The organism is Aeromonas sp. s8 (assembly GCF_040907785.1).
Classification (GTDB): Bacteria; Pseudomonadota; Gammaproteobacteria; order Enterobacterales; family Aeromonadaceae; genus Aeromonas; species Aeromonas veronii.
This window is the reverse complement of sequence record NZ_JBFOCL010000004.1, coordinates 1-44305: the sequence shown is the minus strand read 5'-3', so window position 1 is coordinate 44305 and position 44305 is coordinate 1. Positions and strand designations below refer to the sequence as shown.

The window sequence follows — 44305 nt, the reverse complement described above, 5'->3', positions numbered from 1 at the left end:
GCGTTGAAATACAGAACCCCCGATGCGGTGCATAGGGGGTTCTGAGTAGAGAAATGCTAGTTGAAAATGTGTAAACCTATTTCAGGACTAGACACTTCTATACCTTGAACTGCCCCACCAGCTGCTGCTGTTTATCCGCCAGCGCAGAGAGCTCGCGACCATTTTCGGCGGAGGTCGCCGCCTCGGCCCGAATGGTGTGGCTCACATCGCGAATGTTGCTGACGTTGCGGTTGATCTCGTCCGCCACCCGGCTCTGCTCCTGCGCCGCCCGGGCAATCTGCTCGTTCATCTGATGGATGGTGGAGACCGACTGGATAATCTGCTCCAGCACCTGCACCGAGAGATCCACCTTGGCGAGGGTCTCGTCAGCCTGTCCGTGACCATCGCGGATCGCCTTGACCACGGCGCCGGTACCGGATTGCAGTTGGCTGATCAAAGTCTGGATCTCGACGATGGCATTCTGGGTGCGACCGGCCAGATTGCGCACCTCATCGGCCACCACGGCAAAGCCACGGCCCTGCTCACCGGCCCGCGCCGCTTCAATAGCCGCATTCAGTGCCAGCAAGTTGGTCTGCTCAGCAATTCCCTGAATCACGGTGAGAATATCGTTGATGTTGTCGCTGTTGGCGGAGAGCCGCTCCACCACCGGCTGGGCATCGTTGATAATGGTCATCAGCTTGCGCATCGCCTCCTGGGTGTCGGCAACGACATATTTGCCCTCTTGCGCCGCGGCATCAGTGGTGTTGGCAGCCGCCACCGCCGAGCCGGCATTACCGGAGACCTGCAACGCGGTGGCGCTCAGCTCCTCAAATGCCGTCGCCACCAGATCGATCTCCTGATACTGGGCCTGCATGCCACTGCTGGTGCGCTCAGCCACTTGCGCGGCTCGCTCGGCACTGTTGCGCGTACCGGAGACGGTATCAATCACCTGACTGATGGTGGATTGCAACTTGTTGAGGAAGCTGTTGAACCACTTGGCCAGCTCGCCGATCTCGTCTTGCCGCTGGATCTCGATACGCTGGGTCAAATCCCCCTCACCACTGGCGATATCCTTGAGGCGGGCAACTACAGCGCGGATGGGCGCCACAATCTGGCGTGCCATCAACCAGATAAAACTCAGGGCCACCAGCGAGATCAGCACCCCGATTGACAACTGCGAGACCACGCTGCGATTGGCCTCACTGGCCAGCTCATCTTGCAGTTGCTGGGCCGAGGCCAGCACTACTGCCCGTGGCAATTCAATGTAGATGCCCCATTTTCGGTCGGTGCCACGCATGGATACCGGGACAAAGGTCTGCAACAGGGTGCCATCGCTGCTCCAGCGAGTCAGCTCCTGACCCTGACTGAGCCAGCCTTTCAGCTCACTGGCCAGCCCCTGATACTTCTGATCCAGCCCACGCCCCATGGTCACATCGAACTCATCGGCTCCCGCCACGCGCCCCTCGTGACTGACCAGCAATATTCTGCCCTTGCCCTCATAGAGCTCCTTGTCCATGGTGCTGACCAAACTCTGCAAAGTGGCCAGCGAGATATCGACCCCGACCATCCCCAGCAAGGTCTCCTGCTCCAGCAGCGGGACCGTCACCGAGGTCATCAATATCTGTTTATCACCCACATCGTCCAGATAGGGCTCCAGCAGGCAGAGGGCACGGGTGCGAATACTGCAGCGATACCACTCGTTTTCGATTCCACCAGCCTCGGTCGGGCTTTCATCGGCCAGTACATCCTCATTCTGCACTTCCGGCTCTATCTTGCCGTTGTCATAGGCCCAGTAACTGGAAAAACGCCCCTTGTCGTTGGAACCCAGCGCCGTTGAGCCCTGATAGTTGCTGTCTTCCCCATCCAGCTGATCAGGCTCGAACACCGCATAGACACCAAGCAGATTGGTCGATGAGGCAACGGCATCGTGCAGTTGCTGATTGACGGCGCTGCGCAGCGCCTCCGAATGGACAAAGTTCTCGGCCGCATTCTTGCGTTGGAACAACACGCTCTCCGCCAGCAAACTGGCGCGGAAATAGGCCTCATCGAGATAGCTGGTCACCTTGGCCGCCTGCTCCGAGCCCATCGCCTTCATCCAGTTCTCGGCAGACTGCTGCGCCTCGTGCATGGTGGCTTGCCGCACCTGCTGTTGCATCTTGTTCGCGTTGTAAATCGAAGAGGCAACCAGAGCGGCGGCTGTCACCAACAGACAGCAACCGGCGATCAGGGTAATCCGACCCTGGACAGAAAGAGCGCTCATGCCAATATTCCTACGTCATACAGATATGGATAGATTATCGACTTTATAAACAAAAACTTAACTCTCTCACAGCAAATCCAGCGAGAGTTGATTAACTTCACCCTCTTTTGGCAAACCCACCACCAAGCCCAGCAGGCGAACCGAACGCCCTTGCGCCCGCTGTAGCCCCTCTTTGAGCAGGGGAATGAACAAGGCTGGCTGATAGCCACCCTGACTGCGATAGACTGTGGTCTGGTGGAAGTCGGCAAACTTGAGTTTAATCCCCTGCCCCATCACCTGCTCGGCAGGGCACGCCAGCTGAAATCGCCGCTCAAGCTCCGGCAACAGTTGCTGCAATACCGTCAGGCAGGCGGCTTCGTCACAAACATCGCTCGCCAGGGTGGTCTCCACCCCGATGGTTTTGCGGATCCGGTGCGCCTGCACCGGCTGTTCATCCAGCCCCCAGATCCGGGTCGTCAACATCTCCCCCAGCTTGCCAAAACGGCTGCACAGCTCTTGTGCCGACAAGGCCCGCGCATCCTCACAGGTGTAAAGCCCCTGAGCCTCCAGCCGCTCGGCAGTCTTGCGCCCCACCCCGGGCAGTTTGCCAAGTGGCAACTGGCAGACAAATTCGGCCACTTCGTCGGGACGAATGACAAACAGACCATCAGGCTTGCGCTGCTCCGAGGCGAGCTTGGCGAGAAACTTGTTGGGGGCCACTCCGGCCGAGGCGGTCAATCCCAGTTCGGTGACGATGGCTTGCCGGATCTCTTGCGCCATCAGGGTGGCGCTACCGCCACAACAGCGACTGTGGGTCACGTCGAGGTAAGCCTCATCCAGCGACAGCGGTTCAACCTGATCGGTATAGCGGAGGAAAATGGCCCTGAGCTGGCGAGAGATATCCTTGTACACCGCCATTCGCCCAGGGATCAGTACCAGCGGCGGGCAGAGTTTTTTCGCCAGCGCGCTTGGCATGGCGGAACGCACCCCGAACCGGCGCGCCACATAGTTGCAGGTCGAGATGACGCCGCGCCGCTCGGAGGCCCCACCGATGGCGAGCGGCACCTCCCGCAACGCCGGATTATCGCGCATCTCCACCGCGGCAAAAAAGCAGTCCATGTCGATATGGATGATCTTGCGCATACCACTGTATAAATAAACAGACATGGCATCATCTTACCCCAAGGATAACCGCAGCTCTATCTCTCTCGTTGCGGCTAAAATAGTAGACTCCAAGGAGACCTTTACTACCACAATGACAAGGAGCGTTCGGGATGAAATATCTTTGGCTGGGACTCTGTTTGCTGCCGTTGACCGGCATCGGCAAGAACAACCCGACGGCAGAGTGCCGCTGGCTGTACGACCGGATTGAGATACTGGAACAGGCCATCAAGAAAGGGGACAAGCTCGGCACAGAGCAAGAATTGGCACGCTGGAAAACTGAGTACAACAAAAAACAGTGCTCACAGTACGACTACTGAGCCGGACAAGATGGCGTGACCGACAACAGCAGATAACAAACAGGCCCCGATCAAGATGACCGGGGCCCGTTTTCAAAGCATGGCCAGCTGGATTCAGCAACAGAGTGCGCTCAAGGCAGCACCATAGGGCCAGCGACAGTGGCCGCCACCTCATCCCCACGCAGCATCCGGATCAGTTCAAGGGCAAACTCGATGGCACTGCCCGGCCCCTGACTGGTGATAAGGCGATGAGCCTCATCCCTGACTACCCGCTCATGTGACAGCTGCGATGTTGGTAGTCGGGACTGAAAGCCGGGATGACAGGTGACGATGGCATCACACAGCAGACCGTGATGTTGCAACACCACCACAGGGGCGGCGCAGATAGCTGCACGCCAGCGACCAAGAACCGCCTGCTCTTTAAGCAGATCGATGGCCAGCGGGGTATCGCGGATCACTTCGCTGCCGAGCAAACCGCCGGGCACCACGATGGCTTCAAAGTCCCGACGGGTTAGCTCGTCGATATGACAATCGGCCACCAGCTGTACCCCACGCGATGCCTTCACCTGACGGGATCCGGCTGGACAACAAGAGGCCAGCACCACCTCGATGCTGGCACGCACCAGGGTATCGACAATCGCAACCGTCTCTATCTCTTCCGACCCGGGCGCCACCAGCACCAGTACACTCACGTTCGCCTCCTTGCTGCTTGCTCTGCCATGTAAAAGGTCAGACGGCCTGACTCTTCTCTTTGATCGCCTGATAGAGACCCTGATTGACCGGTACGGCAATGCCATGCCGGGCAGCCTTGGCCAGCAGGAAGCCGGTGATGGCCTCAATCTCGGTCTCGCGTCCCAGCTCCATATCCTGATGCATGGAGGAGTAATTGTCAGCGGTCAGTTCCACCACTGTCATCACCCGGCGTTGCAACTCCTCTGCCGTGGTTGCAATCCCTTCGGCACACATCACATCCGCCACCTCCACGCAGATCTGCTGCAGGGCATCGGCAAAACGGGGGCCAGCCAGCTCGCCATTTTTCAGCTTGTAGAGGGCCGTCAGGGGATTGATGGCACAGTTGATGGCCAGCTTTTGCCACTGGCGCGTCAATACCTGTTCATCCCAACCAACCTGACCCAGTGCCAGCGCCAGCTCGTCCGCGAGCGCGGCATGGGCCTTGGCGGCATCGTTGATCGGGCCAAGCCAGGTTTCCCCCTTGCCAGTATGACGGAAGACAAAATGGCCGCACTGCATGGCACCATGACTGGTGACACCGGCAATCACCGGATTGTGCGGGAACATCTCGACCACCTGCTCGGCAATGCCCATCCCGTTGTGCAGCAGCACGATCGGCACGCCGGCATCCAGCTTACCCACCAGCGGCGTCAGTGCGGCAATCACCTGACTGGCCTTGGTCATCACCAGCAGACGCTGGATCTTGCCGGGTTTGCTGACAAATCCGCGCTCGATATTGAGCAGCTGGACATGCCCCTCCAGCGAGGTGAAATCGATCCCCGGATGGAGCGTGGACTTATGATGTTCGCGCAACAAGACACGGGTTGATTGACCACTCTGGGTCAGCAGGGAGGCAAAAACGCCGCCGAGGGCGCCACAACCCAACAGTGACCACTTCGGAGCAACGGGTGGAATAACGGGCTGTCGGGAATTTTTTAATCCGCTTGGCATGATGTGACTCTGTCAGGGTAAGGGTTGCAATCCTCTCAACCTGTTACCGGGGATAAGTGAAGATGTCGCTGGTGGACACTAACGGGTCCACCCGTCCTGTGCGCAGGGGATTCTAGCAGAGCAACCCCATCAAAATCAGCAAATTTGCCCGTTTTCTGGTAGATTTGCCCCCCGATAACGCAACATGAGGAGCTCCGGCTATGCCGTCATTCGATATTGTCTCTGAAGTCAAAATGAACGAGGTGTTGAACGCTGTCGACAACGCCAATCGTGAACTGGCCACCCGTTTCGATTTTCGTGGGGTAGAAGCCAGCTTCGAGTTGAACAAGGAAGAAGTAAAACTGGAAGCCGATGCCGATTTCCAGCTCAAGCAGATGGTCGAAATCCTGCGCGGTGCCCTGCTCAAGCGCAACATCGAAAACAGCTCCATGGAAGTGGGTGACTCGGTTCACTCCGGCAAGCGTTTCCACCTGACCGTCAAATTCAAGCAGGGGATCGAGAAAGAGATCGCCAAGAAGCTGGTCAAGCTGATCAAAGACTCCAAAATCAAGGTACAGGTCGCCATCCAGGGTGATGAAGTACGTGTCACCGGCAAGAAGCGTGACGATCTGCAAGAGACCATGGCACTGGTCCGTGGCGCCGAACTGGGTCAACCGATGCAGTTCCAGAACTTCCGCGACTGATTTATCCACTCAGCCGTGGCGCACTTGATGACTCGCGCCACGCTATCTAAATCGCGGCCATAAAAAAACCGGAGCAGATGCTCCGGTTTTTTGTACCCCAAGTTTTATTAGAACTTGTAGGTAACAGAGAAGTAGTGGCCGAAACCGGTAGACTTGAACGCGTCAGAGTTGTCGATACCGTAGATTTCGTTGAAGTACTTCAGACCGTAGCCAACGGCATAACGGTCGGAATGCCAGTAGATACCGTGGAAGGTTCCCAGACCATCAGAATGACTGGTTTCTTTCATGCCCCAGGTGTAATCCAGATAACCTTGGTAAGAGACGAAGCTGCCATTGGAGAAGGTATAGAAAGGTTTGAACCAGTTCATGGAGAACTGTTGGCCGTTCCAGCCTTCGCCTTGACCACTGAAGGTTTCGTTAGCATGACGCTTGTACAGGTTCATACCAACTTTGCCGAACCACGGCACCATAACGTCAGCACCCAGACCTACAAATGCATCATTCAGGCCTTGTACACCACCGATGTTGAACAGGGTGGCAACGTAAACTTCTTGCACCGGACCAAAAGAGAGGTCTTGGCCAGTCAATGCATCCAGAGATACACGCGGAGCAAACTTCATGAAGAGGTTTTCTTGCTTGTGCTTGTCGCTGTGCTTCGAGTCAAAAATATCGAAGTAATCGACGTAACCATACAGGTCAAAAATGCCTGAACGACCACCAAACTCCATCTCGAAATAAGTATCGTTGTAACCATCCGGACCATGGGGCTTCTGATCGATGGTGTGCATGATATTGAACTGCATCCACTTGTAGTCATTCTTGTGGATATCACCGCTGTAGTCAGCAGCGAAGGCCGGGGTAGCGGCAGCAGCCAGCAGACCGGCAGCGATCAGAGTCTTGGTAAATTTGGCCATTTTATTGGTCTCTTGTGCGTTAGTTGAGGTTTTCCGTAGCCTGCCCACAAGGAGCGAGAGGGATTCTAATCAAATAAAATTGGGGGTGAAACAACTTCTCGGGAACTTTATCCGGAAGTGTGAATCTAATCACCCCCGATTCTACGCAAACGCTTGCTATTTGTCAGCCGTTGAGAGCAACTCACTCCCTTTTCTAGCGACAAGCACAATCAACAACAACACGGGCAAGCCCAATAAACTGGTTCCGACAAAGAAGGCACTGTATCCAATCAGCTCCACAACCTGCCCGGAAAAACCGGCGAGCAACTTGGGTAGCAGCAACATTACCGAGCTGAACAGGGCGTACTGAGTGGCCGAAAATGCCACATTGGTGAGGCTGGAGAGATAGGTCACGAAAGCCGCGGTAGCGATACCGGCACTGAGGTTGTCGAGGGAAATGATGAGCGTCAGCAGTTCCAGATTGTGGCCAACCTGATTGAGCAGGGCAAACAGCAGGTTGGTGCTGGCAGTGAGCAGCGCCCCCAAGAACAGGATGCGCAGCGTACCGAAGCGCATCACCAGCACGCCCCCCAGCGCAGCGCCCACCAGCGTCATGATGACGCCAAACACCTTGGTAATGGTGGCAACCTCGGTCTTGCTGAACTGCATATCCACATAGAAGCTGTTGGACATCACCCCCATCACCACATCGGCAACCCGATAGCAGGCGATCAGAGCCAGGATCAGCAGCGCCGAGCTTCCATAGCGACGAAAGAAGTCGGCAAACGGACACCAGACGGCCTCATAGCCCCAGGCCCCCGCACTCGCCAGCAGCGCTGGCCACCCTTTTTCCAGGAGCTGCGCCTTGCGTTCGGCCTGTTGTTTGCCCTGCTCGGCCAGATCGATATCCGGCTCGTGGCAAAACAGCGTGGTGATAACCCCGAGTGACATCAGACCCGCCATCACCAGATAGGTAATCTGCCAGCCACGATAGTCATAGCCGCTGTTGCTGCCAAACCACGCCGCCAGCGCCAGCGCACCGGCGCCCGCCATGATCATCGCCAGTCGGTAGCCGGTCATGTAAGAAGCAGCCATCGCCGCCTGCAGCCGCTCGGGGGCAGATTCGATGCGATAGGCGTCGATGACGATATCCTGAGTCGCCGAGGCAAAGGCCACCAGCAGGGCAAACATCGCTAGCTGGGCCAGCTCGGTCTTGGGATCGCAGAACGCCATGCCGACCAGCGCAGCGGCAATCAGCAACTGGGAGAAGAACATCCAGCTACGGCGACGCCCCAGCAGCGTGGAGAGCAACGGCAGCGGCATGCGATCCACCAGCGGCGACCACAGCCATTTAAAGCCATAGGCGAGCGCCACCCAGCTCATATAGCCGATATCGGTCAGGCTGACATCGGCCTCGCGCAACCAGAATGAGAGGGTACCGAACACCAGTAGCAGCGGCAGACCCGATGAAAAACCCATGGCAAAGAGAATAAACACCCGAAATTCGAGATAGACGGCGAGGGACTCTCTCCAGCTTGGTTTGCGGATCATGTTCAACTACCTGACGACTTTGGAAAAGTGCGTCATTTTGGCAGGTTGATGGCAGATAGCCAAGGCGAGCAAAGAGATAGGCAAAAGAAGTCCGGATAGAGAAAAGGCCCATCCTGAACGGGATGAGCCTTGTATTGTGACCTGACGAGGGCGAGGTGACGAACCGCGTCCGGCGAGAGTTACTTGCCCGCTTTCTTGTCGACTTTCTTGTCTGCCGGAGTTTCTGCCAGCAAGACCACCTTCTTCAGAATGATGGGACTGGTCGGCACATCGTTGGCGCGCAGAATGGGGCTGTAACCGGTCTGTACCTGAGCCAGTTTGTCCAGCACCTCCATCCCCTGAACCACCTGACCGAACACGGTATAACCCGCAGAGCTACCGGCGTTGAGGTTATTGTTGTCGACCAGATTGAAGTAGAACTGGCGAGTAGCGCTGTCGACCGCCTGGGTGCGAGCCATGGCGATGGAGCCACGCTTGTTGGGCAGACCGCCACGCGACTCGTTGACCACAGGCTCATAAGTCGGCAGTTGCTGGAACTGCTGGTTGTAGCCCCCACCCTGCACCACGAAATCCTGGATCACCCGGTGGAAGATGCTGCCGTCATAGCTGCCATCAGCCACGTAGCGCAGGAAGTTCTTCACCGTCTGGGGCGCCTGCTTGGACGCCAGCTCAACCACGATATTGCCGTGGTTGGTCTCCATTCTGACTTTCGGGCCTGCAAACGCCAGCGGGGCGATAAGCATGGCCAGCAACCAGAGTTTTTTCATCATCAAACCCCTGCACCGTTCGGTTGACCTTTCAGGTAACCGCGCAGCGCATCATCCGCCATGATCTGCTGCAGCACGCTACCCAGTTGCAGGTTCAGTGTAGACTCCAGATCGGCCATGCTTGGCTCGCTCGGGCTCTCCTTGCTGGAGGACATGTTGAACTGCTTGGTCAGACGGTTGCCCTGGAAATCGGCGATCACCTGCAGGCTGACGCGGGACTTGGTGACATAGGTAAAGGTCTTCTCTTCCACATTGACTGCGGCGTTGGAGATCACCAGCGTCAGGTTGGTGGTGCCACTGTTGCCCACTTCGAGACCCTGGCTGCGCAGCCCTTCGGCCAGCCGCTCTGCCATCAGCAGATTGAGCGGACGCTCGCTGTTGACCAGCACGGGGGCTTTCTCTTTATGTTTAATGGAGAAGACGTAGGCAGCCTCACGCTTGTCTACCCCTTCCATGGTGATGCGATTGCCAGAATAGTATTGCTGGTTGGCGGGGATCACCTGCGGATTGAGCAGCGCCGTCTCCGGCCAATGGGTGGCACAACCGCCCAGCATCAGGGCGGCCAGCAGCAAGAGTGACTTTTTCATCATGGTTTCCTTTGGCTTTAGCGTTTGATGGCTTTCAAAATAACGAATTTGCTGTTCGACGCAACGACTTGTGCGTTGGCAAACAAGCGCTTGAGTTTGTTGTGATAGTCCAGATGACGGTTGCCTACTATCCAGAGTTCACCCCCTTGAGGCAACACCCGGTGCGCATCACTGAACATCTGCCAGGCGATATGATCGGTGATCGCCTGTAGCTGATGGAAAGGAGGGTTGCAGAGGATCCGATCCGCCGAGCCGACCGCCACCCCGTCGAGACAGTTATTGATCATAAAGTGGGCGCGCGGCAGTGCATCGGGCAGATTGTGCTCGACGTTGAGCTGTGCCGAGGCGACTGCCATATAGGATTCATCGATAAAGGTCACCTCCACCTCGCTATCTTTGGCGAGCAGCGACAACCCCAACACCCCGTTGCCACAGCCCAGATCGATCACCTTGCGGGCACTGTGGATGGGCAGATTGTCCAGCATAAAACGGGCACCGATATCGAGACTGGTGCGCGAGAAGACATTGGCATGGTTGTGGATGAGCATCCCACTCCCCTCCAGCGGCCAGACAGTCGGGAAGGGGTTGGCCAGCGCGGGACGTTCTGCCTGCGGCTCGCAGTGAATGAGGCGCGCCTTCTTCCAGGCTAGCGAGGTACGGGTAGGCCCCAAATACTTCTCGAACAACTTGAGGGTGGAAGTATGAATATCCTTCGCCTTGCCGGCAGCAATAACGCGGGTTGCCGGTGTCACTACCGCACGCAATGCCAGCAGTTGCTGCTCCAATAGAGCCTGATATTTGGAGACCTTGATCACCACAAGTGCTGGGGCATCGGGCAGCGGCGCCAGCGCATCCTGCAAGCGGATGCCACCCGCATCCAGTCCGTTTTCGGCCAAATTGGCCAGGGTCGCCCGCTCACTGATGTAGGAGTCGGTGACGCAGCAGGGGGAGTACGGATGCAGATAGGCCGCCAGCGCGCCAAAGCCATCATTCATGATGATGACGGGGCCCGCCTGCTCGAGGGGAGACTCCGCCAGGGTGTTGATCAGGTATTCGTCAGCCGCATCCCAGGCTTGCAGGGTCTCCTGACTCAGGCGCGGATAGCGGTAGAGCGTGAGCTGGCAATGGGGAGTGTCGAGAAGGGTTTGCATAGGAAGAGTCCAACCTCGGCTTGATTCGTGTATACAGGCGCCAGGGGCGACGCAAAGTGCGCGCTATTCTAGCGAGGAGCAGGAATTTCACCAGTTCGATGCGCATCAAGGGGGCAACTGACAGGTGATTTCCCTCTTACGGGGGCTTATTCCATCCCGCGACTGCCGATAGAATGGCCCGACATTCACTCTGGAAGCCGATCCGATGACCATCCAACAACTGATTGAAGCCAAGCTGACCGCCGCCCTCTCCCCCACCGTGCTGGAGGTGATCAACGAGAGCCACATGCACCGTGTGGAACCGGGATCTGAGAGCCACTTCAAGGTGGTGATCGTCAGCGAGCAATTTGCAGGGCAGCGGCTGCTGGCACGCCATCGTCAGGTCAATTCGGTGTTGGCCGACGAGCTGGCCGGTGCCGTTCATGCACTGGCACTGCATACCTACACAGAGACCGAGTGGCAGGAAAAAGGCCACGCCCCGCGCACCCCGAGCTGTGTTGGCAAACCGTCACTCTCCTGAAACCGGTTGTACCACAGGATTTTCCTCGAGAACCTGCCAACAAAAATTAAACATATTTCCCCCATTGGCCCCGAAAAGGCTACATCCAAGGGGGTATATTTCGACATCAAGGCTTTTTGCTGATAGTGGAGACAAAGGCAAATACCCCCATCGAGGTATCGAAATAAAAAAACCTTTAAAACCACTACTTACAAGGTGTCAGGGGCTTATTCATTGCAGGTTAATTTTGTGATGGCACGGGGATTTTGCCCATTTGGCATGGCAGAAAATGCACCTTAAGTGGTAAACTCAAGCGCTTTTGAGTGAGCCTGCATGTTGAATAATTGTTGAGCCTGCCCACCTGGCGCAACCACAACATCGACTCATTCAACCACCCGTCGTGATGTATTTCTCGGCGCTAACCAACCTCTCCCGTAACGGTAGTGCAAGTAAGTATGATTACAATCAAAAGAGGACTGGACATCCCCGTGCTGGGTGCGCCAGAGCAAGTAATCTACGATGGCCCCGCCATCACCCGTGTTGCGACACTGGGCGAGGAGTTTGTGGGGATGCGACCTACTATGTTCGTCAAAGTAGGTGATCGCGTCATCAAAGGTCAGGATCTTTTTGAAGACAAGAAGAATCCGGGCGTTAAATTCACAGCTCCTGCCACCGGTGTGGTTTCAGAGATCAACCGTGGTGCCAAACGTGTTCTCCAGTCTGTGGTCATCGACCTCGACGGTTCCGATGAACAGGTGACGTTTGAGCATTTTGCCTCTGCCGAGCTGGCCAAGCTCGAGCGCAGCAAGGTGCAAGAGATCCTGGTCGCATCAGGTCAGTGGACTGCGTTGCGTACCCGTCCGTTCAGCAAAGTCCCCGCGGTAGCGTCTGCCCCGCGCGCCATCTTTGTGACTGCAATGGACACCAACCCGCTGGCAGCCGATGCCGAGCTGATTATCAAGGAACAGCCGCAGGCCTTCCTCGATGGTCTGGCCGTATTGACCCGCCTGACCGACGGCGCCGTCTACGTCTGTAAAGGCGAAGGCAGTCTGCCCCACTCTCCGCTGGCTCAGGTCAAGGAAGAGATCTTCGTTGGTCCGCACCCTGCCGGTCTGCCGGGTACCCATATCCACTTCCTGGATCCGGTCAGCAGCACCAAGGTGCAGTGGCACATCAACTATCAGGATGTGATTGCATTCGGCAAGCTGTTCACCACCGGTCAGATCTTCACTGACAAGGTGATCGCGCTGGCTGGCCCGAACGTGCTCAAGCCGCGTCTGCTGCGTACCCGTCTGGGCGCCTGCATCAGTCAGCTCACCAATAATGAGCTGCGTGCCGACGAAAACCGTATCATCTCCGGTTCTATCCTGAGTGGTGCCAAAGCCGAAGGTGTTCACGACTACCTGGGGCGCTACCACAATCAGGTTTGCGTGCTGGGTGAAGGTCGCGAGAAAGAGTTCCTGGGCTGGATCAACCCCAGCGCCAACAAGTTCTCTATCACCCGTACCACCCTCTCTCATCTGATGAAGGGCAAGCTGATCAACTTCACCACCACTACCAACGGTAGTGACCGTTCCATGGTGCCTATCGGCAACTATGAGCGGGTGATGCCACTCGACATCCTGCCGACCCTGCTGCTGCGGGACATGGTCTCCGGCGATACCGACGGTGCGCAAGCACTGGGCTGCCTGGAGCTGGATGAGGAAGATTTGGCGCTCTGTACCTTTGTCTGCCCCGGCAAGACAGAGTACGGCCCGATCTTGCGTGAGTGCCTGACCAAGATTGAACTGGAAGGTTAAGCGATGAGTTTCAAGCAACTTCTTGAAAATATGGAACACCACTTCGAACCGGGTGGAAAGTACGCCAAGTACTATGCCCTGTTCGAAGCGGCGTACACCCTGTTCTACACCCCGGGTAGCGTTACCCGCAACGCCTCCCACGTTCGTGATGCGCTCGATCTGAAGCGCATGATGATCATGGTGTGGCTGGCCGTGTTCCCGGCCATGTTCTGGGGCATGTACAACGTTGGTAACCAGGCGATTGCCGCCATTGCCCACATGGGCTCGGCTGCTGGTGCCAGCAGCTGGCAATATGCCCTGGCTACCATGCTGGGCGCCTCCCTCGATCCGGCTGTTGCCGGTATCGGCAGCAAAATGCTGATTGGCGCCACCCACTTCTTCCCGATCTACATCACCGTCTTCTTTGTCGGTGGTTTCTGGGAAGTGCTGTTCGCCATGGTACGCAAACACGAGATCAACGAAGGCTTCTTCGTAACCTCCATCCTGTTTGCCCTGATCGTGCCGCCCGAGCTGCCCCTGTGGCAAGCTGCGCTGGGTATCACCTTCGGTGTGGTGATGGCCAAAGAGGTGTTCGGTGGTACCGGCAAGAACTTCCTGAACCCGGCGCTGGCTGGTCGTGCGTTTCTGTTCTTCGCCTACCCGGGCCAGATCTCCGGTGACGCCGTGTGGGTTGCAGTTGACGGCTTCTCCGGCGCGACTGCCCTGAGCCAGTGGGCCCAAGGCGGCCAGATGGCGCTGATCAACGGTGCAACCGGCCAGGCTATCAGCTGGATGGACGCTTTCCTGGGTAACCTGCCGGGTTCCATCGGTGAAGTCTCTACCCTGATGATCCTGCTGGGTGCCGCCATGATCGTCTACATGCGCATCGCCTCCTGGCGTATCATCGCCGGCGTGATGATCGGTATGATCGCAACCTCCCTGCTGTTCAACGTAATCGGTTCCGATACCAACCCCATGTTCAACATGCCGTGGCACTGGCATCTGGTACTGGGTGGCTTCGCCTTCGGTATGGCCTTCATGGCGACCGACCCTGTCTCCGCAGCCTTTACCAACAAAGGCAAGTGGTGGTATGGCGCCCTGATCGGCGTAATGGTCGTGCTGGTTCGCGTGGTCAACCCTGCGTTCCCGGAAGGCATGATGCTGGCCATTCTGTTTGCGAACCTGTTTGCTCCCCTGTTTGACCACTTCGTCGCTCAGGCAAACATCAAGCGGAGGATTGCTCGTGGCGTTTAATAAAGATTCAACCCTCGGCACCGTCAGCGTGGTCACCGGCCTGTGTCTGGCCTGTTCCATCGTGGTATCTGTTGCCGCCGTGGGCCTGCGTTCTACCCAGCAGGAAAACAAGGCGCTGGACAAGCAGAGCAACATTCTCTCCGTAGCCGGTGTGGATGTGAGCGAAGTGGCCAAGCGCGACCTGGCCAAACTGTATGGCGAGAAGATCGAAGCGCGTCTGGTGGATCTGGCGACCGGTGACTTTGTTGACGGCGATGCCGACAACTTCGACACCAAGCAGGCAGCCAAAGATCCGGCCCGCAGCATCCGTCTTGCCGCCGCTGACGACAAGGCCAGCCTGCGTCAGATCTCCAAGCAGATCCCGGTATTCTTCGCCAAGGATGCCGAAGGCAAGATCGACAGCATCATCCTGCCCATCTACGGTCAGGGTCTGTGGTCGACCATGTATGCCTTCGTCGCCGTTGCCGCTGATGGCCAGACCATCAAGGGCATCACCTACTATGACCACGGTGAAACACCGGGTCTGGGTGGCGAGATCGAAAACCCGGCCTGGCAGGCGCTGTTCAAGGACAAGAAACTGTTCGACCAGAATGGCATGCCGGCGCTGCGCGTCATCAAGGGCCATGCTCCGGCGGGCTCCGAGCACGAGATCGATGGTCTCTCCGGTGCCACTCTGACCGGTAACGGCGTACAGCATACCTTCGACTTCTGGATGGGTCCCAAGGGCTTCGGTCCTTTCCTGGCCAAGGTTCGTGCAGGAGAAATCAACAATGGCTGACAAGAGCGAAATGAAGAAGTTGCTGTTGACGCCTGTGCTGGGTAACAACCCCATCGCCTTGCAGGTGCTGGGCGTCTGTTCTGCACTGGCGGTTACCAGCCAGATGAAAACTGCGTTTGTAATGACCCTCGCGGTCATGGCGGTCACCGCCTTCTCAAACCTGTTCATCTCCCTGATCCGCAACCAGATCCCGAACAGCGTCCGGATCATCGTGCAGATGGCGATCATCGCCTCACTGGTTATCGTAGTTGACCAGGTGCTCAAGGCGTACGCCTATGACATCTCCAAGCAACTGTCGGTCTTCGTGGGTCTGATCATCACCAACTGTATCGTAATGGGCCGCGCTGAAGCATACGCCATGAAGAGTGCCCCGCTGCCCTCCTTCCTGGATGGTATCGGCAACGGTCTGGGCTATGGCGCCATTCTGCTGAGTGTCGCGACCGTGCGTGAACTGCTGGGCTCCGGCACCTGGTTCGGCATCGAGCTGCTGCCGCTGGTGAACAACGGTGGCTGGTATGTGCCCAACGGCCTGCTGCTGCTGCCGCCGAGTGCATTCTTCATCATTGGTCTGATCATTTGGGGCGTACGCACCAAGGATCCCAAGCAGGTGGAGGCGAAGGATTAAGGTATGGAACACTATCTGAGTCTGTTGATTAAATCGATCTTCATCGAAAACCTGGCACTCTCCTTCTTCCTGGGGATGTGTACCTTCCTGGCGGTGTCCAAGAAGGTAAAGACCTCCATGGGTCTGGGTATTGCCGTTATTGTGGTGCAGACCATCGCGGTTCCTGCCAACAACCTGATCTACAACTACGTGCTTAAAGATGGCGCTCTGGTATCCGGTCTGGATCTGAGCTTCCTGAGCTTCATCACCTTCATCGGTGTGATTGCAGCACTGGTACAGATCCTGGAGATGGCGCTGGACAAGTACTTCCCGGCACTCTACAACGCGCTGGGTATCTTCCTGCCGCTCATCACCGTGAACTGCGCCATCTTCGGTGGCGTCTCCTTCATGGTGCAGCGTGACTACAACTTCATGGAGTCTGTGGTCTACGGTGTGGGTTCAGGGGCAGGCTGGATGCTGGCGATCGTTGCGCTGGCAGGTATCCGCGAGAAGATGAAGTATTCCGATGTTCCGGAAGGCCTGCGCGGTCTGGGCATCACCTTCATCACCGCCGGTCTGATGGCGCTGGGCTTCATGTCCTTCTCTGGTATCTCCCTGTAATCGGCTTTCCTGCAATCAGAAAGGAACGATAGATGGAAATTATTTTGGGTGTGGTCATGTTTACCGTGATCCTGCTGGCACTGGTGGCAGTCATTCTGTTCGCCAAGTCCAAGCTGGTGACCGCGGGCGACGTGACAATCAGCATCAATGGTGACCCGGCCAAGGCTGTGACCAGCCCGGCCGGTGGCAAGCTGCTCGGCGTGCTGGCTGGCAGCGGTATCTTCGTCTCCTCCGCCTGTGGCGGCGGTGGCTCCTGCGGCCAGTGCAAGGTACGGGTGAAATCCGGTGGTGGCGACATTCTGCCGACCGAACTGGATCACATCAGCAAGGGCGAAGCCCGTCATGGCGAGCGTCTGGCCTGTCAGGTTACCGTTCGCTCCGACATGGATATCGAACTGCCGGAAGAGATCTTCGGGGTGAAGAAGTGGGAATGTACTGTTATCTCCAACGATAACAAGGCCACCTTCATCAAGGAGCTCAAGCTGCAGATCCCCGATGGCGAGAGCGTGCCGTTCCGCGCCGGTGGTTATATCCAGATTGAAGCCCCGGCTCACCACGTGCACTACAAGAACTTCGATATTCCCGAGGAGTATCGCGGTGACTGGGATCGCTTCAAGATTTTTGAGCTGGAGTCCAAGGTCGATGAGCCGATCATCCGTGCCTACTCCATGGCCAACTATCCGGAAGAGTTCGGCATCATCATGCTGAACGTGCGTATTGCGACCCCGCCGCCCAGCAACTGGACTGCCCCTCCGGGACAGATGTCCTCCTACATCTTCAGCCTGAAGGCTGGCGACAAGGTGACTATCTCCGGTCCGTTCGGTGAGTTCTTCGCCAAAGACACCGATGCCGAAATGGTATTCATCGGTGGTGGTGCAGGTATGGCGCCGATGCGTTCCCATATCTTCGACCAGCTGCGTCGCCTGAAGTCCAAGCGCAAGATGAGCTTCTGGTACGGTGCCCGTTCCAAGCGCGAAATGTTCTATGTCGAAGACTTTGACATGCTCGCCGCCGAGAACGAGAACTTCACCTGGAACGTCGCGCTGTCTGATCCGCAACCGGAAGACAACTGGGACGGCTACACCGGCTTCATCCACAACGTGCTCTACGAGAACTATCTCAAGAACCACGAAGCACCGGAAGATTGCGAGTTCTACATGTGTGGACCTCCGGTGATGAACGCTGCCGTCATCAACATGCTCAAAGACTTGGGCGTTGAAGACGAAAACATCCTGTTGGATGACTTTGGTGGTTAATCCATGCACAGTGTTGTAAAGACCTGGCTAGCCTTCGGGCTAGCCTTTTTCTTGACTGGGTGCGGTCAGGAGACGGTCCAATCCAAACCGGAGATCCACATCACCGGTAGCACCATGGGCACTTACTACTCCATCAAGGTAGCGGACAGCGCCATCAGCGATCCGGCCAAGCTTCAAGCTGAGGTGGATGTGTTGCTGGAGCGGGTCAACGACCAGATGTCGACCTATCGCCCCGATTCCGAACTGTCACGCTTCAATCAGAGCCGTGACAACAAACCGGTAGTGGTCTCCCGCGATACCGCACGGGTCGTCACAGAGGCCATTCACATTGGCCGTGAGAGCCAGGGGGCGCTGGACGTCACCGTTGGCCCCTTGGTCAATCTGTGGGGCTTTGGCCCGGACAAGAAGCCGACCAAGGTCCCTTCCGACGAGCTGATCACCCAGACTCGCCAGAAGACCGGTCTGGGCAACCTGCACGTCATCACCTCGGTGGATGCCGACACCCTGCAAAAAGACATTCCGGATCTTTACGTCGATCTCTCTGCCATCGCCAAGGGCTTTGGTGTGGACAAGGTAGCCGAGTATCTGGAGTCACTGGGTGCGCGTAACTATCTGGTGGAGATTGGCGGCGAGCTGCGGATCAATGGCGTCAACGGCAAGGGTCACCCCTGGCGCGTGGCCATCGAGAAGCCCACCGCAGGCACCGGCACGGTGCAAGAGGTGATCGTGCCCGGTGACAACGGGGTGGCCACCTCTGGCGATTACCGCAACTACTATGAACTGGATGGTCAGCGCTTCTCCCACACCATAGATCCGCGCAGCGGCAAGCCGATCCAGCACCGTCTGGTGTCGGTCACCGTGATCCATCCCTCCTGCATGACTGCAGACGGGTTGGCCACCGTGTTTATGGTGATGGGGACCGAGAAAAGCCTGGCCTATGCCAACGAGCGCGGCCTGGCGATCTTCGTGATCACCAAGACGGACAACGGCTTTGAAGAGGCTTACTCCGATGCCTTCAAGCCCTATCTGGTCAAGAAGTAAGAGGTAGAGATGCAGATTTTTCTGATCACCTTCGGGGTATTCATGCTGGTGATAGCCGCCATGGCTATCGGTTACATCTTCCAGAAGAAGACCATCTCCGGCTCCTGTGGCGGTCTGGGTAGCGTCGGCATCGAGAAAGAGTGCGATTGCCCGGAACCCTGCGACAACCGCAAGAAGAAGATGGCCAAGGAAGAGGCCCGTCGCAAGATGCTAGAAGAGAACCGCATCATCTGATGACTCTGGTTTTTCGGTAAACAAAAGCGCGCCATCGGCGCGCTTTTTACTGGCCGTTATCTTGCGTTAACGGTCAGGGCTGACGTTCGATATAGAGGATCACTTCGCCAAGATGGATACCGAACTTGCTGATCTCGGCACGATTGATCAGACGATCTTCGTCCAGCAGGTACATCCAGTCATCGAAGCTCACCCGTACCACCTCGCCATCCGGCAGCGCCAGATCGAGCTGATAACGCCAGTTGAGGGCAAACCCTTGGCTTTTGCCCACCGCCTCCCCCACCACATCGGAAGCAGTACCTCGCCAATGACCATCATCGCCCTTGCTCAGATACCAGATACGGGTCTGCTGGCGGCCATCATCAAAGTAGAACTGCTCGAACAGCTCTCCCTTACCGTTCAGCCAGCGCCCCACCATCTCGACCCGAAAGCGACTGGTCACTTCGCCGCTGCGGTCGGTTACCAAGCCGTGAGCCACTAATTTACCGTTGAAGAAACGGGCGAGATCCCAGTTTGGCCCCTGCCCCCGATAGTCATCGAGACTGGCACCACAGCCGCTCAGCAGCAAAAAAGGGAGCAACAGCAACCAGCGGTATGCACGATAGAAAAACATTGGAAACTCCATGTTCAGGGTTGGCCACGCAGGCGGCGGGTCAGGGCAGGATCGCGGCTGTTGTCAGCCAGCCAGATGGCGAGAAAAGCGGCCGAGAATTGCGGATCGGCCAGAGTCCCGAGGGACTTCTCCTGCCACCAGAAGTGGCCTGCCCCGCCCTTGTCGACATAGAAGGTGAGCTTGTCGCCTGCCTGCACATCGGGCCAGAGTGCAGCGAGCTGGCCGAGCCAGCGCTGACGTTCAACCTCAGTGCCAAGACCGAGTCGCTGCCACTCGGCGGCAGTGGCGCTCAGCAGATCTTCCCGCTCGATGGATCTGGCATAGGTGAGGGTCAGGGCCTGCGGATAGTGACCGGGCTGATAGCGCCCGCTTTCACTATAGAGGGTGGCATCGTAGAGCTTGAACCAGAGCCAGTTCATCTCCCCCTGCCCGACCGGGCGCAACTGCTGCCAGGGGGCGGCAGAAGCCTGCACTGCGGTTGCAGCAAAGAGCGTAAACGCCAGCAGTAGCGGGTTAATTCCACCCCATATGCCAGTGGTTGGGGTCTTCCAGTTCATGCCAGTCCATCTCCTGTTCCTGCAGGGTGTTGATATCCTGCATCACCACCTGCACCAGCTGCCCCTGCGCATCCCGCTGGCAGGCAACCACCAGATAGAAGCGATCAGTCAGCTCATGCTGGCTCTCTTTGGTCCATTTGGAAAACAGCAACGAGTCGGTCGAAAAGGTGTTTGTCATGACTCACCCTCCAGCTTGACCATTACCCACAGGAGTACGGGTAACCACCACATCCAGATCACTGCCAGCAGCGCCGTGCTGCTCCAGATGCCCCAGGGTAAGTTTACTGCCCCCATGGCAGCCCCCGCCACATAGGAGGAGGCACCGCCAAACACGCCAAACAGCGCCTGCTGCCAGCGAGGCAAGCGCAGCAACCAGCGCATACCGTGGGCCAGCGTCAGGGCAAAACCGAACCAGAGCAGCACCAGCCAGAGGGGAAAACCGGACGGGAACCGGAACAGGCCGAGCTGCCAGAGCAGGGCATCCAGCAGACAGCCGACGACCGCGATGGGAAGCAGCCGCCAGTCACGCTGGCGGCTGGGTGAGAAGAGAAAGTGCAGCAGCAACATTGCCAGCAGCGGGCCCGGCTGCTGCCATTTCACCGCCAGCAACCAGTAGAGGTTGAACCCCAGCAGGTGAGCCCACTGCCACATGGTCAGTGACCGCTTACTGGCACATCACCCGACCAGCCAGCGGGCCCCGGCTTGGCGGCCTCCAGCTGTACCAGACTGATGGTGCGCTCCCAGAATCCCCCCTCGCAATAGGCGAAATAGAAGTGCCACAGCCGGATGAAATCCTGGCTGTAACCGAGCTTGGGCAGCTCGGGCGCCAACGCCAGAAAACGCTCGCACCAGTGAGCCAGGGTGCGGGCATAGTGATGGCCGTGATCGTGCAACCGTACCAGTTGCATGTCCGTCTCCCGCGCCAGCAACCCCGCCATCTGGGAGACACTCGGCAGACAGCCACCGGGGAAGATGTAGCGCTGGATAAAATCGACCCCGCGCAGATACTGGGCGTGGCGCTGATCGGCGATGGTGATGGCCTGGATGAGCAGGCGACCACCGGGTTTGAGCAGCCGCGACAGCTGGCGGAAATAGTCGGGTAGGAAGGCGTGGCCTACCGCCTCGATCATCTCGATGGAGACCAGCTTGTCATAGGTGCCCTCCAGCTTGCGGTAATCCTCCAGCAGCAAGGTGATGCGATCCCCCAGCCCCTCCCGTGCAATCCACTCCTTGGCATAGTCATGCTGGGCCCGGGAGATAGTCGTGGTGGTCACCCGGCAGCCATAGTGGCGGGCGGCATAGACGGCGAGGCCGCCCCAACCGGTGCCAATCTCCAGCAGATGATCATCAGGCCCCAGCGCCAACCGCTCGCAGATGGTGCGTAGTTTGGCCTGCTGACCCTCTTCGAGGGTGGCCTCGGCACTCGGATAGATGGCGCTCGAGTACTGCATATGGCTGTCGAGAAACCCCTGATAGAGGGTATTGCCGAGATCGTAGTGGGCAGCGATGTTGGAGCGCGAACCGGTCAAGGTATTGCGGTTGAGCCAGTGGCGCACCTTGTTGAACGGGAAACTGAGCCAGCCGAGGCGCCGCTCGAGGGAGTCAAGCAGGGTCAGGTTGCGGGCCAGCAGCCGCACCAGCGCCACCGGATCCGGGCTGGTCCAGAGCCCCTCCACCCAGGTTTCTCCGGCGGCAATACTGCCCCCCAGCAACAGGCGACGATAGAAGGCAGGATCCTGCACCACCAGTTCGGCATGCAGATCGGTACCCGCGACGCCAAAGCTGTGGCGCTCACCGCCATCCCGCAGCAGCAGCTGGCCATGTTCGAGGTGACCCAGCAGATTGAGCAGCAGTTGTCTTGCCCCCTTGTCGATGAAAGAGGCAGAGAGGGTTGATTGAGCAAGTTCCATTAGCGGCTCTCCGGATGGGTAAAAATCGGGGTTCGTTTGATAAATAGACGCAGGGCCTGCCAGTAGATCCCGAGCAGCACCTTCATGGTCATCCATGGCCAGCGGGCCAGCAGGGCCACCAGCCCCTTGCGCGACAGCGGCTGGCGCGTGAGCGCCAGGGTGGCGTCAAACAGCTTGGCTTCACCGAATACGGGATGACTCTCGATGTGGATCAGTGTCTCCTGCGCGGGCGGCCTGATCCGCCAGTGATAACGCATCGCCAGCCCCATAAAGGGGGAGACGTGAAAATCCTTGTCATGGGGCGCCAGCGCCGCCAGATCGAGCAGGTAGTAGTGACGCTCGTTCCAGGGGGTGTTCGACACCTCTGCCAGCAGATAGCGCGCCTCGCCCTGCCGGTAGCAGAAGTAGAAGTTGACCGGGCTGAAGTAGAACCCCAGACAGCGCACGTTGCCGAGCAGCAGTACCCGCCCCTCGGGCTCGGCATCGCCACCCAGCTCGCTCACCTTTTGCCACACTGCCTGCTTGAGGCTCCCCTCACTCCCCTTGAGATAGTCATGGCGGTGAAACGAAAGCAGTCCCGAGCGCTCCACCCCGAACCAGCGTCCCTGATCGAGCTGCGGCAGCTCGTCGAGATCCAGTCCCAGCATAAAGAGGCTGTAGGAGAAGACGTGGGGCCGCGGTGCAAAACGGCGGTGGCGCACCGAACCCTGCCAGATGGCGCTGGTGACACCGGCCAGTTCGTTGGCCCCCTCATGTTCGGTGGCCACAGTGGCGCCGTTCATAGCTCGGCTCCGAAGCGCCTGGCGACATCCAGCGCGCTGCGTACCCCATCCTCATGGAAGCCGTTGTACCAGTAGGCGCCGCAGAAGTGGGTGTGCTGTTGGCCGCAGATCTCCGCACGTCGCTGCTGGGCGGCGATGGAGGCCTGATTGAACACCGGATGGTGGTAGACGAAGCGGCGCAACACCTTGCTCTCATCCACCTTGCCCTTGGGGTTGAGGCTGACGCAGAAGGGCTCCGGCGAGCTCACCCCCTGCAGGATATTCATGTTGTAGCTCACCAGCGGCCGCGCCTCGTCATTGCCATCGAGCTGATAGTTCCAGCTTGCCCATGCCTTGCGGCGGGTGGGCAGGCAGCGGGCATCGGTATGGAGCCAGACATCGTTGGCCTGATAGGGCATGTCGCCGAGGATGGCCTGCTCCCGCTCGCCGGGATCCGCCAGCAGCGCCAGCGCCTGATCGCTGTGGCAGGCGAAGATCACCTCGTCAAACCGCTCCTCGCCGTAACTGCTCTGGATCACCACGCCGTCCGCGTCCCGCCGTACGCTCTGCACCGGACAGGCGAGGCGGATCTGCGACTGCCAACCCGCGGTAAGGGGGCCGATATATTCCCGCGAGCCACCCGGGATCACGTACCACTGGGGGCGATTGGCTACATCCAGCAGGCCGTGGTTGGCAAAAAAGCGCAGGAAGAAGCCAAGGGGGAAGGCGCGCATATCGGCCAGGGTCGATGACCAGATCGCCGCCCCCATCGGCAAGATGTAGTGGCGGGCGAAGTAGTCGCTAAACTCCCCCGCCAGCAAAAAATCCCCCAGCGTCAGCTCGGGGCCAGTCCCCTGATGCTGACCATCTGCCAGCCAGGCCCGTGCCTCCCGGTTGAACCGCAAAATCTCGGCGACAAAGCCGTAGAAACAGGGGCTCAACAGATTGCTGCGCTGGGCAAACAGGGTATCGAGGTTATGGCCGTTATACTCCAGCCCCTCCGGGCTCTTCACCGAGAAGCTCATCTCGGCCGGTTGCCGCGCCATGCCGATCCGTGCCAGCAACTTCAAGAAGTTGGGGTAGGTGCGATCGTTGAAGACGATAAAGCCGGTGTCGATGGCATAGCTGCGGCCAGCCTGATTCACATCAACAGTGGCGGTGTGCCCCCCCAGTGTCGACGCCGCCTCGAACAGGGTTATGTCATGGAGTTTGTGGAGCAGAAAACCGGCGGTGAGCCCCGAGATCCCTGAACCGACGATGGCGATCTTTTTCTTCATGAATGGCTTCCTTTCGATACGAGTGCGCGGCCAAGGCGCAGCCAGAGCCCCACCGGCAGCGCACCAAGCAGGCGCAGCAACCAGATGAAACGGCGGGGAAAGTGGATCTGGTGACGACCGGTGGTCAGCCCGTCCATGATGGCGCGGGAGGCCTCTTCCACCGTCACCAGACAGGGCATGGGAAAATCATTTTTGGCGGTGAGCGGCGTCTGGACAAAGCCGGGGCGGATCAGGGTTACTCCGATCCCTTTGCTGGCCAAATCGAGGCGCAAGGTATCCGCCAGATAGTCGAGGGCCGCCTTGGAGGCGCCATACGCCTCGGCTCGCGGCAGCGGCAGCCAGCTCACCGACGAGCTGACGATGGCCAGCCGTGACCCGGCCCCGAGCAACGGCAAGAAGGCGGCCAGCGCATGGCCGGTGGCGGTCAGATTGGTGTCGATGACACGGGCAAATAGCTCGCTGTCAAACCCCTCCGCCACATCCATGTACTCGCAGTTGCCTGCGTTGAGGATCAGCAGATCGAAGGATGGCAGCGTAGCAGCCACCCCGCTCATTGCGGCCAGATCCCGGGCATCGAACTGCAGCGGCGTGACACCATCCAGCCCCAGCGCCTTCAGCCGTTCACCATCTCGACCACAGCCCCACACCTGCCAGCCGGCGCGCCGGTAATCCAGCGCCAGTTGACGACCTATGCCGGAGGTCGCGCCTGTAATAAGCACTCGGCCACTCATGCGCCAAGCCTCATCTTGATGGTGCGCACCACGGGCCCGAGCAGCGGCAACTGCTCGTAGAGCATGGCGCCCAGGTCAAAATAGTCCCGGTGCTGGCACACCTTGCCCGCCTCGTCGAATTCGAGGCGGGTGGCCCCTTCCACCGTCACCGGCTCACCACCACGCAATCTGGGGTGAGAGAAGGTCATAGTCCAGCCGAGCCAGGCCTGCGGCCCTTGCTGCTGCTGACTGGTGATGACGAAGCGACAGTAGGCGAGGCGCTGATAGAGGGCGGCAAAATAGTCGCCAAGGGCCGCCAGCCCCTCGATACGGTGGGCCGGATCGATAAAGACCACCTGTTCGGCATAGACCTCGGGCAAGCGGTGCAACTGCTGTTTGTCCAGTTGCTGATAGAGGCCAATAAAGCGGGCCAGCGGCTCGTTCATCCTATTTCTCCAGAGAGCGAAACATCTCGATGGCTCTCACCCGGGCAACGGCGTGATCCACCATGGGTGCCGGATAATCCTGTCGCCCCTTGAGCCGCAGCCAGTCGTGGGGCTGATGCACATAAGCGGGGGGAATATCGGCAAGTTCAGTTACCCAAGTACGGATAAACTCCCCTTGTGGATCAAATCGTTGCCCCTGAGTGGTGGGGTTGAATACCCGAAAATAGGGCGCCGCATCGGCGCCGGTACCCGCAGCCCACTGCCAGCCGCCGTTGTTGGCTGCCAGATCGCCGTCGATGAGCCGACTCATGAAGTAATCCTCCCCGAGCCGCCAGTGGATATGGAGATCCTTGGTGAGAAAGCTCGCCACTATCATTCGCAGCCGGTTGTGCATCCAACCGGTGGTGTTGAGACAGCGCATCGCTGCATCAACGATGGGGTAGCCGGTACGGCCCTCGCACCAGGCGGCGAAGGCATCCGGATCCCAGCTCCACGGCAAGGCCGCCGTCTCGGGCTTGAAGGGGCGATTCATGGAAAGAGTCGGGATCAGCACCAGCAGATGGCGATAGAACTCGCGCCAGACCAGCTCATTGAGCCAGACAAAGCCGGGCTGGGCCTTGGACTGGGGCCGATAGCCAAGCCGCTGCTGGAGCGCCGCCACACACTGACGGGGACTGATGATGCCGGTCGCCAGATAGGGGGAGAGCACGGACGTGCCCGCGATGGCAGGAAAATCACGGGTCTCCCCATAGTCGAGCACCGCCTGCTCCAGAAAAATGTTCAAACGACGCAGAGCTTCTGCCTCCCCCACTGGCCAGCGTGGATCAGGCGTCAGCTCGCCGAGCGCCTCATCAACCCACGCCCGCTCGGCCAGCGGCTGCCACGGCAACGACTCGCCACGCGGTGTTGGCGCCCGATGAATGACAAACCCCTCCTCGTCGAGTGCCTTGAGCCAGGCACGGCTGAAAGGGGTGAAAACCTTGAACATCTCCCCCGAGCCGGTCAGCACCCGCCCCGGTGGCAATACGCAACAGCCGTTGAGCCAGTGACAACTCCCCCCCTGCTCTGCCAGCGCAGCGCTGACGGCATGGTCGCGGCGCTGCTCGTCGAGCTCGATAGCCTGATTGGCATAGAGCTGGGTCACCCCCAGCTCGCGGCTTAAATCAGCCAACGCAGCGGGCACTTCGGCAAAGGTCTCCACTCGCAGCAGATGGAGCGGAATGCCGAGCGCCGCCAGCTCACGGCCCAATTCATCCACCTGCGCCAACATAAAGCGCTGGCGGATGGGGGCCATCTTGTGCTGCCGCCACTGAGTGGGAGAGATGATAAAGAGCGCGGCGACCGGCTCATCACCGGCGCAGGCATGCCGCAAAGCCGGGTTGTCGGCAAGGCGCAGATCATTGCGCAACCAGACCAGTTTCATGACTTTTTCCTCCCACGTCCGCTGGCACCAGCCGCAGCAGGTGCGTCTGCCATCAGCTCGGCAAGGCTCGCCTGCCAGCCGTGGGCTTGCAGCCACTCACTATCGTAGAGGCGCCCCAGCTCGCCAAACAGGCGCGTACCTGCGGGCCACCCGGCGGCCAGATCCTGCTTGCCAAGCCCGGTCCCCAGCAGTACCAGCCAAGGGGTAACGGCACGCCCCTCCAGCAGGCTGGCATGGCGCGGCTCGACCGCCCCCAGCAGTTGCACCTCATAACCCTGACCGATCAACTCGTAGGCGGCCCAGACCAAATCGAGGGGGCCGACTTGCCCCCAACTCGCCAGCGTGATCGGCACGCCCTTCTCCTGCTCGATCAGGTGGCGGGCGAAGCGGGTATGGAGCCAGCCCAGCCACACCTGTTGCAGCAGCTCGCCATCCGGCCGCTCGCGCCACAGCCCCAGCAGCCGCTCCACCAGCGGTTGCAGTATCCGGCTGCGCACCAGCTCGAACGGGTAGCTAGCCAGCAAATCGTTGAGCTCAGCCTCCGCCTTGCGCTGGTTGAAGGCGAGCAGCGCCTGACTGAACTGCTCCAGGGTCTGCTGCCAGTGATCGCTCACCGGCTCGGAATGGGGTTCACTCAAGAGCCCCTTCACCTGCCCGATACTCACTCCCCGCTCCAGCCAGCTCAGGATCTCGCCGATTTGGAGGATATCCTGCTCGCTGTAGAGGCGGTGGCCCTTTTCGGTGCGAGCCGGTTGCACCAGACCGTAGCGGCGCTGCCAGGCGCGCAGGGTCACGGCGTTGACGCCGGTGAGGCGGGAGACCTCGCGAATGGGGTAGATCCCCTCATCAGCCAGAGGAGCAACTTCTTGCGATAAATCAGACATGACAACGTCCATCAAACAGAGGGGTAAGGCTCCCCGGCGCAAACCATGCGCCGGGGCAACAGAACGGATTCAGAGCCCGTAACGCAATTTGAGTGTATCGGGGTGCGGATTGAGATAAACCTGCTCGGCAAGATAGGGATTGGGGTATTCGCGCAGGTAGTGGCGGATCAGGGTGAGCGGCACCAGCAAGGGGAATATGCCGGTGCGGTACTTGTCGATGGTATCGGCCAGCTCCTGCTTCTGGGCCGGGGTCAGCACCCGCTTGAAGTAGCCCTGCAGGTGCATCAGCACATTGGTGTGACTGCGGCGGTTGGCTCGCAGGGTCAGCGCCGTCATCAATCCCTTGATGTAGTTGTCGGCCACCTCCTGCAAATTGGTGGACTTGCCCAGATTGCCGAGCAGCTTGCCGAGGATGCGGTAGTGGGTGGTGGCATGGGAGAGCACCAGATACTTGTAGCGGGAGTGGAAGCGGATCAGCGCAGAGGCGGTAATGCCGCGGGCGCAGAGCTGCTGCCAGTCGTGGTAGGCAAAGACCCGCAGCACGAAGTTCTCCCGCAGGATGGGGTCGCACAGGCGGCCATCTTCCTCTACCGGCAGCAGGGGGTTGGCCTCCATCAACGCCTTGGCAAAGAGGCCAATCCCCTCCTTGGCGCTCCCCTCGTTGTTGGCGCCATAGACCTTGACCCTCTCCATGCCACAGCTGGGGGATTTGGCGCAGAGGATATAGCCGGAGATAAAGTCGAGCTGACGGGCTTTCTGCTCGCTGAAGGCAATCAGCTTTTCGGTGACATCGAAGCTGCCGTTGCTCGCCTCGGCGCGGATCTCGCCGTGACGCTTGACCAACCGGATGGCGGCGCGAGGCGCCCCCAGACCGATGGCCATCTCGGGACAGACGGGGTGGTAGTCAAAGTGAGCGCCAAGATCCCGTTCGCAGAAGCTGGAGCGCTTGTGGCCCCCATCGAAACGTACCTCTTGTCCCAGCAAGCAGGCACTGATACCGACTTTAATCTTGTACATGATAACGCTCCTTGTATAAGCATTGATTCAGTTATAGCAGTTATACAAAAAAATGAAAGTTGTATAACTATTTGCGACTGATACGACACAAGGAGAAAAAAGGGATCACCGGAAAAAGAAAAAACCCATGGCGAACGCCATGGGTAAAAAACAAGACACTACGGACTACGGGAAGGGGGATTAGAAGCTGTACTTCACACCCAGGCTGGAGATGGAACCTTTTTGCAGATCCCAGTTGCGATAGGTGTAATCGGCAGTCAGCGCCCAGTTCTGGTTGAGCTTGTAGGCGCCGCCCACCTTGAAGTCGTGCATATCGTCGGTCATGTTGGCGTAGCGATAAGCGGTGGAGAGCTCGACATTGCCGATGTCGTAGCGCAGACCCACTTCACCGTACATGCTGCCGCTGCTCTTGCGGCTCACCAGATCCCAGCCCTTAACGTCATACGCCTGCTCGCGCTCCATGGTGTAACCCATCAGACCGGTTTCACCGTAGAGGTTCAGGCCAGTGCTAAGCGGGGTGAAAACACCGATACCCAGGCTGCCGATCCCCATGCTGTCATTGCCGTGCTGGGCAGAGGTGCCCTCGGAGAGCAGACGACCATAGAAGTTGTTGGAGAACGATTTGGAGAGATCCAGCGTCACACCGCCAAAATCGCGAGTGCCCTGATTGCTGGCATCACGGGGGAACAGCGGGTTGTTGTTCAGATAGTCGGATTTGGTGTGCGCCCAGGTAGCCGCGCCCTTGGCGTAGCTAAAGGCATCCTGCGCCATGACGGAAGTAGAGGCAAACCCGGCCAGAACCAGAAGAGAGACTGTTGCTTTTTTCATGATGATAACTCCATGTGATTGGGCCCGTTGCTAGCGAGCTGGTATGGAGTCATTGTGCGGTCAGGTTCCCGGCTTGCCGAGCTGCAAGCTGTTGCAGAACCATGTCAGATGTAAGCAGATATTGCAGGGGGTGTCAGCGGCAACAAGTTGCCGGCCCAAGCGGTTTGCATGGGCCGGAACAACGCCAAATCAGCGGAAGACCACCTCGTCAATTTCAACCCGCACCAGCGGCTGACCGGTCAATCCGGCAGGACGGGGGATCTCGAGGGCCAGCGACGGACGGGCTTGCCCCTTGCGCAGATAGGTCTCCGGCAGGCGGTTCTCGGCAACCCAGAAGCGGGCCTCCTGACGGCTCAGCTGCACCCCGTCAGCACTGAACAGGGTCACCATGCCACGCACCCCGACTACATTGCGGGTGCCGATATTGCTCACCATAAAGGTCAGCACCAGCGGGTCAGATCCCTCGATCTTGTCCAGCTTGACCACCACACCGTCACGCGCCATCTGGGCAAGCAGGTCCGGATTGGCCTTGGCCTGATCGGTCAGCACCGGAGCAGCGACGGCCACCACGGCTCCAGCCTTCCCATCAGCAGCCACGCCCTGCACGGGCTCGGCCGGTTTGACCACCAGATACTCCCAGGTGAAGTCGTCGTTGAGCTGAACCTGCCGACCATCGGGCAGCGTCACCTGAGAAAGAGGGGCAGCCTGCGCCAGTACGGGGGAGAGGCACAGGGCAATCAGCAGACGGGAGTAGGGTTTCATAGGGCGAAGCTCGGTAACGGGTGAAAGGGCGACAGTATAAACAGTCCCGTCGCCCCTTGCCTATGACAGCACTCACGTTCTGGCACCCGCATCGCTTGCCCGCAGGCTAGATGGCGAGATCGTGCCGCTCTTTCTGTGCCATATCCAGGGTCACCAGATCGAACTTGCTCCCCTTGAGGGCGGACAAAATATCCGATTGCATATCAAAGGCCTGCGCACGCTGATGCTCGGGTAGACGCACCCGGGCCAGGGTGGTGGAGCAGTCACACAGGGTATGGAAAAAGACCTGTGCCTCGTCCAGCCCCATGTCGGCCAGCATCTGCTCGGCCTGATCCACCATTCGCAGATAACGCTGCTCAAGCTGCCGTGGATTGGTGAAGCGATTGCTGAGGCAACCGTTGCTCCCCTTGCCCCAACGACCGAGCTGACGCTTGTTGAAACCGTAACGATAATCGCGGCGCATCAATCCGTTGTCGGCAAAAAACCAGATGGTGTTGGCAGGCAGAGACCCGAACTGGGCAAGATAATCATCACGCTCCTCCACCGCTGCCGGAACCAGCAACGGCAGATGAGTCCATTCCGGACGAGTCTGCACATACTCACCAATGCGGCGAACCGGGTCGATCAGCCCTTCAATATTTGGCAGGCGATCGCAAAAGACGATCTCGTCACTCTTGATGACCCAGTGATCGATGCCATAACGCTGGCAATAACGACGGGCACGGGCCACTTCGCTGCGACTGCGGGTCGGATTATCGAGGGTAATTGCGTGGATTTTCACACCGGCAGCGCGGCACAGCTCGATGCTGTAGCAGGATTCCAACCGTCCCGAAAAAGAGACAACCAGCTCGTCAAAACTTGCCAGTCGCTCAATCAGCAGCTGTTCCCTGGCTTGAAAAGAGTGATCATATCCCTGATTCAGTACAACTACATTGGCACCCATTAAACAGCTCCGGATGATGAACAGGTGCAGTATTGTGCGGCAAACAAACTGAATAGACCCTTAAAGAGTCTGGTTAAAATTAAAACTTGATGATTATTTCCTGTGATTCTGCTGCTAAATCTTCATTTTGGGCGTCATAAATTCGTAATCTTGCTTGGTGAACCCGATGGGCTCGCAAGAAACCCTGCGCCTGATCCAACGAGGTGAAGGTCAAGCGCCCTCCCTCGCTGTCGGTCAGGCAGAGGCACTCCCCTTCTGCCTCAACACAGAGCTGATAACCGCTGCCATCCTTGCAGGCGATGATCAGGGTCGCCTCGGGATAGTGACTGAGCCAATTGCGAAACCGGCCATGCTCCATAGTGCTCCTACAGGGGCATCACCCCCTGCCGGTGGCGGGCAAACAGCCCAGCTCACCCAGTTGCTGGCGGCAACTCGCCGCGTCGGTAAAGACGATCCCCCTGATACCGAGGGCCTTGGCGGCCGCGATGTTGGCGGGACTGTCATCGATGAAGAGACACTCTGCCGGTTTCAGATCGAACGACACCAGCAGATAGCGGTAGATATCCGGCTCCGGCTTCATCATCCGTACCCGCGCCGACACCACCTTGCCGCTGAAGAAGCGCCAGAAATCCTGATGCTGCTCCAGCCAGTCGATGCTGGCATGACCCATGTTGGAGAGGGCATACAAGGTATGCCCCGCCCCGTGCAGCTCGGCTATCAGGGTTAGCATAGCGGGATCTGGCAGCAGGGAGGCGGGAACTGCCTGTAAAATGGCCAGATTCTGTGCCGCCGAGAGGCCTGTGCGCGCTTGCGCTTCCCGGGCCATGGTGTGGAGCGACATGGTGCCTCTGTCTACCTCCAGCCAATCCGGGTGGTTAAAGAGCTGCTCGGCCAACTGTTCGGCCCCTTGCGGACCACGCACAGAACGCACTATGCCTACCGGATCCCAGCTCACCACCACCCGTCCCAGATCGAAAATAATCGCCATCGTCTTTACCTCCCCCACTGGGTGTCAGTCATCAAAACAGAGTCAATAGAACATCGCTTATACGCCATTTTCTTAACCGGATACCCTGCCCCCATCCCTGCCCGCGGGCAAGTTTTACTTGCATCAGACCGGCAAATCCCTTAATGGTTATGACGTTACTTCAAGGACACACCTATGCACGCACCATTCTTCTTTGCTTTCTCGTTTATCCGGCCCGCTTGAGGGAAGGCCTGTCGTCGTGTGAACAGAAAGCAAAGACGAATCGAGCCTCCCCTAGCGGAGGCTTTTTTTTGCATTAATATCAATCGATTACTTGGATAGGGAACAATCATGGCAACGCTCGACGAGATCAGACAAGACATCACCCGGTTGGATCAGGAGCTGCTTGCCCTGCTGGCGAAACGCAAGACCCTCAGCATCGAGGTCGCCCGTGCCAAGCAAGCCAACCCGCGCCCCATTCGTGACCACCAGCGGGAGCAGGAGCTGCTGGTCGCCCTGATCCAGAAAGGGCGTGTGCTGGGGTTGGATGCCCAGTACATCACTCGCATCTATCACACCATCATCGAAGACTCTGTGCTCTCCCAGCAGGCCTATCTGCAGAGCCTGCTCAACCCGGAGCAGCAGGAGCCGATGACCAGCGTCGCCTATCTGGGACCGCGCGGTTCCTACTCCAGCCTGGCCGCCCGCAAATATCTGGCGCGCTACAAGGATCAGGTGATCGAGGTGAACTGCCAGAACTTCCGCGAAGTGCTGGATGCGGTGGAGTCAGGCCGCGCCGCCTTCGGCGTGCTGCCCATCGAGAACACCAGCTCGGGCTCCATCAACGAAGTCTATGACGTGATGCAGCATACCAGCCTCTCCATCGTCGGCGAGCTCACCTACCCCATCGAGCACTGTATCCTCACCGCCGTACCGACCGAGCTGAGTCGCATCAAAACCTTCTATGCCCACCCGCAGGTGTTCCAGCAGTGCTCCCACTATCTGAGCAAGCTGGAAGGGGCGCGTCACGAGATCTGCGACTCCTCCTCCAGTGCCATGATGAAGGTGAAAGAACTGGCCAGCCCGGAGGCCGCCGCCATCGGCAGCGCCGCCGGTGGCGAACTGTATGGTCTGGATGTGCTGGCCGAGCAGCTCGCCAACCAGAAAGAGAACTACAGCCGCTTTATCGTGGTGGCGCGCAAGCCCATCGACGTGGCACCGCAGATCCCGGCCAAGACCACTCTCATCATGTCAACCTCCCAGAAGCCGGGTTCGCTGGTCGAGGCGCTGCTGGTGCTGCGCAGCCACGAGATCAACATGACCAAGCTCGAATCCCGTCCGGTGCAGGGCAACCCGTGGGAAGAGATGTTCTATCTGGATGTCTCCGCCAACCTGCAGACCCCGGCGATGCAGGCCGCACTGGTGGAGCTGACCAAGATCACCCGCTATATCAAGGTGCTTGGCTGCTACCCGAGCGAGGATGTGAAACCCACCGCAGTGCCGCCGGTGCTGATGGGGAGCTAACCAGCCCACAACGACAAAAGGCGAGCACCCTGCTCGCCTTTTGTTTTGATGCCGGTTTTCACGGCAAGCCCATCAACTCAGAACTGACCGGCCATCAGCTGGTTGATGTTGTAGAGGGCACGGGTATCGAGCTCCATCTCGGTGGCATAGGTGTTGCCGCGCGGATAGGAGGCAACCACCCGGGCACCGCGCACCACCCCCGCCACAGAAACATCCAGCGAGTTGGAGGTCTGGGTCAGGTCGCGGTAGCTGCTCTGGCCGCGCACCTGCTGGCCATTGAGCTGCTCGGCCAGCTCGCGATAGGCATCCATCTTGGAAGCTCTGATCGCCTGCAGCATCTTCTCCGACTGGGAGGGGCCGGGCTGGATGTCGATCACCGCATAGCCCACCGCCTTGAGCACCGGAAAATCATCGGGCTTGCCACCCTGGGTGTAATCCACCACCCGGTTGTAACTGCAACCGGTGAGCAAGAGTGCCAACAGGCAACCAAACAGGATCTTCATGACTCGCTCCTCACGGGGTCAGGTTGACCAGATGACCGCCCGGCCGGGCCTGACTCTCACGCATCAGATAACCGCGATTGATCGATGCCCGACCAAACGAATTGTTGGCACCGAACAGATATTTTTGCGGGATCAGGCTCTGGGCCGTGGTCTCCACCATCTTGGTGCGCATGTCGATAACGCGGGCATTGACCAGAATTCCCTTGCTGTTGCGGCTGAAGGTGCCGACCAGAATGCGGGAGATCGGCAAACGGGAAGAGAGCTCCTTATAGTTGCGGCTCAGCACGAAGTCCCCCTGCGGCGTCACCTTGATGCTGCCGGTCAGCTTGAAGTCCACCACCACCTCGCCGCGGCGGTTGAGCTCGTAGATAAAGCTCTCCTCAATCTGCTGCCCCATCCAGTTAGTATCCTGCAGGGTGTCGAGATCAACGAAAGAGGCCACCGCGATGGGCTCGGTCAGGGTGGTCAGCGATTTGCGCTCCATCAGCTGATCGGTCATGCGCGCCACTAGCCAGTTGAGCTCCATCCCCTGCGCCGCCTGGCGGGGGTCACCCTGATCCCGATTGATAGGGTCGGAGCCGCACCCGGTCAATGCCAGGGCAAGCGCCAACGCCGTGATGAGTTTGTTCATGGATACCTTTCCTGTATCTGCACCTGACTTATTATCGGACGCGCCGGACAAAGCTTGAGCCGGGAATGAGGCATGATTCTTGCTTTTTAATGGTCATCGTCAGCGCCAACGTGCGCTGCCAATTGGAACGTGTTGTGATCCATGTCGGCCAGCAGGCGTCATTTCCTCAAAATGGCTCGGCTGCCCGCCAACTCAAGGTATCTGCTATGAAATTACCGCTGCTGTTGACCCTGCTGCTGGCCAGCCTGAGCGCCCGCGCCGAGCTTATCGAAGCGCAGGGCAGCGCCGCCATTCTGGGGGGCGATGAGGTCTATGCCCGCGAGCAGGCGACCCGCGACGCCCTGCGTCAGGCGCTGCTGGCCAGCGGCGCGGCCGTTTCCAGCGTCCAGCGTCTGGAAAATGGCAGCCTGCGATCCGAGCAGATCCAGATCCGCTCCGGCGGCGACATTCGCCAGTACCGGCTCAAGCGGGAAGAGGTGCGCAACGGCCGCATGTATATCACCCTGGTGGCCGACATTCAGGCCGAGCGCCAGATCTGCCAGACCCAGCACTTCGCCAAGGATTTGACACTGGTCAGGCTGCGGATGCGTTATCCGGATCAAGCCAGCTACGGCGCCATGGACGACATGCCGGAAAACCTCTCGCGGCGGCTATTCGAAACTCTCGCCAATGCGTCGCAAGGGGTCGCGGTGCGCCAGTGGCTGGATGAAAACCTGCGCATCGATCCGCTCCATCTGCAACAGGGAGATCGCAGCGCCCTCGAGGAGATCAAGGCCCTCAGCCTGCGCACCGACAGTCAGTATCTGGTACTCGGCAGCATCGATGATCTCTCCATCGAGCCGCAGGGCAACCAGCTGACCAGCTGGTATGAGGATCCCGTACGCAACTTTCGCATGCAGCTCTACCTGTTCGATGGCATCAACGGCAGTCTGGTCAACCGCAAGGTCTACGAAGGGCGCGCCACCTGGACCTTTGGCAAGCGGGAGCAAGTGGGCAGCAGCAGCGGCCAGTTCTGGCAGTCAAGTTATGGCCAGGAGGTCAACTACCAGTTGCAACAGGCGGCTCAGGATCTGGTAGCCCAGCTCACCTGTGCCCCGGTCACCGCAAGAGTGGTCGGCCAGAACGAACGCGGCCCCTACATCAATCTGGGACGGCGCAACGGTGTCAAGCTCGGCGACCAGTTCCGCATCCAGCACAACGCCGACTTCATCGACCCCTACGGCAAGTCGCGCATGATGCGCAACCCGGCCGACGGCCTGTTCGAGGTGGTACAGGTATTCGATGATGGCGCCATCATCAGCAGCCAGAACAAATATTCGCCGTTTAACATCCAGAATGGGGATTTGGCTGTATTGGAATAAGAATCAAGGGTTTAAAAGGGAGTTGCTTCTTGTATAATGCCCGCCACACAGCTCCCGTAGCTCAGCAGGATAGAGCGGTCCCCTCCTAAGGGATCTTTATTGCTTAAAAATCTATCTAAACAGGCCGTTATAAGATTTTTTAAATATTAGGAATTATAAATATTTCCTTTAAAAACATAGCTTTATAGCTCAAAAAGCATTCATAAACAACCGAGCTGCTTGTTTTGTGAGCGGCGCAATCGATGCCTGTTTTGCGCTATTTAAGAGCTATTCACGCCACTCAACTCTACTTTTGCGCTATTTTGCCGCTATAATGTCTCAATAGAACATTTTTCGGTGGTACCCAATGGCTCCCAAAAATCCGGCTACATCCATACGCAAAGAAGAGTTCGATCTTAAGACGCTGCTCCAGGGTCACCCTGCGGCCATAATTAAAGGGAAATTCTCATTTACCTTTAAAGACCAGTACATAGATAGTCTTCCATTTATTAATGATAAAAATAAATGTGTTGAATTAACGCACTATAGTTCTGACGATGAAAAATATAATGAAAAGAACAAACCAAGATTAAAACTAAGAATCGGAAACAGTGTTAAGACATTCTATATTGTTTACGATAAAAATCGGAGGCAGAAAATTGGCAATTGGACGCCTCGCACTAAAAGTGGACATTACCAAAAAGGTTTTTTTAGCGTTACACAGGCTAAGGAAGAGTTTAAGAGATTAGTTAGTGATGCTGAAAAGATTAATCCAGAAAAGTGGAAATATCAGTCTTTTACATTGAGAACATATCTTTTAGAGCATTATAAAAACGACCGTGAAAATAAATCAAACAAGAGAAATTCATTAAGCCCTGTTACCGACAAAACAATAAGGGAAATCTCATCTGCCTTTGAACCATGGTTAGACCTAAAGCTATCTGAATTTAATGAAGATCATCCAGTAATATTCAAAAAGTATTGGCAGAACAAAGAAACGCCAATAACATCAGAAACAATGAGGAAATACTATTCCTTATTAAACAGCTTGTTTAATATGTGTGTTACGTGCACCTATTTACCAAAGAATAAAATTGATAGGCATATTTTTCTGTTCCCAAGAAACCCTAAGAGGCCTGTCACAACATATACTGACCCCACAAATGAAGTAGTGGAATTTATTTTTAATGAAGACACTCCAGGTGGTGGGGATTCCAAGATCATAGTTGCAACCATGTTCCTATGCGGGGCAAGAAACTCTGAAATATATAGAAACACAAGCAACAATTTTAATATTAATGATAGAACCATACGTATTCCTGAGCACATTAGTAAAAACAAGGCTGCACGCATTGTTGCTATTGAGTCAGACTCATACTGGAATTATGTAGCGAAATACAAAATTCTAAAAAGCTTGAGTGATCGAGAGGGTGAGTTAATGTTTCCTTGTTGTCGCGACGCAAAGGCCCCCCATGTAACTTCGAGCCTTTATCAGAAAACTTGGCAGGCAGTTAAAAAAGAGTTTAATTTTCCTAAGATAGGCCGACTATATGATGCCAGACATACTTTTGCCAAAAAAGCACTAGAAAGCGGAGTGCCTATTCAAGATTTATCTAAGATCACTGGACACAGCCTCGAAACGTTGATGAATTACTATATTGACAACAATATCAGCCAAGCTACAAGAGAAAAGTTAAGGAGTGCAACCAATTCTAATGCAGCTATAAAGGTGCAACAGGAAACGAATTTCCCTCCATCTGTTAATAGCTTATATGAAAGCTATGTTAGGAGATGTATAAAGAAGAATATAAAAGATGAACTCTCTACTTTCGTACAAGAAATGAAAGATTTGGGTGACCAAAACCAACTAAATGCAGAGCAAATTTTTTGGCTTAAAGAAATGCTGTAGCTTGAATATAAAGCCTTTACTTTCTTGAAATGGATTTGCTGAATGAGGCCATATTTCTAGGTATAGGCCATGAACATGATTCAGTTCGTTCATTTGCTAATGGAGGGGGCGGGTGCCCTCCATATCAGCAACATCAACAATTATAACCAGTGAGGTAACTGTCAGAAAATCTGAACATGGAGTACGATGATGAGAACAAATCATTGTCAATACTGGAACAGTAAAATATGTCACTTTCAGTTTATCAACCCAGTACGCAGGCTAGTTCAGCCCACACCCTTATGACGACTCTCAACATCCCTCAAGATCCACTGAGTGCACATCTCTGGATCGTAGCTGGCGTAGCTCCTGGCATCATTCATCGACTAGCTGAATTGATGAACACAGACTCAGGTTTGATATGCCGCTTAGCAGGCATTAGCCGGAGCACTGTTGCTCGCAAGCTGAGGATTGAGGCTCCCCTATCAATCTCGCAGGGTGCCAGGGTATACGGCGTTGTACAGGCACTCGAAGCTGTTCTCTTCCTCCACAGAAACAATACCGCCAGAGCATTGTCATGGTTACATCGCCCAGCTTGGGGCTTAGGTGGTAAACGGCCAGCAGAGGTGCTGTCGACAGCTTTAGGGGCTCAGGCAGTAATAGTACTTGTAGGACGAATCCAACATGGGGTGTGCACCTAGAGCGAGGTAGCTGATAGGCTAACCCCCCCTTAAGAACGCTTCAAAAATAACCAACCTCATCTTTTTTCGAACTTTTTTCATTTACCCCACTTGAAAAAATCGAAAAACTGTCCATTTACTATTATTGAGAACAATTAAAAAATTTAAGAATTTCAACATTCCGCTGCTTCGCAGCGAAGATAATCCAGATTTTTAATTCCTTCGAGCTAGCTTTCCTTAAAGGAAGAAAATTGCACTTACAATAAGAAATTACTAGAATATAGTGTGTCAACACTCATCTTTTGAGTGAATTATCTTTTATTAAAGTAATTAGCACACCTAACTCAGCAAGATCTAAATGTAGTGCGTGAGAGGCAATGATTATTTTCACGTTTTAACACGCCTCTCACACTGTCGACAGCTGTCGATTACAAATAAAAACTCAACACAAAAGATAAAAAATATCTTTTCTAGTTAATTCCGCCTTAGTCATATGAGCCGTGATCTTCAAATACGATTCCATCATCAAAATGTTCTTGACATAGCTTATCTACGACTCGCTGAGCCTTGTGATGCAAGACCATCTCTAGAGCTGGTAATGTCAGTGCAGGAAAAGTCTGCCCTTGGATAGTGAATGTATGCTTGTCACTACCCGCATGCATATCATAAGTTGTGGATGTATCGACCTCATTTAGGAGATCATACCCAATACTCTCTGCAAGAAGTACCCATATCCAACAACGATATAAGTCTTCCTTTTCATAGTTGCTAATCAACTTGTGCATTGCGTTAATAGACCCTTGTAATGCAGCTCTAATCCACCAGTAATATGCATGTTGCATATACCCAGCATCTTCGCATTTGACTGCTACATTTTCATGATACGTGTAGTCTTTTAATTCATTTGCATATAAAGAAACATCAAGCCGATAGGTTGACAATAACTCTATAGCCTCTATGTCAAATCTCATAGCTGATTTTTTCAAGTGCTGGAGCCAAAGCGAGTATCGTTCTCTATCATTATCAACTAATCCGCCTACATCTGTATCATTAAACTCACCAGCCAGTTTATAAAACTCTTGATGAAGCTCGTATTGTGGGAACGATGAAGCATTTCGGTCTGCAAATGCACTTAACTGGACCAACCCCTGGTGTACTAATGGCGAGTTAAATTCATTCTGTTTAAACATACTCATTAATTCCCCAGCATAATGGTCTGAGGAGCTAAAGCGGCTAGCAGTAGTCGAATTAGGAGGAATTTGATTACTCTTAATATAAAGCTGAGTAATGTAATCGTCGTTTAGGCGATTCCTCAAAATCTCTTTTACGCGTAGGCTTATAATACCCGCCTGCACTAACGATGTGGCCAACTTCTGAGCGATAAGCTCAGGAATACTAATACCCAGAATATTAGCTCTAGCCTCAATTGCACTTACATCCAACGCAACCTGCCATTTCGTATTACTGAGCAGAATCGCATCAGCTTGCAATGACGCGTAAGTACTGTAGCCATAGGCCGCAGCAATCATCTCGTAGATATGACTACGTTTGAGGGAGATGCCTAGTACATCTTTGAGCTCAAGTTGGGTTGTGTGGACGAACGCTTTGATGGTCATGATCCAATCTCCTAGTCCTACCCTGGGGTATACATCGCACGTTTAATCCATCCAAGGTGAGGATTTGAGGTTGAGATCATGTGGCTTGAGAGTAGTAACCATTTTGACTCGTGCGAAAGTCTGGCTGGTCAGCCGCGACAAATCATATCCGAATTGACAGAACAGTCCAAGATAATCATGGACTACGGGCGTAGCCAGTTCTACACCGATCAGATCATCGTCACTTTCCTGATGGTTAAGGGGATTTTCAACCTCACTATGCGGGCTACTCAGGGACTATACGACTCCCTGTTAGAGCTGATGAATGTGCCACTGTTCACAACGGGTATAGCTATGTCAGCAGGCTAGCACGCACGGTGACGGTGGCTTATCGACAAGCCGCATTACCGTCTTGGTTATCGACTCAACCGGGTTGAAGGTGTTTGGTGAAGGCGAGTAGAAGATCAGAAAACATGGTGGAGAGTCTGGCGCAAGTTGCATCTGGCAGTAGACCCGGTGACCCACGATATCGTGACGGCGGAAGTCTCGTTGGAAAATGTCCATGATGCCGAGGTGTTGCCCACCTTGCTCAACCCTCTGCGGCGGCGCAAGCTGGGGCGTATCAAACACCTAATGCACTCCGCTAAAGCTTACCATGAGACAACTCCTTGCAACCCCAGCAGGGGCAATCAACAGGCGGATAGTAAGAAACCACGAACAGGCGGAGCAGTTTCAGTCCTGACACTGGAGGGGGCTCGGGAGAATTGCCGCTGTGCTGGTTGAAGCGATCCTCCAACTCAGTAATACGGCCTGGCAGCTTATTTATGAACTCGTCGGTCTGCTCGAGGGCCAGAGAGTTAACTGCCTGTGTCGGATGCTTTATGGTCATGCCAGAAAGCAATACGGGAGGGACCATCTGCAAGCAGAATACGCCGCCTTCCCAATATTGTTACTTTTTCCATCGTCGCTAATTACAAAGCTGACTGTGAGCTGAATGTAACTCATATTTATCGGCAGTTATAAACACGCTACTCCACTGTGTAATAAAAACTTAAGATTGCAGTCTTATTCTCGCACTCACCAAACCAAAATTAATCATCAATGAGTAATTATGTTGCATTTTAAAAAACTAGCATTGAGTGTTGTAGTTAGCTCCATTTTATTAGCAGGCTGTAATGACAATCACAGTCAAACTGACCAATATATTGACAGCGAAAATGTTCAAACATTAAAGATTTCGATTGTTACCGATACACATCTATATGATGGTAGTATGGGGGATGATATTAATGGCGAGATGTTTCAAGCCGCTATTAGTAGCGACCGCAAGGCGTTTTTGCAAAGTCAAGAATTACTTGATCATGCAATTCAAGAAATGATTAAAAACGGTACCAACGTTATTTTAGTACCAGGTGATTTGACCAAGGATGGGGAACGAATTAACCATAAAAAAGTACGTACAAGCTTGCAGCGTGCTAGAGAACAAGGAATCAAAGTCTATGTGGTGCCGGGTAACCACGATATGAATAACCCCTATGGTTATAAAGAATCCCTGACCCAAACCCTGACCGCCAAAGGAGCTGTCTATCTGGAAGGAAATGAGCAGAATGTTGTCCCTGGCAGCATGGCGCCGCATATGACTAACACCACTGGCGAACCTATGTTTATGGAGAACTGGGATAATTTCTACCAAGATTTTGGTTTTAATGAAGCCATTGCCCGAGACCCTAACTCTTTCTCCTTTGTTGCCGAACCAACAGAGGGCGTGCGAATCCTCGCAATAGACTCCATTACCTCCTCCATCAAAGATGTGCAACAGCACTGGCAAGCTAATAGTCCGGATTATAGTAAAACTGGCGGATCTCTGCTGACGCCTGAGCGTTTGAGCACTCTGGAGTGGATTAAACAGCAGGCACAGGAAGCCAAAGATCAAGGAAAGATATTGCTGGCAATGAACCATGCTGGTGTTATTGAACATTTCCCTAGCAAGAGTGCTTTAATCCCTGGTTATGTCATCGATGGTGAAAAAACCTCATTTCATGATAGTATCGATGTACCCACCTATATAGAAGAATTTACCAACACATACACTGGTAAGAAGAGCAAAACCCTCTATACCAGCACCAGTGAGTATATATCAAAAATCTTGGCGCAAGCAGGTGTGAACATTGTGTTTACTGGTCACTTCCACGCTAATGATATTACCAAACGTCAATATGAGGATGGTAGTTGGATCTATGATATTCAAACAGGTGCCTCAGTGAGCTATCCCGCACCTTATCGCTCGGTATTGGTCGATATTAAAAACAAATTGATAACCACAGATGTTGACAACACAACGGTTATGGAATCAGTTCCTGATGCAAATTTAGTTGGTTTGGTCGATGGTTTGAGCCAAAATATTTTCGCGGCACTCGGTGTTGATATTGATGGACCATTGCTGGAGATCCTTGACAATTCACTAACAAAAAAACCTGTGGCCAAAACCATGCTGGATGTCTATAAGCGTGAGAATTGCCAAAAATTTATCTGTCAAGATTCGGAATGGCAACCCCTGTTTGAAGCAGATGTGTTAGCTGATTCAGGGCTTACCTGGAATGAGCTGTATAAGACAACCCTCAGCCAGTTGATCGGTGCGGTGCTCAAAGCCCATTACCATGGTGATGAAGAGAACTCAGAACAAATCGATGATAAAATGCGCTTTGTTTTAAACTGGGCTCGTGAATATGGCCAAAAACATAATGTTAGCAAACAGGAATTGGCAGACGAAGTCACCAAACTCAAGACTTTGACGCTTTCCCAAGAGTGGGACCCTAGCAAGGATCTCAGCAACCTCCTTGGCGATAAAATGCTGGCGCCAATTTATGGCCTACTAGGTACCGTCGGTGAAGGGATTATCTATGATCCGGTACCAGACCTGAATATCCAGATTGACATGACAAACGGCCAATTTGAAAACCTAAAATAATTAGGCCTATCGTACCAGCCGAACCGCTCCCCCTTATGGTGAGCGGTTTTTTTATTAACTGTGGCCATCAAACACAATGCATAAGTGTAATACTCATTATTAATCTGCTATTTGGACACAACACTGATGTCCATACTACCTATTTATGCCGAACTACTCTTCCTACTATTTGTCTTGCTGAACATTCGTATAATCCACACCCACCTTCATGTTAATCGTTCACCGACCGGGGCTTGACGCACACACTCGACAGATATGGGGTAATCCATTTCTCGATGCAGACACGGACGACAACGCGCAGCATCTCCTGAGGACAACGCCCCACTCGCTTGGCCAGCTCCACCAATGACAGTATTCGCTGGCGAAACAACTCCCCACGATGTGAGTATACCCCGCAGCCCCCTTTGTGCTTCAGCACATAGCCACGCCTAGCGAGCGCCCGGCCTCATTGTTGAGCAGCGGAATATCGTCATCGATCATAAACCGCCAAAGCATCTCATCATCCTTGATGAACAACTCGCAGCGGCCACGATAGCACTTGGGGCATAACATGGCCTATGACCACTATAAACTATTATTATCTACCCAATTGTAGGGTAAGATACATTCATACAGTCCGTGTTCAGCATTTTGATATAAAATGTCCGACCACTTTATACTAGATGTACCACATAGTTAGCTCAGTGAGAACTACAGACTTGAACAAAAATCCGCATGTATCAAATAAATTCGCTAAAGCTATAACCATATATCATACAGCATTATATATTTTTGCAATGATTATTATTGGGTCGACCTCTGGTTGAACTGATTATTACATTTAGATAATGTTACTCCATTGAAACATTGGTGATTACTTTACAAATTCCAACAACCTAAAAACAGGTTACACAATAACTTACTATATATAATTTCAGTCAATGAATGGTTGGTTGGTTGGTTGGTTGGTTGGTTGGTTGGTTGGTTGGTTGGTTGGTTGGTTGGTTGGTTGGTTGGTTGGTTGGTTGGTTGGTTGGTTGG

At 55.7% G+C, this 44305-nt stretch carries 46 protein-coding genes, 2 pseudogenes and 1 other annotated feature; of the genes and pseudogenes, 17 read left to right on the top strand and 31 right to left on the bottom strand.

Annotated elements, in window-relative coordinates:
* Positions 1–97: 97 nt before the first annotated feature.
* Positions 98–2239 (bottom strand): methyl-accepting chemotaxis protein, encoded by a 2142-nt coding sequence (locus tag AB5Y86_RS00730; RefSeq protein WP_181269140.1) that lies wholly within the window; start codon positions 2237–2239, stop codon positions 98–100.
* Between the two features lie 66 nt (positions 2240–2305).
* Positions 2306–3361 (bottom strand): DNA polymerase IV, encoded by a 1056-nt coding sequence (dinB, locus tag AB5Y86_RS00725; RefSeq protein WP_368191754.1) that lies wholly within the window; start codon positions 3359–3361, stop codon positions 2306–2308.
* A 131-nt stretch (positions 3362–3492) separates the two neighbouring features.
* Between dinB and AB5Y86_RS00720 the strand changes: the two genes are divergently transcribed.
* Positions 3493–3699 (top strand): hypothetical protein, encoded by a 207-nt coding sequence (locus tag AB5Y86_RS00720; protein WP_005338629.1) that lies wholly within the window; start codon positions 3493–3495, stop codon positions 3697–3699.
* 110 nt (positions 3700–3809) lie between these two features.
* On the opposite strand, the gene AB5Y86_RS00715 is transcribed toward AB5Y86_RS00720, so the two are convergent.
* Positions 3810–4370, bottom strand: a complete 561-nt coding sequence (locus AB5Y86_RS00715) for a DJ-1 family glyoxalase III (protein ID WP_368191750.1) — start codon at positions 4368–4370, stop codon at positions 3810–3812.
* Positions 4371–4407: 37 nt separating this feature from the next.
* Positions 4408–5361 carry a ketopantoate reductase family protein gene (locus AB5Y86_RS00710; protein ID WP_368191748.1) on the bottom strand — a complete coding sequence of 318 codons (954 nt, stop codon included), beginning with the start codon at positions 5359–5361 and terminating at the stop codon, positions 4408–4410.
* Positions 5362–5561: 200 nt separating this feature from the next.
* Here AB5Y86_RS00710 and AB5Y86_RS00705 point away from each other — a divergent pair, with 200 nt between their 5' ends.
* The gene (locus tag AB5Y86_RS00705) at positions 5562–6044 is read left to right on the top strand and encodes a YajQ family cyclic di-GMP-binding protein (RefSeq protein WP_005338634.1); all 483 of its coding nucleotides are present in this window, start codon (positions 5562–5564) and stop codon (positions 6042–6044) included.
* 107 nt (positions 6045–6151) lie between these two features.
* Here the strand turns inward: AB5Y86_RS00705 and AB5Y86_RS00700 are convergent, their stop codons facing one another.
* The 5 genes from AB5Y86_RS00700 to AB5Y86_RS00680 form a co-directional block, all read right to left on the bottom strand.
* Positions 6152–6958: an outer membrane protein OmpK gene (locus AB5Y86_RS00700; RefSeq protein WP_005349699.1), complete on the bottom strand. Its 807-nt coding sequence runs from the start codon at positions 6956–6958 to the stop codon at positions 6152–6154.
* A gap of 156 nt (positions 6959–7114) precedes the next feature.
* On the bottom strand, positions 7115–8494 hold the full coding sequence (locus tag AB5Y86_RS00695; protein ID WP_043819027.1) for an MFS transporter: 1380 nt from the start codon (positions 8492–8494) through the stop codon (positions 7115–7117).
* Between the two features lie 173 nt (positions 8495–8667).
* The gene (locus AB5Y86_RS00690) at positions 8668–9255 is read right to left on the bottom strand and encodes a peptidylprolyl isomerase (RefSeq protein WP_167556728.1); all 588 of its coding nucleotides are present in this window, start codon (positions 9253–9255) and stop codon (positions 8668–8670) included.
* A gap of 2 nt (positions 9256–9257) precedes the next feature.
* Entirely contained in the window at positions 9258–9842 is a 585-nt protein-coding gene (locus AB5Y86_RS00685; RefSeq protein WP_005349692.1) for a YajG family lipoprotein, read from the bottom strand.
* A gap of 17 nt (positions 9843–9859) precedes the next feature.
* Positions 9860–10993 carry a methyltransferase gene (locus tag AB5Y86_RS00680; protein ID WP_368191747.1) on the bottom strand — a complete coding sequence of 378 codons (1134 nt, stop codon included), beginning with the start codon at positions 10991–10993 and terminating at the stop codon, positions 9860–9862.
* 205 nt (positions 10994–11198) lie between these two features.
* On the opposite strand from AB5Y86_RS00680, the gene AB5Y86_RS00675 reads away from it, so the two are divergent.
* The 9 genes from AB5Y86_RS00675 (at position 11199) to nqrM (ending at position 19058) form a co-directional block, all read left to right on the top strand.
* A complete protein-coding gene (locus tag AB5Y86_RS00675) occupies positions 11199–11513 on the top strand; it encodes a BolA family transcriptional regulator (RefSeq protein WP_042053239.1) in 315 nt (104 codons plus the stop codon).
* A 434-nt stretch (positions 11514–11947) separates the two neighbouring features.
* A complete protein-coding gene (locus tag AB5Y86_RS00670) occupies positions 11948–13291 on the top strand; it encodes a Na(+)-translocating NADH-quinone reductase subunit A (RefSeq protein WP_005349684.1) in 1344 nt (447 codons plus the stop codon).
* Positions 13292–13294: 3 nt separating this feature from the next.
* Positions 13295–14524 (top strand): NADH:ubiquinone reductase (Na(+)-transporting) subunit B, encoded by a 1230-nt coding sequence (locus tag AB5Y86_RS00665; RefSeq protein ID WP_005338642.1) that lies wholly within the window; start codon positions 13295–13297, stop codon positions 14522–14524.
* Positions 14514–15302, top strand: a complete 789-nt coding sequence (locus AB5Y86_RS00660) for a Na(+)-translocating NADH-quinone reductase subunit C (RefSeq protein WP_005358609.1) — start codon at positions 14514–14516, stop codon at positions 15300–15302. The genes AB5Y86_RS00665 and AB5Y86_RS00660 overlap by 11 nt, the downstream gene beginning before the upstream one ends.
* Positions 15295–15927 carry an NADH:ubiquinone reductase (Na(+)-transporting) subunit D gene (locus AB5Y86_RS00655; protein ID WP_005338644.1) on the top strand — a complete coding sequence of 211 codons (633 nt, stop codon included), beginning with the start codon at positions 15295–15297 and terminating at the stop codon, positions 15925–15927. Before AB5Y86_RS00660 ends, AB5Y86_RS00655 begins: the two co-directional genes overlap by 8 nt.
* Before the next feature lie 3 nt (positions 15928–15930).
* Complete coding sequence (gene nqrE, locus AB5Y86_RS00650) at positions 15931–16527, top strand: NADH:ubiquinone reductase (Na(+)-transporting) subunit E (protein ID WP_005338645.1); 597 nt, start codon at positions 15931–15933, stop codon at positions 16525–16527.
* 32 nt (positions 16528–16559) lie between these two features.
* Entirely contained in the window at positions 16560–17783 is a 1224-nt protein-coding gene (gene nqrF / locus AB5Y86_RS00645; RefSeq protein ID WP_005338656.1) for an NADH:ubiquinone reductase (Na(+)-transporting) subunit F, read from the top strand.
* Between the two features lie 3 nt (positions 17784–17786).
* Positions 17787–18824, top strand: coding sequence for an FAD:protein FMN transferase ApbE (locus AB5Y86_RS00640; RefSeq protein WP_005338666.1), 1038 nt, complete (start codon positions 17787–17789; stop codon positions 18822–18824).
* A gap of 9 nt (positions 18825–18833) precedes the next feature.
* Positions 18834–19058 (top strand): (Na+)-NQR maturation NqrM, encoded by a 225-nt coding sequence (gene nqrM / locus AB5Y86_RS00635; protein ID WP_005338668.1) that lies wholly within the window; start codon positions 18834–18836, stop codon positions 19056–19058.
* 73 nt (positions 19059–19131) lie between these two features.
* Here nqrM and AB5Y86_RS00630 read toward each other — a convergent pair whose 3' ends face one another.
* The 17 genes from AB5Y86_RS00630 to AB5Y86_RS00550 form a co-directional block, all read right to left on the bottom strand.
* Positions 19132–19671 (bottom strand): DUF3833 domain-containing protein, encoded by a 540-nt coding sequence (locus AB5Y86_RS00630; RefSeq protein WP_368191745.1) that lies wholly within the window; start codon positions 19669–19671, stop codon positions 19132–19134.
* A gap of 14 nt (positions 19672–19685) precedes the next feature.
* Complete coding sequence (locus tag AB5Y86_RS00625; RefSeq protein ID WP_206900357.1) at positions 19686–20228, bottom strand: chalcone isomerase family protein; 543 nt, start codon at positions 20226–20228, stop codon at positions 19686–19688.
* Positions 20185–20406 carry a TIGR02450 family Trp-rich protein gene (locus tag AB5Y86_RS00620; RefSeq protein ID WP_005338671.1) on the bottom strand — a complete coding sequence of 74 codons (222 nt, stop codon included), beginning with the start codon at positions 20404–20406 and terminating at the stop codon, positions 20185–20187. The genes AB5Y86_RS00625 and AB5Y86_RS00620 overlap by 44 nt, the downstream gene beginning before the upstream one ends.
* Positions 20403–20879 (bottom strand): DUF2878 domain-containing protein, encoded by a 477-nt coding sequence (locus AB5Y86_RS00615; RefSeq protein ID WP_368191742.1) that lies wholly within the window; start codon positions 20877–20879, stop codon positions 20403–20405. Before AB5Y86_RS00615 ends, AB5Y86_RS00620 begins: the two co-directional genes overlap by 4 nt.
* A 2-nt stretch (positions 20880–20881) precedes the next feature.
* Positions 20882–22138, bottom strand: coding sequence for a cyclopropane-fatty-acyl-phospholipid synthase family protein (locus AB5Y86_RS00610; protein WP_227095944.1), 1257 nt, complete (start codon positions 22136–22138; stop codon positions 20882–20884).
* Complete coding sequence (locus AB5Y86_RS00605; protein ID WP_227095943.1) at positions 22138–22920, bottom strand: DUF1365 domain-containing protein; 783 nt, start codon at positions 22918–22920, stop codon at positions 22138–22140. Before AB5Y86_RS00605 ends, AB5Y86_RS00610 begins: the two co-directional genes overlap by 1 nt.
* Positions 22917–24176: an NAD(P)/FAD-dependent oxidoreductase gene (locus AB5Y86_RS00600; protein WP_368191741.1), complete on the bottom strand. Its 1260-nt coding sequence runs from the start codon at positions 24174–24176 to the stop codon at positions 22917–22919. Before AB5Y86_RS00600 ends, AB5Y86_RS00605 begins: the two co-directional genes overlap by 4 nt.
* Positions 24173–24907 (bottom strand): SDR family NAD(P)-dependent oxidoreductase, encoded by a 735-nt coding sequence (locus AB5Y86_RS00595; protein ID WP_368191739.1) that lies wholly within the window; start codon positions 24905–24907, stop codon positions 24173–24175. Before AB5Y86_RS00595 ends, AB5Y86_RS00600 begins: the two co-directional genes overlap by 4 nt.
* Entirely contained in the window at positions 24904–25332 is a 429-nt protein-coding gene (locus tag AB5Y86_RS00590) for a nuclear transport factor 2 family protein (RefSeq protein WP_139410959.1), read from the bottom strand. The genes AB5Y86_RS00595 and AB5Y86_RS00590 overlap by 4 nt, the downstream gene beginning before the upstream one ends.
* Before the next feature lies 1 nt (position 25333).
* On the bottom strand, positions 25334–26755 hold the full coding sequence (gene phrB / locus AB5Y86_RS00585; protein ID WP_368191737.1) for a deoxyribodipyrimidine photo-lyase: 1422 nt from the start codon (positions 26753–26755) through the stop codon (positions 25334–25336).
* The gene (locus tag AB5Y86_RS00580) at positions 26752–27639 is read right to left on the bottom strand and encodes a MerR family transcriptional regulator (protein ID WP_368191735.1); all 888 of its coding nucleotides are present in this window, start codon (positions 27637–27639) and stop codon (positions 26752–26754) included. Before AB5Y86_RS00580 ends, phrB begins: the two co-directional genes overlap by 4 nt.
* A gap of 69 nt (positions 27640–27708) precedes the next feature.
* Positions 27709–28656 carry a DUF523 and DUF1722 domain-containing protein gene (locus AB5Y86_RS00575; protein WP_040096502.1) on the bottom strand — a complete coding sequence of 316 codons (948 nt, stop codon included), beginning with the start codon at positions 28654–28656 and terminating at the stop codon, positions 27709–27711.
* A 180-nt stretch (positions 28657–28836) separates the two neighbouring features.
* A complete protein-coding gene (locus AB5Y86_RS00570; protein WP_005349637.1) occupies positions 28837–29484 on the bottom strand; it encodes an autotransporter in 648 nt (215 codons plus the stop codon).
* A gap of 189 nt (positions 29485–29673) precedes the next feature.
* Positions 29674–30246 carry a DUF3157 family protein gene (locus AB5Y86_RS00565; RefSeq protein WP_368191733.1) on the bottom strand — a complete coding sequence of 191 codons (573 nt, stop codon included), beginning with the start codon at positions 30244–30246 and terminating at the stop codon, positions 29674–29676.
* A 106-nt stretch (positions 30247–30352) separates the two neighbouring features.
* Entirely contained in the window at positions 30353–31189 is an 837-nt protein-coding gene (locus AB5Y86_RS00560; protein ID WP_368191731.1) for a hypothetical protein, read from the bottom strand.
* Between the two features lie 79 nt (positions 31190–31268).
* Positions 31269–31547: a DUF6482 family protein gene (locus tag AB5Y86_RS00555; RefSeq protein WP_005338699.1), complete on the bottom strand. Its 279-nt coding sequence runs from the start codon at positions 31545–31547 to the stop codon at positions 31269–31271.
* A gap of 18 nt (positions 31548–31565) precedes the next feature.
* Positions 31566–32177, bottom strand: coding sequence for an HAD family hydrolase (locus AB5Y86_RS00550; protein ID WP_368191729.1), 612 nt, complete (start codon positions 32175–32177; stop codon positions 31566–31568).
* 170 nt (positions 32178–32347) lie between these two features.
* Positions 32348–32469: a sequence feature (Phe leader region), on the top strand.
* Between the two features lie 38 nt (positions 32470–32507).
* On the opposite strand from AB5Y86_RS00550, the gene pheA reads away from it, so the two are divergent.
* Positions 32508–33680 (top strand): prephenate dehydratase, encoded by a 1173-nt coding sequence (gene pheA / locus AB5Y86_RS00545; protein WP_005343631.1) that lies wholly within the window; start codon positions 32508–32510, stop codon positions 33678–33680.
* A 77-nt stretch (positions 33681–33757) separates the two neighbouring features.
* Here pheA and AB5Y86_RS00540 read toward each other — a convergent pair whose 3' ends face one another.
* Together AB5Y86_RS00540 and AB5Y86_RS00535 are read right to left on the bottom strand one after the other, a co-directional pair.
* Positions 33758–34183 (bottom strand): LPP20 family lipoprotein, encoded by a 426-nt coding sequence (locus AB5Y86_RS00540; protein ID WP_005349622.1) that lies wholly within the window; start codon positions 34181–34183, stop codon positions 33758–33760.
* Positions 34184–34193: 10 nt separating this feature from the next.
* Complete coding sequence (locus AB5Y86_RS00535) at positions 34194–34814, bottom strand: FlgO family outer membrane protein (protein ID WP_368191727.1); 621 nt, start codon at positions 34812–34814, stop codon at positions 34194–34196.
* Between the two features lie 206 nt (positions 34815–35020).
* Between AB5Y86_RS00535 and AB5Y86_RS00530 the strand changes: the two genes are divergently transcribed.
* The 3 genes from AB5Y86_RS00530 to AB5Y86_RS00520 all read left to right on the top strand — a co-directional run bounded on the left by AB5Y86_RS00530 (position 35021) and on the right by AB5Y86_RS00520 (position 38743).
* The gene (locus AB5Y86_RS00530; RefSeq protein WP_270656314.1) at positions 35021–36175 is read left to right on the top strand and encodes a flagellar assembly protein FlgT; all 1155 of its coding nucleotides are present in this window, start codon (positions 35021–35023) and stop codon (positions 36173–36175) included.
* Positions 36176–36521: 346 nt separating this feature from the next.
* Complete coding sequence (locus AB5Y86_RS00525) at positions 36522–38063, top strand: tyrosine-type recombinase/integrase (RefSeq protein ID WP_139473999.1); 1542 nt, start codon at positions 36522–36524, stop codon at positions 38061–38063.
* Between the two features lie 227 nt (positions 38064–38290).
* On the top strand, positions 38291–38743 hold the full coding sequence (locus AB5Y86_RS00520) for an antitoxin Xre/MbcA/ParS toxin-binding domain-containing protein (protein ID WP_139474000.1): 453 nt from the start codon (positions 38291–38293) through the stop codon (positions 38741–38743).
* A gap of 464 nt (positions 38744–39207) precedes the next feature.
* Here the strand turns inward: AB5Y86_RS00520 and AB5Y86_RS00515 are convergent, their stop codons facing one another.
* Positions 39208–40338 carry a hypothetical protein gene (locus AB5Y86_RS00515; RefSeq protein WP_100654368.1) on the bottom strand — a complete coding sequence of 377 codons (1131 nt, stop codon included), beginning with the start codon at positions 40336–40338 and terminating at the stop codon, positions 39208–39210.
* Between the two features lie 186 nt (positions 40339–40524).
* Here AB5Y86_RS00515 and AB5Y86_RS00510 point away from each other — a divergent pair.
* Both AB5Y86_RS00510 and AB5Y86_RS00505 read left to right on the top strand, forming a co-directional pair.
* A pseudogene (locus AB5Y86_RS00510) lies at positions 40525–40941 on the top strand (transposase); the annotation flags it as partial.
* Between the two features lie 487 nt (positions 40942–41428).
* The gene (locus AB5Y86_RS00505) at positions 41429–43285 is read left to right on the top strand and encodes a metallophosphoesterase (protein ID WP_100654370.1); all 1857 of its coding nucleotides are present in this window, start codon (positions 41429–41431) and stop codon (positions 43283–43285) included.
* A gap of 206 nt (positions 43286–43491) precedes the next feature.
* Here the strand turns inward: AB5Y86_RS00505 and AB5Y86_RS00500 are convergent.
* Both AB5Y86_RS00500 and AB5Y86_RS00495 read right to left on the bottom strand, forming a co-directional pair.
* A pseudogene (locus AB5Y86_RS00500) lies at positions 43492–43837 on the bottom strand (IS66 family transposase); the annotation flags it as partial.
* Positions 43838–44143: 306 nt separating this feature from the next.
* Positions 44144–44305: PT domain-containing protein (locus AB5Y86_RS00495; protein WP_368191752.1), on the bottom strand; the 162-nt coding region annotated here is incomplete at its 5' end.

Bases quoted from the DNA above. Each gene is read 5' to 3' on its own strand.
- AB5Y86_RS00700 (WP_005349699.1), bottom strand. From the start codon at position 6,958: ATGGCCAAATTTACCAAGACTCTGATCGCTGCCGGTCTGCTGGCTGCT.
- AB5Y86_RS00705 (WP_005338634.1), top strand. From the start codon at position 5,562: ATGCCGTCATTCGATATTGTCTCTGAAGTCAAAATGAACGAGGTGTTG.
- AB5Y86_RS00675 (WP_042053239.1), top strand. From the start codon at position 11,199: ATGACCATCCAACAACTGATTGAAGCCAAGCTGACCGCCGCCCTCTCC.
- AB5Y86_RS00515 (WP_100654368.1), bottom strand. From the start codon at position 40,338: ATGACCATCAAAGCGTTCGTCCACACAACCCAACTTGAGCTCAAAGAT.
- AB5Y86_RS00575 (WP_040096502.1), bottom strand. From the start codon at position 28,656: ATGTACAAGATTAAAGTCGGTATCAGTGCCTGCTTGCTGGGACAAGAG.
- AB5Y86_RS00625 (WP_206900357.1), bottom strand. From the start codon at position 20,228: ATGAACTGGAAGACCCCAACCACTGGCATATGGGGTGGAATTAACCCG.
- AB5Y86_RS00555 (WP_005338699.1), bottom strand. From the start codon at position 31,547: ATGGAGCATGGCCGGTTTCGCAATTGGCTCAGTCACTATCCCGAGGCG.
- pheA (WP_005343631.1), top strand. From the start codon at position 32,508: ATGGCAACGCTCGACGAGATCAGACAAGACATCACCCGGTTGGATCAG.
- AB5Y86_RS00655 (WP_005338644.1), top strand. From the start codon at position 15,295: ATGGCTGACAAGAGCGAAATGAAGAAGTTGCTGTTGACGCCTGTGCTG.
- AB5Y86_RS00530 (WP_270656314.1), top strand. From the start codon at position 35,021: ATGAAATTACCGCTGCTGTTGACCCTGCTGCTGGCCAGCCTGAGCGCC.
- AB5Y86_RS00540 (WP_005349622.1), bottom strand. From the start codon at position 34,183: ATGAAGATCCTGTTTGGTTGCCTGTTGGCACTCTTGCTCACCGGTTGC.
- AB5Y86_RS00630 (WP_368191745.1), bottom strand. From the start codon at position 19,671: ATGTTTTTCTATCGTGCATACCGCTGGTTGCTGTTGCTCCCTTTTTTG.
- AB5Y86_RS00590 (WP_139410959.1), bottom strand. From the start codon at position 25,332: ATGAACGAGCCGCTGGCCCGCTTTATTGGCCTCTATCAGCAACTGGAC.
- AB5Y86_RS00610 (WP_227095944.1), bottom strand. From the start codon at position 22,138: ATGGAACTTGCTCAATCAACCCTCTCTGCCTCTTTCATCGACAAGGGG.
- nqrF (WP_005338656.1), top strand. From the start codon at position 16,560: ATGGAAATTATTTTGGGTGTGGTCATGTTTACCGTGATCCTGCTGGCA.
- AB5Y86_RS00640 (WP_005338666.1), top strand. From the start codon at position 17,787: ATGCACAGTGTTGTAAAGACCTGGCTAGCCTTCGGGCTAGCCTTTTTC.
- AB5Y86_RS00565 (WP_368191733.1), bottom strand. From the start codon at position 30,246: ATGAAACCCTACTCCCGTCTGCTGATTGCCCTGTGCCTCTCCCCCGTA.
- AB5Y86_RS00685 (WP_005349692.1), bottom strand. From the start codon at position 9,842: ATGAAAAAGTCACTCTTGCTGCTGGCCGCCCTGATGCTGGGCGGTTGT.
- AB5Y86_RS00680 (WP_368191747.1), bottom strand. From the start codon at position 10,993: ATGCAAACCCTTCTCGACACTCCCCATTGCCAGCTCACGCTCTACCGC.
- AB5Y86_RS00570 (WP_005349637.1), bottom strand. From the start codon at position 29,484: ATGAAAAAAGCAACAGTCTCTCTTCTGGTTCTGGCCGGGTTTGCCTCT.
- AB5Y86_RS00720 (WP_005338629.1), top strand. From the start codon at position 3,493: ATGAAATATCTTTGGCTGGGACTCTGTTTGCTGCCGTTGACCGGCATC.
- AB5Y86_RS00595 (WP_368191739.1), bottom strand. From the start codon at position 24,907: ATGAGTGGCCGAGTGCTTATTACAGGCGCGACCTCCGGCATAGGTCGT.
- nqrM (WP_005338668.1), top strand. From the start codon at position 18,834: ATGCAGATTTTTCTGATCACCTTCGGGGTATTCATGCTGGTGATAGCC.
- AB5Y86_RS00550 (WP_368191729.1), bottom strand. From the start codon at position 32,177: ATGGCGATTATTTTCGATCTGGGACGGGTGGTGGTGAGCTGGGATCCG.
- nqrE (WP_005338645.1), top strand. From the start codon at position 15,931: ATGGAACACTATCTGAGTCTGTTGATTAAATCGATCTTCATCGAAAAC.
- AB5Y86_RS00710 (WP_368191748.1), bottom strand. From the start codon at position 5,361: ATGCCAAGCGGATTAAAAAATTCCCGACAGCCCGTTATTCCACCCGTT.
- AB5Y86_RS00525 (WP_139473999.1), top strand. From the start codon at position 36,522: ATGGCTCCCAAAAATCCGGCTACATCCATACGCAAAGAAGAGTTCGAT.
- AB5Y86_RS00730 (WP_181269140.1), bottom strand. From the start codon at position 2,239: ATGAGCGCTCTTTCTGTCCAGGGTCGGATTACCCTGATCGCCGGTTGC.
- AB5Y86_RS00690 (WP_167556728.1), bottom strand. From the start codon at position 9,255: ATGAAAAAACTCTGGTTGCTGGCCATGCTTATCGCCCCGCTGGCGTTT.
- AB5Y86_RS00580 (WP_368191735.1), bottom strand. From the start codon at position 27,639: ATGTCTGATTTATCGCAAGAAGTTGCTCCTCTGGCTGATGAGGGGATC.
- AB5Y86_RS00605 (WP_227095943.1), bottom strand. From the start codon at position 22,920: ATGAACGGCGCCACTGTGGCCACCGAACATGAGGGGGCCAACGAACTG.
- AB5Y86_RS00615 (WP_368191742.1), bottom strand. From the start codon at position 20,879: ATGTGGCAGTGGGCTCACCTGCTGGGGTTCAACCTCTACTGGTTGCTG.
- AB5Y86_RS00505 (WP_100654370.1), top strand. From the start codon at position 41,429: ATGTTGCATTTTAAAAAACTAGCATTGAGTGTTGTAGTTAGCTCCATT.
- AB5Y86_RS00665 (WP_005338642.1), top strand. From the start codon at position 13,295: ATGAGTTTCAAGCAACTTCTTGAAAATATGGAACACCACTTCGAACCG.
- AB5Y86_RS00560 (WP_368191731.1), bottom strand. From the start codon at position 31,189: ATGGGTGCCAATGTAGTTGTACTGAATCAGGGATATGATCACTCTTTT.
- phrB (WP_368191737.1), bottom strand. From the start codon at position 26,755: ATGAAACTGGTCTGGTTGCGCAATGATCTGCGCCTTGCCGACAACCCG.
- AB5Y86_RS00670 (WP_005349684.1), top strand. From the start codon at position 11,948: ATGATTACAATCAAAAGAGGACTGGACATCCCCGTGCTGGGTGCGCCA.
- dinB (WP_368191754.1), bottom strand. From the start codon at position 3,361: ATGCGCAAGATCATCCATATCGACATGGACTGCTTTTTTGCCGCGGTG.
- AB5Y86_RS00520 (WP_139474000.1), top strand. From the start codon at position 38,291: ATGTCACTTTCAGTTTATCAACCCAGTACGCAGGCTAGTTCAGCCCAC.
- AB5Y86_RS00600 (WP_368191741.1), bottom strand. From the start codon at position 24,176: ATGAAGAAAAAGATCGCCATCGTCGGTTCAGGGATCTCGGGGCTCACC.
- AB5Y86_RS00535 (WP_368191727.1), bottom strand. From the start codon at position 34,814: ATGAACAAACTCATCACGGCGTTGGCGCTTGCCCTGGCATTGACCGGG.
- AB5Y86_RS00620 (WP_005338671.1), bottom strand. From the start codon at position 20,406: ATGACAAACACCTTTTCGACCGACTCGTTGCTGTTTTCCAAATGGACC.